Annotated in this window: 52 protein-coding genes (2 of these 52 running past the window's edge); 26 read left to right on the top strand and 26 right to left on the bottom strand. The window is 59.4% G+C overall.

The features are described from left to right. The 5 genes from J5W70_RS05745 to J5W70_RS05725 all read left to right on the top strand — a co-directional run. Positions 1-209: the 3' portion of an ABC-F family ATP-binding cassette domain-containing protein gene (locus J5W70_RS05745; RefSeq protein WP_257228336.1), read on the top strand. 1,474 nt of this gene lie to the left of the window's left edge; only the last 209 of its 1,683 coding nucleotides appear in the window; the start codon falls outside the window, past its left edge; the stop codon is at positions 207-209. Further along, a complete protein-coding gene (locus J5W70_RS05740) occupies positions 206-763 on the top strand; it encodes a spectrin repeat-containing protein (protein ID WP_022397872.1) in 558 nt (185 codons plus the stop codon). The genes J5W70_RS05745 and J5W70_RS05740 overlap by 4 nt, the downstream gene beginning before the upstream one ends. A 106-nt stretch (positions 764-869) precedes the next feature. After that, positions 870-1,616, top strand: coding sequence for a 3-oxoacyl-[acyl-carrier-protein] reductase (gene fabG / locus J5W70_RS05735; protein ID WP_102731176.1), 747 nt, complete (start codon positions 870-872; stop codon positions 1,614-1,616). A 24-nt stretch (positions 1,617-1,640) separates the two neighbouring features. Then, positions 1,641-2,843, top strand: a complete 1,203-nt coding sequence (locus tag J5W70_RS05730; protein WP_022397870.1) for a formylglycine-generating enzyme family protein — start codon at positions 1,641-1,643, stop codon at positions 2,841-2,843. A gap of 13 nt (positions 2,844-2,856) precedes the next feature. Continuing rightward, entirely contained in the window at positions 2,857-3,513 is a 657-nt protein-coding gene (locus J5W70_RS05725; protein WP_022397869.1) for a GNAT family N-acetyltransferase, read from the top strand. Positions 3,514-3,655: 142 nt separating this feature from the next. Here the strand turns inward: J5W70_RS05725 and J5W70_RS05720 are convergent, their stop codons facing one another. Further along, a complete protein-coding gene (locus J5W70_RS05720; RefSeq protein ID WP_022397868.1) occupies positions 3,656-4,402 on the bottom strand; it encodes a PEP-CTERM sorting domain-containing protein in 747 nt (248 codons plus the stop codon). A gap of 300 nt (positions 4,403-4,702) precedes the next feature. Here J5W70_RS05720 and J5W70_RS05715 point away from each other — a divergent pair, with 300 nt between their 5' ends. Together J5W70_RS05715 and J5W70_RS05710 are read left to right on the top strand one after the other, a co-directional pair. After that, entirely contained in the window at positions 4,703-5,416 is a 714-nt protein-coding gene (locus J5W70_RS05715; protein WP_215832971.1) for a PEP-CTERM sorting domain-containing protein, read from the top strand. 425 nt (positions 5,417-5,841) lie between these two features. Further along, positions 5,842-6,075 (top strand): YkvA family protein, encoded by a 234-nt coding sequence (locus J5W70_RS05710; protein WP_022395926.1) that lies wholly within the window; start codon positions 5,842-5,844, stop codon positions 6,073-6,075. Positions 6,076-6,097: 22 nt separating this feature from the next. Here the strand turns inward: J5W70_RS05710 and J5W70_RS05705 are convergent, their stop codons facing one another. Beyond that, positions 6,098-6,910 carry a TatD family hydrolase gene (locus J5W70_RS05705; protein ID WP_180971107.1) on the bottom strand — a complete coding sequence of 271 codons (813 nt, stop codon included), beginning with the start codon at positions 6,908-6,910 and terminating at the stop codon, positions 6,098-6,100. Between the two features lie 5 nt (positions 6,911-6,915). Continuing rightward, on the bottom strand, positions 6,916-7,188 hold the full coding sequence (locus J5W70_RS05700; protein ID WP_022395924.1) for a hypothetical protein: 273 nt from the start codon (positions 7,186-7,188) through the stop codon (positions 6,916-6,918). 200 nt (positions 7,189-7,388) lie between these two features. On the opposite strand from J5W70_RS05700, the gene J5W70_RS05695 reads away from it, so the two are divergent. The 3 genes from J5W70_RS05695 to J5W70_RS05685 are packed head-to-tail and all read left to right on the top strand — an operon-like array spanning position 7,389 to position 10,878. Then, entirely contained in the window at positions 7,389-8,090 is a 702-nt protein-coding gene (locus tag J5W70_RS05695; RefSeq protein ID WP_022395923.1) for a succinate dehydrogenase cytochrome b subunit, read from the top strand. A gap of 21 nt (positions 8,091-8,111) precedes the next feature. After that, complete coding sequence (locus tag J5W70_RS05690) at positions 8,112-10,070, top strand: fumarate reductase/succinate dehydrogenase flavoprotein subunit (protein ID WP_022395922.1); 1,959 nt, start codon at positions 8,112-8,114, stop codon at positions 10,068-10,070. Between the two features lie 40 nt (positions 10,071-10,110). Continuing rightward, positions 10,111-10,878: a succinate dehydrogenase/fumarate reductase iron-sulfur subunit gene (locus J5W70_RS05685; protein ID WP_022395921.1), complete on the top strand. Its 768-nt coding sequence runs from the start codon at positions 10,111-10,113 to the stop codon at positions 10,876-10,878. Positions 10,879-11,400: 522 nt separating this feature from the next. Here the strand turns inward: J5W70_RS05685 and dtd are convergent. From dtd to J5W70_RS05655, 6 genes are all read right to left on the bottom strand, one after another. After that, the gene (dtd, locus tag J5W70_RS05680) at positions 11,401-11,853 is read right to left on the bottom strand and encodes a D-aminoacyl-tRNA deacylase (RefSeq protein ID WP_022396890.1); all 453 of its coding nucleotides are present in this window, start codon (positions 11,851-11,853) and stop codon (positions 11,401-11,403) included. Then, on the bottom strand, positions 11,850-12,611 hold the full coding sequence (locus tag J5W70_RS05675; protein WP_102721137.1) for a LysM peptidoglycan-binding domain-containing protein: 762 nt from the start codon (positions 12,609-12,611) through the stop codon (positions 11,850-11,852). The genes dtd and J5W70_RS05675 overlap by 4 nt, the downstream gene beginning before the upstream one ends. Next, positions 12,583-13,125: a hypothetical protein gene (locus tag J5W70_RS05670; RefSeq protein ID WP_022396892.1), complete on the bottom strand. Its 543-nt coding sequence runs from the start codon at positions 13,123-13,125 to the stop codon at positions 12,583-12,585. The genes J5W70_RS05675 and J5W70_RS05670 overlap by 29 nt, the downstream gene beginning before the upstream one ends. Before the next feature lie 94 nt (positions 13,126-13,219). After that, complete coding sequence (locus tag J5W70_RS05665) at positions 13,220-13,462, bottom strand: acyl carrier protein (protein ID WP_022396893.1); 243 nt, start codon at positions 13,460-13,462, stop codon at positions 13,220-13,222. A 133-nt stretch (positions 13,463-13,595) separates the two neighbouring features. Further along, positions 13,596-14,324 carry a type III pantothenate kinase gene (locus J5W70_RS05660; RefSeq protein ID WP_022396894.1) on the bottom strand — a complete coding sequence of 243 codons (729 nt, stop codon included), beginning with the start codon at positions 14,322-14,324 and terminating at the stop codon, positions 13,596-13,598. Between the two features lie 5 nt (positions 14,325-14,329). Continuing rightward, a complete protein-coding gene (locus J5W70_RS05655; RefSeq protein WP_022396895.1) occupies positions 14,330-15,457 on the bottom strand; it encodes an MGDG synthase family glycosyltransferase in 1,128 nt (375 codons plus the stop codon). A 397-nt stretch (positions 15,458-15,854) separates the two neighbouring features. On the opposite strand from J5W70_RS05655, the gene fmt reads away from it, so the two are divergent. Both fmt and J5W70_RS05645 read left to right on the top strand, forming a co-directional pair. Beyond that, entirely contained in the window at positions 15,855-16,799 is a 945-nt protein-coding gene (gene fmt, locus J5W70_RS05650) for a methionyl-tRNA formyltransferase (protein WP_022396896.1), read from the top strand. Further along, positions 16,800-18,806, top strand: a complete 2,007-nt coding sequence (locus tag J5W70_RS05645) for an ATP-dependent helicase (RefSeq protein ID WP_022396897.1) — start codon at positions 16,800-16,802, stop codon at positions 18,804-18,806. It abuts the gene before it with no gap. Positions 18,807-18,868: 62 nt separating this feature from the next. On the opposite strand, the gene J5W70_RS05640 is transcribed toward J5W70_RS05645, so the two are convergent. The 4 genes from J5W70_RS05640 to J5W70_RS05625 all read right to left on the bottom strand — a co-directional run bounded on the left by J5W70_RS05640 (position 18,869) and on the right by J5W70_RS05625 (position 25,126). After that, positions 18,869-19,555, bottom strand: a complete 687-nt coding sequence (locus J5W70_RS05640; protein ID WP_180973005.1) for a PEP-CTERM sorting domain-containing protein — start codon at positions 19,553-19,555, stop codon at positions 18,869-18,871. Between the two features lie 478 nt (positions 19,556-20,033). Further along, positions 20,034-22,328, bottom strand: coding sequence for a sodium:solute symporter family transporter (locus J5W70_RS05635; protein ID WP_022396899.1), 2,295 nt, complete (start codon positions 22,326-22,328; stop codon positions 20,034-20,036). Positions 22,329-22,340: 12 nt separating this feature from the next. Beyond that, entirely contained in the window at positions 22,341-23,519 is a 1,179-nt protein-coding gene (galK, locus tag J5W70_RS05630; RefSeq protein ID WP_215840622.1) for a galactokinase, read from the bottom strand. Positions 23,520-23,749: 230 nt separating this feature from the next. Next, positions 23,750-25,126 carry a sugar transferase gene (locus tag J5W70_RS05625; RefSeq protein ID WP_102721131.1) on the bottom strand — a complete coding sequence of 459 codons (1,377 nt, stop codon included), beginning with the start codon at positions 25,124-25,126 and terminating at the stop codon, positions 23,750-23,752. 402 nt (positions 25,127-25,528) lie between these two features. Here J5W70_RS05625 and J5W70_RS05620 point away from each other — a divergent pair, with 402 nt between their 5' ends. Further along, positions 25,529-26,194, top strand: a complete 666-nt coding sequence (locus J5W70_RS05620) for an RNA-binding protein (protein WP_022396903.1) — start codon at positions 25,529-25,531, stop codon at positions 26,192-26,194. A 258-nt stretch (positions 26,195-26,452) separates the two neighbouring features. Here J5W70_RS05620 and J5W70_RS05615 read toward each other — a convergent pair whose 3' ends face one another. The 4 genes from J5W70_RS05615 to J5W70_RS05600 form a co-directional block, all read right to left on the bottom strand. Next, entirely contained in the window at positions 26,453-27,187 is a 735-nt protein-coding gene (locus J5W70_RS05615; RefSeq protein ID WP_022396904.1) for a L,D-transpeptidase family protein, read from the bottom strand. Between the two features lie 81 nt (positions 27,188-27,268). Beyond that, positions 27,269-29,164, bottom strand: coding sequence for a hypothetical protein (locus J5W70_RS05610; protein WP_146019374.1), 1,896 nt, complete (start codon positions 29,162-29,164; stop codon positions 27,269-27,271). A 17-nt stretch (positions 29,165-29,181) separates the two neighbouring features. Beyond that, positions 29,182-29,613 (bottom strand): hypothetical protein, encoded by a 432-nt coding sequence (locus J5W70_RS05605; RefSeq protein ID WP_146019988.1) that lies wholly within the window; start codon positions 29,611-29,613, stop codon positions 29,182-29,184. 53 nt (positions 29,614-29,666) lie between these two features. After that, positions 29,667-31,496, bottom strand: a complete 1,830-nt coding sequence (locus J5W70_RS05600) for an ABC transporter ATP-binding protein/permease (RefSeq protein ID WP_022396907.1) — start codon at positions 31,494-31,496, stop codon at positions 29,667-29,669. Between the two features lie 132 nt (positions 31,497-31,628). Between J5W70_RS05600 and J5W70_RS05595 the strand changes: the two genes are divergently transcribed. Then, positions 31,629-33,290 carry a hypothetical protein gene (locus J5W70_RS05595; protein ID WP_022396908.1) on the top strand — a complete coding sequence of 554 codons (1,662 nt, stop codon included), beginning with the start codon at positions 31,629-31,631 and terminating at the stop codon, positions 33,288-33,290. A gap of 52 nt (positions 33,291-33,342) precedes the next feature. Beyond that, entirely contained in the window at positions 33,343-33,795 is a 453-nt protein-coding gene (locus tag J5W70_RS05590; protein ID WP_180971116.1) for a GNAT family N-acetyltransferase, read from the top strand. Between the two features lie 15 nt (positions 33,796-33,810). Here J5W70_RS05590 and J5W70_RS05585 read toward each other — a convergent pair whose 3' ends face one another. From J5W70_RS05585 to J5W70_RS05575, 3 genes are all read right to left on the bottom strand, one after another. Further along, positions 33,811-34,047: a hypothetical protein gene (locus tag J5W70_RS05585; RefSeq protein ID WP_215832970.1), complete on the bottom strand. Its 237-nt coding sequence runs from the start codon at positions 34,045-34,047 to the stop codon at positions 33,811-33,813. Positions 34,048-34,264: 217 nt separating this feature from the next. Further along, complete coding sequence (locus J5W70_RS05580) at positions 34,265-36,022, bottom strand: 4Fe-4S binding protein (protein ID WP_022396911.1); 1,758 nt, start codon at positions 36,020-36,022, stop codon at positions 34,265-34,267. A gap of 69 nt (positions 36,023-36,091) precedes the next feature. Next, complete coding sequence (locus J5W70_RS05575; RefSeq protein ID WP_022396912.1) at positions 36,092-37,006, bottom strand: DUF362 domain-containing protein; 915 nt, start codon at positions 37,004-37,006, stop codon at positions 36,092-36,094. 164 nt (positions 37,007-37,170) lie between these two features. Between J5W70_RS05575 and mnmM the strand changes: the two genes are divergently transcribed. After that, a complete protein-coding gene (gene mnmM, locus J5W70_RS05570; protein ID WP_022396913.1) occupies positions 37,171-37,746 on the top strand; it encodes a tRNA 5-(aminomethyl)-2-thiouridylate-methyltransferase MnmM in 576 nt (191 codons plus the stop codon). A 59-nt stretch (positions 37,747-37,805) separates the two neighbouring features. Here the strand turns inward: mnmM and J5W70_RS05565 are convergent, their stop codons facing one another. Together J5W70_RS05565 and J5W70_RS05560 are read right to left on the bottom strand one after the other, a co-directional pair. After that, positions 37,806-38,426, bottom strand: coding sequence for a non-canonical purine NTP pyrophosphatase (locus J5W70_RS05565; protein ID WP_022396914.1), 621 nt, complete (start codon positions 38,424-38,426; stop codon positions 37,806-37,808). Between the two features lie 38 nt (positions 38,427-38,464). After that, a complete protein-coding gene (locus tag J5W70_RS05560; RefSeq protein WP_022396915.1) occupies positions 38,465-39,226 on the bottom strand; it encodes an exodeoxyribonuclease III in 762 nt (253 codons plus the stop codon). A 254-nt stretch (positions 39,227-39,480) separates the two neighbouring features. On the opposite strand from J5W70_RS05560, the gene nusA reads away from it, so the two are divergent. The 3 genes from nusA (at position 39,481) to rbfA (ending at position 43,398) form a co-directional block, all read left to right on the top strand. Further along, a complete protein-coding gene (gene nusA, locus J5W70_RS05555; RefSeq protein ID WP_022396916.1) occupies positions 39,481-40,776 on the top strand; it encodes a transcription termination factor NusA in 1,296 nt (431 codons plus the stop codon). 42 nt (positions 40,777-40,818) lie between these two features. Beyond that, entirely contained in the window at positions 40,819-42,876 is a 2,058-nt protein-coding gene (infB, locus tag J5W70_RS05550; protein WP_022396917.1) for a translation initiation factor IF-2, read from the top strand. A 144-nt stretch (positions 42,877-43,020) separates the two neighbouring features. Then, a complete protein-coding gene (rbfA, locus tag J5W70_RS05545) occupies positions 43,021-43,398 on the top strand; it encodes a 30S ribosome-binding factor RbfA (RefSeq protein WP_102721122.1) in 378 nt (125 codons plus the stop codon). A gap of 233 nt (positions 43,399-43,631) precedes the next feature. Here rbfA and J5W70_RS05540 read toward each other — a convergent pair whose 3' ends face one another. After that, positions 43,632-47,669 carry a sulfatase-like hydrolase/transferase gene (locus J5W70_RS05540; protein ID WP_022396918.1) on the bottom strand — a complete coding sequence of 1,346 codons (4,038 nt, stop codon included), beginning with the start codon at positions 47,667-47,669 and terminating at the stop codon, positions 43,632-43,634. A 396-nt stretch (positions 47,670-48,065) separates the two neighbouring features. Continuing rightward, positions 48,066-48,827 carry a PEP-CTERM sorting domain-containing protein gene (locus J5W70_RS05535; protein WP_022396919.1) on the bottom strand — a complete coding sequence of 254 codons (762 nt, stop codon included), beginning with the start codon at positions 48,825-48,827 and terminating at the stop codon, positions 48,066-48,068. A 336-nt stretch (positions 48,828-49,163) separates the two neighbouring features. Here J5W70_RS05535 and J5W70_RS05530 point away from each other — a divergent pair, with 336 nt between their 5' ends. From J5W70_RS05530 to J5W70_RS05500, 7 genes are all read left to right on the top strand, one after another. Next, positions 49,164-50,636, top strand: coding sequence for a carbon starvation CstA family protein (locus J5W70_RS05530; protein WP_022396920.1), 1,473 nt, complete (start codon positions 49,164-49,166; stop codon positions 50,634-50,636). A gap of 4 nt (positions 50,637-50,640) precedes the next feature. After that, positions 50,641-51,984, top strand: coding sequence for an MFS transporter (locus J5W70_RS05525; RefSeq protein ID WP_022396921.1), 1,344 nt, complete (start codon positions 50,641-50,643; stop codon positions 51,982-51,984). Between the two features lie 158 nt (positions 51,985-52,142). Continuing rightward, positions 52,143-52,736, top strand: a complete 594-nt coding sequence (locus tag J5W70_RS05520; protein WP_022396922.1) for a peptidylprolyl isomerase — start codon at positions 52,143-52,145, stop codon at positions 52,734-52,736. 19 nt (positions 52,737-52,755) lie between these two features. After that, on the top strand, positions 52,756-53,004 hold the full coding sequence (locus tag J5W70_RS05515; RefSeq protein ID WP_022396923.1) for a hypothetical protein: 249 nt from the start codon (positions 52,756-52,758) through the stop codon (positions 53,002-53,004). Positions 53,005-53,064: 60 nt separating this feature from the next. After that, positions 53,065-54,213 (top strand): N-acetylglucosamine-6-phosphate deacetylase, encoded by a 1,149-nt coding sequence (gene nagA, locus J5W70_RS05510; protein ID WP_102727869.1) that lies wholly within the window; start codon positions 53,065-53,067, stop codon positions 54,211-54,213. An 87-nt stretch (positions 54,214-54,300) separates the two neighbouring features. Further along, positions 54,301-55,341: a biotin/lipoyl-containing protein gene (locus J5W70_RS05505; RefSeq protein ID WP_102721116.1), complete on the top strand. Its 1,041-nt coding sequence runs from the start codon at positions 54,301-54,303 to the stop codon at positions 55,339-55,341. A 63-nt stretch (positions 55,342-55,404) separates the two neighbouring features. Continuing rightward, positions 55,405-55,968 (top strand): DJ-1 family glyoxalase III, encoded by a 564-nt coding sequence (locus tag J5W70_RS05500; protein ID WP_022397453.1) that lies wholly within the window; start codon positions 55,405-55,407, stop codon positions 55,966-55,968. A 75-nt stretch (positions 55,969-56,043) separates the two neighbouring features. On the opposite strand, the gene J5W70_RS05495 is transcribed toward J5W70_RS05500, so the two are convergent. Then, positions 56,044-57,120 carry a glycosyltransferase gene (locus J5W70_RS05495; RefSeq protein ID WP_022397452.1) on the bottom strand — a complete coding sequence of 359 codons (1,077 nt, stop codon included), beginning with the start codon at positions 57,118-57,120 and terminating at the stop codon, positions 56,044-56,046. After that, positions 57,117-57,340, bottom strand: partial view of a glycosyltransferase gene (locus J5W70_RS05490; protein WP_022397451.1) — the 3' portion only. The gene runs 862 nt beyond the window's last position; the window shows 224 of its 1,086 coding nt (coding positions 863-1,086); its start codon lies beyond the right edge, outside the window; its stop codon occupies positions 57,117-57,119. The genes J5W70_RS05495 and J5W70_RS05490 overlap by 4 nt, the downstream gene beginning before the upstream one ends.

The raw sequence follows: 57,340 nt of genomic DNA, 5'->3' as shown, positions 1-57,340 counted from the left end.
ACTTCATCCGCTCCTTGGCGGAAAAAAACCCTGCACGTGAACCGGGGAACCATCACCACCTATGCGGGCGGGTACGATTATTACCTGGAAAAGTCAGGCATTCTGGACGACGAAAAAGGCGGCATCACGGCGGAATAACCGTCCTCCCCTTTTCAGCTTCCCTTTTCTCCTTGCCTTGGGTCTCATCCTGCCTTAGAAAGACAGGATGAAGACTTTCCTTGTCCCCGTCCTGGCCTCCGCCCTGGTGGCCGGAGTTCCGCTCGCCTTTGGTGAAACGGCCACCCCGGCGGCTTCACCCGCGCCGGCAGCCCCTGCGGAAAAAACTCCGTCAGCGGATTCCCTCCTTAACCAGGCCTTTTCCGTAGCCATTGATGTCCAGCAAACGCTGGCGGCAGTACAGGACAAGGAAAGCGGGGACAAGGCCGTCAAGAAGCTGCAGGGCATTCAGAAGGACATTCAGCGCCTCATGGACTTACGGGAAAAATTGAGCGAGGCGGAAAAGGAAAAAATGGACGCCCTGTCAGAAAAAATGGAGGAACGGATGGACATGCTGAGCGAACGCTGTGAAAAGGAGGGCCAGCGGCTGCTGGAAGCCCGCTATTACGGCTCCGCCGCCCTGAAGGACATCCTGGAAAACTCGGATGAATTCAGCGATCTCGTCGAGCCGGATGAAGATGTGGCGGAACCGGAGGAGGACAATACGCCAGCCCCAGCCGGAAACGTTCTTTCTCCCAACCCTGAAGACCTCCTCCCGCCGAATTGACCGGAAAAAGATGCCCATACAGGAAAAGCCGTGGAGAACAACCGCCCTTTCCCGCTTCCATTTCAAGCTTGCCGGAACCGTGAAAAACGGGTTTACTGTGGGCAGCATGCAAAAGTTAGCAGGTAAAACAGCCATCGTTACCGGGGCAGGCCGCGGCATCGGCAATGCCATCGCCCGCCGCTTCGCTTCAGAAGGAGCCAGGGTCATCCTGATCAGCCGCAGTCCTTCCAGCTGCGGGGGAGCCGCAGAAGAAATCAACAAGGAATTTCCGGACTCCTGCAAGGCCTACCCCTGCGACGTGGCGGATTACGCCGCCGTTCAGGAAACCGTTTCCGCCATCCTGAAGGACTTTCCGCAGATCGACATTCTGGTGAACAACGCCGGCATTACCCGTGACTCCCTGATGCTTCGCATGAAGGAGGAAGACTGGGACGCCGTCATGGATACCAACCTGAAAAGCGCGTTCAATACGGTGAAAGCCCTGCAGCGCGTGCTGATGAAGTCCCCTGCCGGACGCATCATTAACATGAGTTCCGTCATCGGCCTCGTGGGCAACATCGGGCAGGCCAACTACGCCGCCTCCAAGGCGGGCCTCATCGGTTTCACCAAATCCCTGGCCCTGGAATTCGCCCCGCGCAAGGTGACGTGCAACGCCATTGCCCCCGGCTTCATTTCCACGGAAATGTCCAATGCCATTCCGGACAACCTCAAGGAAGAAATCGTCAAGAAAATTCCCCTGAAGGAACAGGGCTCCGTGGAAGACATCGCCGCCCTGACGGCCTTCCTCGCCTCTGACGATGCCCGTTACATCACCGGACAGGTCATCGCCTGTGACGGGGGCATGACGATGTAAGGCTTTCCCGGTCTTCACCATCCCATGCGCGGCATTTTCCTTGTTTCCTGCTTTCTGGGAGGAAGCGCCCTGCTGGCCGGGTGCCGGGACGACGGCTCCCCCCGCCCGGCCACGGAGGATGCCGCGCGCATTACCGGCGCGCGCCAGTGGGGAGAGAGCCGCTCCGCACTGCAAAAACGGGAGCTGGACCGCGCCGCCGGACCCGCCCTCCCTATTCCGGACGATCTGCCCGCCCGGGAGCTGGTCGGCACCACACGCCAAATCCACCAGCTCATTGAAGCCTCCGGGATCCCCTCACGTTTTGAATCCTATACGGAAGCGGTGCCCGCAGCGGGGGCTTCCCTGCGCATGGCCGCCATTCCCGGCGGAACCTTTCTCATGGGGAGCCCTGCGGAGGAGCCGGGCCGCAAGCCGGACGAAGGTCCGCGGCATGAAGTGAACGTTTCTCCGTTCTGGATCTCGGAAACGGAAATTCCCTGGGAACTCTATACGGCCTTCATGGAAAACGGACGCCCGCGCGCCAAGGACGGCCAGCTTCTGGAGGAACAGCCGGACGATGAACTGTGGGACTCCGTCACGCAGCCCACAGCCCCCTACACCGCCATGAACCTGGGCATGGGCCACGGCTATGAACACGGCCTGCCGGCCATCTCCATGTCCCATCACGCCGCCAGCAAATTCTGCGAATGGCTGAGCGCCCAGACCGGGCATTACTACCGCCTGCCGACGGAAGCGGAATGGGAATACGCCTGCCGTGCCGGGAACCCCGGAGCCTACTCTTACGGAAACGGGGAGGAAGCCCTGGACCAGTACGCCTGGTACTGGGACAATTCCAACGACCGCTACCAAAAAACAGGCTCCAAAAAGCCGAATAAGTGGGGCCTCCGGGACATGCACGGAAACGTGGCGGAATGGGTTCTGGATTCCTACCTTCCGGATGCCTACGGCAAGCGGGACGGCCAGCCCGCCAAAGACCCCCTGGTCATCGCGCCCAAGGCTCCCCACGTCGTTCGCGGCGGCTCCTGGGAAGACGATCCGGACCGCCTGCGGAGCGCCGCGCGCCGCGCCAGCTCCCCCGCCTGGAATCGGCAGGATCCCCAGAACCCCAAAAGCATCTGGTACCTGACGGACGGCGGCATGATCGGCTTCCGCGTGGTACGCCCCATGAACATTCCGGACGTCATCACCATGCACCGCCTCTGGAACTTCTCCAAGGGGGAGCCGTGAAGAGAGACCTTCTATGACCATCAAATTAAGAACGGAACAGCCCGCAGACTATGCCGAAACGGAACATGTCACGCGGGAAGCGTTCTGGAACCATTATTCCCCCGGCTGCAATGAGCATTACCTGCTCCATATCATGCGCGGCAGCCCCTCCTTCATCCCGGAACTGGATGTGGTCGCCGTCCACGGCGGCCGCATTGTCGGGAACATCGTTTATGCAAAATCCGTCATCAGGACAGATGGCGGGAAGGAATGCGAGGTGCTGGGCATGGGGCCCATTTCCGTTCTTCCGGAATACCAGCGCCGGGGAATTGGACGGCAAATGATCGAACATACCAAAATGAAGGCCCGTGAAATGGGGTTCCGGGCCATTCTGTTGTACGGCGACCCGGACTACTATTCACGCCACGGGTTCGTGGCCGCGGAAACGCTGGGCATCAGAACGGCGGATGACATGTACGCGGCAGCCCTCCAGGTCTGCGAACTGCAGGAAGAGGCCTTATCCGGCATGAAAGGCCGTTACGTGGAAGCTGCCGTGTATGATCTTGATGAAAAGTGCGCCGCCGAATTTGACCTGCATTTTCCGGCAAAGGAGATGGTCTCCGGAACTCCGTCGCAAAAGCGCTTTGAGAAAATTGCCGCCATGCGGAGAAAAGCGGATACGGGAACCTGAAACCGGAAATCCTTGCACCCTCCGGATGTCATGAATCCCGCATCCGGATACGTTACATTCGCAGCCCTTTTTTCCAGGGGTAAAAAATAAGGGCCGTTCCATGAGAACAGCCCTTATCCGTCAAAAGCCTGTCATCAAGGGCTCAGGCCCTGCGGCGGCGCATCATCAGGGCAGCCAGCCCCAGCAGGCTCAGCGTGGCCGTAGCGGGTTCCGGAACCACTTCCCCGCGGATCTCCGTAAAAATGGGGGATAATTGAGCGAAGGTATTGGTTCCATTGGCTCCTGTAATGACAATGGAATCATCGGGCGCTCCCGCGCTGTCATGATGGCCGCGAATGCCGGGAGCAGTCAATCCGTTGCTGATGGTTACCGTATCTCCATCCGTGGAAGAAGTAGGCGCGCCTGTCCCTCCCGCAGCATACAAGTACGTTTTTGACGTATCTCCGTTGATCATATCCATCACGGCCTGGCTTACGGTCAGGTAGCGGTACGTCGTGCCGGCGTCAAGAATCAGGGAAGAACCGTCCACAGCTGAGAAATTGAACGTCAGATTGACCCCGTTGCCGGAGGTTCCCATATTGGTGCTCAGGCCGATGACCGAATTGTCGGAAGCGTTCAGCACCAGAAAACCGTAAGTGACGTTAGCGCCCGTATTGCCGCTGGGCCCGCGCAGAGTAAAACTGTCCAGCCGGATATCTCCGGACAGGGAGGCGGGAGAGCCGGAACCAGAGACGGGGGCCAGGGCGGAAGAATCCAGCCCCAGATAGAACCCATGAATGGTGCTGTTGTAATTGTCTGCTCCAGGAGTGTAATAATTAAAAACAGTCGCGGCTTCTGAGGAAACGGCGAAGGTTCCAAGTGCGGCTAAAATTGTTAGTGTTTTCTTCATGTCTATTGTCCTGTTCCTTTTAGGCTTTGTAGCGGATTTGGAATCCGCAAACAATTAAAAATATTAAAGGTTAATATATTGCATTCATAATTCGTTGGAAATAATGATTTTTTGATGCCTCTGGTTCTTTTATTAACGTGGTGGAGCGGTCTTTGTTATTCATTGATTTCCCTATTGCTTTGGCCTCTTTTTCATACTTGCCGGATTCCAAATCCGGATTCCAAATCCGTTATTTAGTTATTTACGCAGAAGCCCTGCTTGTGCATGCGCATGCGTACCGTTCACCCCAGAACATTGATTATGAAGAAAATACTATACGCCTTAATGCTTGCAGCCGGCATGAGCCTGAGCGCCACCGCGGCGACCACGCTTCTGGACAGCTCCATCGTAGGGTATTCCGACTTCGCCTCCCGTCTGGCGGATTTCGGCACCCAGAAGGATTCCGTTGCCATCACGACCGATGGCGGCAATCTGGTGTTGTCCGGCACGACCTTTAGCCAGCCCGTTTCCGGGGGAAACACGCGCAACAACATGACCGTGACCATGGTTCTGGATCTGTCCAAAATCAACACTCCGGAAGCCTATACCGCCCTGTTTAACGCCAAGGGAGGAAGTACCAGCTGGGGTGCGGGCCTGAATACGGACCGTACTCTCCAGGGATTATGGAACAATGCCGCATACAGCGGCGGCCCTACCACCTCCGCTCTGGGCACGGAAGGCACCCTGACCATTTCCGTGGTCACCGGGGAATTCGGCACCCGCATCTACCTGGGCGACAGTGCCACGTACCATACTGCCAGCGGCCTGAAATTCGGCGGCGTGGATATCACCCAGATTCTGATTGACGCGGGACTGGCTGACGCCGTTGAACAGCTCTACGTTCATGACTCCGCTCTTTCCCAGGAGCAGATCGGCCAGTTGATGAGTGAAATCGCCAGCGTTCCGGAACCCGCAACGGCAACCCTGGGCCTGCTGGGACTGGCCGCGCTGATGATGCGCCGCCGCAGGGCATAAAACCGCACCGGTTCTCCGTTTTTCTTTCAGGGCTGCCTCGCGACTCCGTGAGGCGGCCCTTTCTGCATCCGCACAACGCGCCTACCCTACCGGAGGCAGATACTTCTTCCTTCCCTCCCCTGAAAAACGATGTTCAAGGCAGCCTCCGGCTGAAACGCTTCACGGGGCGTCCGTGTCACCCCACCTTCCGCACAAATCCTTTTCCCCCACGCCGGAACAGCCGGAACCGGATACGGAAAAAACCGTCTTCCCTCTGCGGGCGGCGCGCCTCATCCTTGCAGCCGTCCTACCCCTGCGCAGACCGGCCATTCAGGCTCTGCCGGGAGCAGCACACCCCCACGTTCCGGGAAGGGCGCCTGTTTCAAGCTGCTCCTTCCGCCTGAAAGGGGGAAACGTTTTTAACCTGCATACCCCACATCCTGATCATGAATCTCCAGAAACAGCAATTGCTCCTGCGCCTTTTCCGGTATTTCAAAAGCAAAAAAGGAGAACCGCGGTTTTTCAACAAGCGGAATATATGGCTGCTCGCCATTGCCGCCGCCTACATCCTGACTCCTGACGAATTCCTGTTTGACGGAATCGGCAAGCTGGGTCTCCTGGATGACGCCGCAGTCATCCTGGGAGCCGTCTTCACCGTCTTCTTTCCGGACGGGGACTAGCGGCCCGCGGCCAGGGATGCGGCTAGACGGACGATACCTTCCGGAACTTCGGGGACTGTCCCATGAACGCCTCCGGATTGCCTAAAAGAAGCTTCTCCGCCTCCTGCCGGGAAAAACCGCGCTTGTAAAGCTCGCAGGCCAGGGCCGTAAGCGCCAGGGGGTCGGAATCTCCCCAGTCCGCCGCGGAATTGGCCCAGACGCGATCCATTCCGTACAGCTCCAGAATATCCGCCGCCCGCTTGGGGTTCAGCTTGCTGGTGGGGTAAAGGGTCAGCCCGGCCCAGTAGCCGGCCTCCTTCACCAGCGGGAAGGTGTGCTCCTCGCAATGGTCCACCAGCACCCGGCCGGGGTCCAGCTCCGGACGGTTTTTCAGGGCGGAAAGAATCATTCTGGTCCCTTTCAGCTTGTCTTCCAGATGGGGGGTGTGAATCAGGACAAGCTGGTTCAGGCGTATTGCCATGTCCAGATGCTCTTCAAAAATAGTCATTTCATGGGAGGTATTCCGGTTCAGCCCGATCTCCCCGATGCCGAGGACATTCGGACGGTCAATGAATTCCGGGATGAGCTTCATCACTTCCCGGGCAAAGGCCACGTCCTGCGCCTCCTTAGGGTTGATGCACAGCCACGTGTAATGGTCCATGCCGAACTTGGCCGCCCTGGCCGGTTCGCATTCCGTAAGCTGCACGAAGTAATCCCGGAAACCGTCCGCGGAGGAACGGTCATAGCCGGCCCAGAACGCCGGTTCTCCTACCGCCAGGCAGCCTGCCTGCGCCATGGCCCGGTATTCGTCCGTGGTGCGGCACACCATGTGTATATGAGGTTCTATGAAAGCCATGATTCTTATTTGCTGAAGTTCGGGGCTCCGCAGGCCGCCTTGGCGGCGGCGGTTTCCGGCACGGCGTCATCCCGGTAGGAAAGGGCTTCCAGAATGGCCCGGACGCGCCCGGCGCCGGAGGCGGACAGGAGGGGGAGCGCTTCCATCAGGGCGCGGTAGCGGAAATCCGCCTCCCCTTCCCCCCGGTCCACCCGGTCCAGAAACGCGGCTATGTCCAGCACCCCGGCGCGCGCCGCCGCAAAATCGGCGTCCAATACCTCTTTTTTACTCCTTTTCATACGCAGACGATACGCCCATGCGGAAAGCCTCGTCAAGCCGGAACAGGTAACAAAATTATAACTATTCCAAACTAGTGAACTGCAACGTCTTTTCACGTCTTTTCAAAAATCCAAAAAGCGCCGGGAATTCAAGAAGAGGCTTGCCATCCGGGTTTGAACCGGGCATCCTGTGGAGACGCATTTATTTCATTAGAGCGCCTATGAATGCACTAGTAAAAACCATATGTACATTCGTGACATCCTCCATCGGCCGCAAAATCATTGTGGCTCTGACGGGGTTATGTTTGGTCTTGTTCCTCGCGGGACACCTGGCAGGCAACCTTCTTATCTTCGGAGGCCCTGAATGGATCAACACCTACGCCCACGGCCTGCACTCCATGCCGGAAGCAGCCCTCTGGGGCATCCGCGCGGGGCTTGCGGTGATCTTCATCATCCACGTCTGGCTGACCATCCAGCTGAAGCTGGAAAACCACGCCGCCCGCGAACCCTACGTGTTCAAGAACACGATCAAGGCAACGCTCTCCTCCCGCTACATGATCTACACCGGCCTGACTATCCTGGTGTTCCTGATCTACCACCTGTACCAGTACACCCTGCGCGTGGGTTACGATCCCGCCCAGTACACCGCCTTCATTTCCGACGGCAAGGTGGAAACCTTTGACGTGTACAAGATGATCGTGGCCGGATTCTCCAACGTATGGTGCTCCGCCTTCTACATCCTGGCCATCCTGATGCTGTTCAGCCACCTGCGCCACGGCGTGCAGTCCATCTTCCAGACGGTGGGCGCTGATTCCCGCAAAATCCGGCCCTTCTACAACTTTGTCGCCATCGCCTACGGCGCAGTGATCTGCCTGGGCTTCATTTCCGTGCCGGTCTCGGTTCTTCTGGGTATCATCAAATAACCATCAACTCCTCTCAAAGTCATGATTAATTTTCCCGTAAGCGACTGGATGCCGGATGCCAAGATTCCTTCCGGCCCGATTCAGGACAAATGGTCCAAGTACAAGCTTGAGTCCAAACTGATCAACCCGAACAACAAGCGCAAGTACACCGTGCTCGTGGTAGGGTCCGGCCTGGCCGGCGCCTCCGCCGCCGCCACGCTTGCCGAGCTTGGCTACAACGTCAAGTGCTTCTGCTACCAGGACAGCCCCCGCCGCGCCCACTCCATTGCGGCCCAGGGCGGCATCAACGCGGCCAAGAACTACCAGAACGACGGCGACTCCGTCTACCGCCTGTTCTATGATACCGTGAAGGGCGGCGACTTCCGCGCCCGTGAAGCCAACGTCTACCGCCTGGCGGAAGTTTCCTCCAACATCATTGACCAGTGCGTGGCCCAGGGCGTTCCCTTCGGCCGTGAATACGGCGGCCTGCTGGACAACCGCTCCTTCGGCGGCGCCCAGCTCAAGCGCACCTTCTACGCACGCGGCCAGACGGGCCAGCAGCTCCTGCTGGGCGCCTACCAGGCCCTGGAAAAGGAAGTGGCCAAGGGACACATTGAAATGTTCTCCCGCCATGAAATGATGGATCTGGTGCTGGTGGACGGCGAAGCCAGGGGCATTGTCACCCGCAACCTGATCACCGGCGAAATCCAGTCCTACGCAGGGGACACCGTCCTGCTCTGCACGGGCGGCTACGGCAACGTCTTCTTCCTGTCCACCAACGCGATGGGTTGCAACGTCACCGCCGCCTACAAGGCCTACAAGCGCGGCGCCTTCTTCGCCAACCCCTGCTTCACGCAGATTCACCCCACCTGCATTCCGGTCAAGGGCGACTACCAGTCCAAGCTGACGCTGATGTCGGAATCCCTCCGCAACAGCGGCCGCATCTGGGTGCCCAAGTCCCGTGAAACCGCGGAAAAAATCCGCAAGAAGGAAATCAAGCCTTCCGACGTTCCCGAAGAAGAACGCGACTACTACCTGGAACGCAAGTACCCCTCCTTCGGCAACCTGGCTCCGCGCGACATCTCCTCCCGCGCCGCCAAGGAAGCCTGCGACGACGGCCGCGGCGTAGCCATCACCGGCAAGGGCGTCTTCCTGGACTTTGCGGATGAAATCAAGCGCATGGGCCGCGAATGGATTGACGGCCAGTACGGCAACCTGTTCGACATGTACGAGGAAATCACGGACGACGATCCCCATGAAACGCCCATGATGATCTATCCCGCCTCCCACTACACGATGGGCGGCCTGTGGGTGGACTACAACCTCATGTCCAGCGTGAAGGGCCTGCACGTCCTCGGTGAAGCCAACTTCTCCGACCACGGCGCCAACCGCCTGGGCGCTTCCGCCCTGATGCAGGGCCTGTCCGACGGCTACTTCGTCATTCCCGCCACGCTGCCCGCCTACCTCACGACCATCAAGCCCGGCTCCGTCACCACCGCCTCCCCGGAATTCAAGGCCGCGGAAGACGAAGTGAAGGAACGCATCAACAAGCTCCTGAACGTGAAGGGCACCAAGACGGTGGACTCCTTCCACCGGGAACTGGGCCTCATCATGTGGGAAGACTGCGGCATGGCCCGTACGGAAGAAAGCCTCATGAACGCCATCGAACGCATTCCCCAGCTCCGCAAGGAATTCTGGGAAAACGTGCGTGTGACCGGAACGGCGGACGGCATCAATGCGGAACTGGAAAAAGCCTGCCGCGTGGCGGACTTCCTGGAATTCGCCCAGCTGCTCTGCTATGACGCCCTGAACCGCCAGGAATCCTGCGGCGCCCACTTCCGCGTGGAATACCAGCTGCCGGACGGCGAAGCCAAGCGCAACGACGAAGAATACGCCTACGTGGCCGCCTGGGAATACACCGGCGTGGACAGCCTGCCCATTCTTCACAAGGAACCGCTGACCTTCGAGAACGTGCACCTTGCCATCCGCAGCTACAAGTAAAGATAGCCAATACATTAACACTTAAAAGAAAGATTATAACATGGCTAAAACACTCAATCTCACTCTCAAGGTCTGGCGCCAGGAAAACCGGGAAGCCAAGGGCCGCATTGAGACCTATGCCGCCAAGGACATTCCGGTGGACGCCTCCTTCCTGGAAATGCTGGACATCGTCAATGAAGGCCTGGTCAAGGAAGGCAAGGATCCGATCCACTTTGACCACGACTGCCGGGAAGGCATCTGCGGCATGTGCTCCCTGACCATCAACGGCATCCCACACGGCCCGGAACGCCAGGTGACCACCTGCCAGCTCCACATGCGCAAGTTCAAGGACGGCGATACCATCTGGATCGAACCCTTCCGCGCGAAAGCCTTCCCGATCCTGCGGGACCTGATGGTGGACCGCTCCGCCCTGGACCGCATCATCGCCTCCGGCGGCTACATCGACGTGCGCACCGGCTCCGCGCCGAACGCCAACAACATCGCCGTGGAAAAAGTGAAGGCGGAAGCCGCCTTTGACGCTGCCGCCTGCATCGGCTGCGGCGCCTGCGTGGCCTCCTGCAAAAATGCCTCTGCCATGCTGTTCACGTCCGCCAAGATCGCCCACCTCAATCTGCTGCCGCAGGGCCAGCCGGAACGCACCAAGCGCGTCCTGGCCATGATGAAGCAGATGGAAGCGGAAGGCTTCGGCAACTGCACGAACCAGTATGAATGTGAGGCCGCCTGCCCGAAGGGCATCAGCGTGGACAACATTGCCCGCCTCAACCGCGACTTCATCGTGGCCAACACCAAGGAAGGCCTCGCCTACTAAGGCGGGCCCCCTTTTCAAAACGTTAATCAGAACTCCCGGCGGCGCTCGTGCCCGCCGGGAGTTTTTTATTGCTCCGGGAAACGCCGCAAACCTGCGCAACAGACAGAAACCGGGGCAAGTGAAGCATTCCCGCTTTCCGCAAGACGGCGCTGCAACCAACCATAAATGGACGGAAGAATAGGCCCTTAAATGGCTGAAAAGATCAGGAAGGGGAAAGAAAAGGGTGAAGTGTCCCCAATGGGACAAATGCCCCTTTCAATTATTCAAGACGGCCCCTTTCAGGCATTTATTTCTTCAATTGCCCCGTGGCCCTTCCATTCTGGAGCGGAAGCCTGTATTTTCAAGCTTCCTCAACCAATTTCAACCCTTTTCAAGTATTCATGGCTGGTCACAGCGCGCCTTATACGCGCCAAACGCAAAAGCGGTACGGCTTCCCTTTATTGGCCCTGTCACTTCCGGATGGAGGCAGTCCCCATTCCGCAAGGCCTCTCCACTCTCCACTCTCCACTCTCACCCCTCCCGTCACTCCCTGTTACGGGAATCCATGAAAATGGTCACCGGACCGTCGTTGACCAGGGAAACCTGCATATCCGCGCCAAATTCGCCGCTTTCCACCCTGCCTTCCAGCAAGGACGCCAGTTCCCTCTTGAACAGTTCATACAGGGGAACGGCCTGCTCCGGCCTTGCAGCGCGGATGAAGGAGGGCCTGTTGCCCTTCCTGGTGGAGGCGTGCAGCGTAAACTGGCTCACCACCAGAACACTCCCCCCCATTTCCTTCACGGAAAGATTCATCTTCCCCTCCGCATCGGAAAAAATACGCATGTCCGCCGCCTTTTTGGCAAGCCAGCGCACATCCTCTTCCGTATCCGCCTCTTCAATGCCCGCCAGAATCATCAGGCCCGGACCCGTGCTTCCCGCACAGACGCCGCCGATGTGCACGGCAGCCTCCGTGACGCGTTGAATGACCAGCCTCACTGCGCCGCTCCCTTCTCCCTCAGAATGGTCACCTTCGTGCCCGCACGGGTCAGCATGGCCAGCTCATTGCAGTCCTGCCGGCTCAAATAAAAGCCCGGTGAACGGGGAGCTCCGCGGGAAACGTCAATGACATAGCCCCCCGCCGCCAGCACCAGCGTTTTGTCCGCAGAGGGAAACTGCTTGCTGTAAATGGAAACAGGGGCCTGCTCGTCCTTGACGGACGTCTCCAAATTCTTTTTTCCTCCGTCCTTCATGGAGAGAATGGGATAGCCCTTCACAAAATTCGTCCCGTCGTACAGGCAGACTTCCTTCTCCGGCACGTTCACCACTACATGAAAATCCAGGGGACGGTACTTGAGCACATCCCCCGCATGCAGAACGGGAATGTCCATCAGGCCGTTGAGGTGCATCACCATGGCCTGGGAGCAGTCCAGCTTCCTGACCATGCGTATCCAGGAATCCCCTCTCCGTACGGTGTACTTCTTCACGTCCGGCCCGTTGGGGTCCAGCAATTGCCGGATGCGCAGGCTGCCGATGAGATCCTTCGCTTCCCTCCCCACCACGCCGCCCTGCTCCACCAGGGGCTGCAACAGCTCCAGAGCCTGCGGCAGGCTCCCCCGGTCCATCAGGCGCCGGGCTTCCGCCAGGGCTTCCGGACGGCGCGGCCAGAGGGAATAGTTTTCCCCGTCCGCAAAAACTCCCTGGGCGCAGCAGGCCGCCGCCAGAAGGCTAAAGAAGACCCTTGCGCTTGAAGTCAAAGATATTGATCTCATGGGATTTTTGTATCATTTCCACGGTGAATTTCAAGAGGGAGACCTCCCATGCGTCATCCACCCCTTCAATGAGGGCCATGAACGTATCCTCTCCGTTGCGCACCTGGTCCAGCAGACGGCCGCGCACGGCATCAAGGGGTTCATGCAGAATTTCCTCATTCACTTCCGACCTCTTGAACCTGAAGCCGTATTCCAGCAGCGTCAAAAAGCCCGGTCCGTTCTTGGAAAGCCAGTCAAAGAAGCGCTTGGCCTCTCCGGAAAAGCCCTCCGTACTGACTTCATTGTAAACGGAAGGGCGTATGATCTTCGGCTTTTCCGCCTCCACCCAGCCGCTGCGCACGCGCACCACGCCCGCTTCATCCATCAGCTCGCTGAGGAGAAGGAAATTGAACCTGGTATCGCCAAAGGTATCAATGCGACGGTCCGGTTCATAAACCACCCGGGTCATTTCCGCCGCATAGCGGATATCGTCACGGGAGAAGGAGGGCAGATCACTCATGGAAGAAGAAGCCGGGAGCTTTCCATGAAAAAGCGGCTTCCTTGCCTTGGACAGGGAAGCCGCTTTTGTAATAAAGGATTTTTAGCAGTTCAACTTAACCCTGAACCTTTTCGATGTAAGCAACGACATCGGCAACGGACTGAAGCTTTTCAGCTTCTTCGTCGGGTACTTCGATGTCAAAGTTTTCTTCGAAAGCCATCACGAGTTCAACGGTATCCAGCGAATCAGCACCGAGATCCTCGATGAATTTCGCATCAGCAGTCACTTTATCGGATTCAACGCCAAGTTGCTCAACGATGATACTTCTTACTTTTTCTTCGATGCTGTTGTCAGACATGATATTTATTGTTAAGGTTCATGGATACTACATGGGGTATACGCAATTTGCAACACCTATTTATGAGTTTTTACGTGTCATCCGGCCCCCTCGCCGGAAGTAACAAGCTCCCGGCCAGGCCGTTGCCCGTTCTTCAAAGATTAAGCACGGCAGCTATCCGCAAACCGTTCAGCGTAATATCCGGGTCCACATGGTCGATGCGCTCCACGCCCCTGGCGATCAGCGCGGCGTCCCCGCCCGTAGCCACCACGGCCGGGCGCGTGCCCAGCTCCTCCTCCAGCCGGGCCAGGATTTCCTTCACCAGCCCCCGGTAGCCGTACACGGCGCCGGACTGCATGGCCTCCACCGTACTGGTTCCGATGGCATGGGCGGGCTCCTGCGGGTCGATGGCGGGAAGAAGGGCGGTATTGCGCTCCAGGTAATCCCCCATGCTGGCAAGCCCTGGAGCAATGACGCCGCCCAGATAGGTGCATTGGGGGCCGATCACGTCAAAGGTCACCGCAGTGCCGAAGTCCACCACGACGCACGGGCAGCCGTAATAGGCCGCGGCGCCCACGGCGTTCGCCAGCCTGTCGGCTCCTATCTGGCGCGGGTGGGGGTAGTCGATGCCCACGCCCAGCCGGGAATCGCAGGAAAGGAAATGGCACGGCTTGCCTATCCAGTTTTTCAGCACCTCCCCCACGCGCGGCACTACGGAGCACACCACGGCGGCATCGTAATGGACGCCGGCCAGCACTTCATCCAGCCGTTCCTCGCTCACCTCCCGGGTGGGAATCATGTACCGTTCCGGCAGCAGGGCGTCCGGCGTGGAAAGCACGAACTTGGTGCGCGTATTGGAATTGTCGATCAGCAGATAAGTCACGGAAATCAGTTAGTACGTTCCTCCGCCAGTTTCAAGACCAAATCCGCTATCTTGCCGCTTCCCCCGGTCATCTCCGCCTTCACCAAATTTTCATGCATGCGCCTCCACGGCGCACCGCCTTCCTCTACCATCTCCCGCAAGGCGGCAGCCAGGGCACGGGCGTCCGGCACATGGCGGCCGCCGCCCAGTTTTTCCAGCAGGCGGGCGTTGCCCTCCTCCTGGCCCGGAAGAAGAAAGTTTACCAGCATGGGCCGTGCAGACGCCAGCACCTCATGCACGGTGGCCCCTCCCGCTTTCCCAACCACCACATGGCTGGCGGCGAGATAGAAGGGCACGCGGCGCGTCCAGCCGCGCACGGCCAGCCTATGCCCGTATCTGGCGCGCAAATCCCGGATATGGGGGTAAATGCGCCTGAACCGGCGGCCCAGGATGCAGGTGACGCGTATGGAGGGGTCCGCCTCCAGCATGGCCTCCAGCTCCGCGCGCGCATGCCGTGCGGAACGCTGGGCAAAATAAAGCACCCGGAACGGCTCGCCCGCCTTCCAGGAAACGGGGCACTCCCGCGCCAGCGCCCCCAGGCCGGGATTGACGGGGAATCCCGTGACGCGCACCCTGTCCGGAGGAAGCCCCTTCTCCACCATGATTTCCCGCGTCCAGGGGTCCGTCACGGCCCACAGGGGGGACTCCGAACACAGCCAGGACTTATTGATGACGAAGGAATCCGTCACAACGGTCAAGTACGGCACCGCGTTCCCCGTGCGGGCCGCCAGGGAATCCAGCATGTAGGGATACACCATGTACGTGCAGACCACGGCGTCCGGCTTCCAATCCCGCAGCAGCCGTTCCAGAAAACGCTCCACGGGAGCGAGCCCCTTGACGGGTTTTTCCGCCAGGTTGCGCTTGTCGCTCACCTCGTACATCAGCTTCCAGAGGCGGGGCAGGCGGGAAATAATCCACAGGTAGGCGGCGCGCGTCAGGCGGAACATCCGGGGCATCGCCTCCGCGCACAGGTCCGTCACGCGGACTTCCGCGCGCCCTGCGAGGGCATCCCGCACACCCCTGGCGGCGGAATTGTGCCCTTCCCCGTATCCCGCAGTCACGATCAGAATTCGCGGCAGCCTTCTCTTCTCCATGGGACAGGATATACCAGTATTCCAGTCAATCGGAAAGAACTTCTTGCAGGAAGACGGGCACGCCCGCAGAGCTTCTTCCGGCAGATCCGGCGCAGCGCCTGCCTTGACGGCAGGGGCCGGAAGAGCCTTGTTCCCGGCGGGGCAGCCAGCGGGAAACACGGAAAAACACCTTCCCGCGGACTGCGTGAAAACGCCCTGCCGGGAATGAAGGCCTCCCGGCCTTCATCATTGGATCCAATCCGGAATGAATCGAAGAGGTTTTGTCTGCAAGGGCCGAAAGGCCCCTGCGGCCCGCGGACGGAAAAGGACCGCAAAACAGCATTTGCACACCATTATTCCCCTCCCGAATCCGGATTTAACATTGACCTGCGCAGGCCGTCAGGGCAAGCTTTCAGCCATGCGCATCGTCTTCATGGGCACAGGCGACATTGCCATTCCCGCCTTCCGCAGCCTGGTCCGTAACTCGGACCTGGTAGGCCTGGTCACGCAGCCTGACCGCCCCGTCGGCAGGCACCAGGTGCTTACGGCTCCCGCTATCAAGAACATTGCCAGAGAAGCGGGCATTCCCGTGCTCCAGCCGCACTCCCTGCGGACTCCGGACGCGCTGATCAACCTTAAAAGGCTGAATCCGGACCTGATCGCGGTCATGGCGTACGGGCAGATCCTGAGCCAGGAGGTGATTGACATGGCGCCCATGGGCTGCATCAACGCCCATGCCTCCCTGCTGCCGCGCCACCGCGGAGCGGCCTGCATCCAGTCCGCCATCAAGTCCGGCGATTCCGAGACGGGAATCACCATCATGCACATCGTCAAAAAGCTGGACGCCGGGGACATCATCGCCCAGATCAGCACCCCGCTGGAAGGCACGGAAACCGGCGGCTCCCTGCACGACAAGCTGGCCCAGATGACGCCGGACGTATTGCTCCCAGCCATCCACGCCATTGAAAAGGGAACCGCCACACGCGTCCCCCAGAAGGAATTCCTGGCGACGTACGCTCCCAAGCTCCTGCGTGCGGACGGAAAGATTGACTGGACGCGCCCCGCAGAGGAAATCGGACGCATGATCCGGGCGTATGACCCGTGGCCCGGCACCTTCACCAATTACTGGAACCGCAAGAAGCGTATCCGCAACATGAAAATCTTTCCCGGCTTCTCCATCGTTCCGGAGGCGGAAGGGAAACCGGGCCAGGTGCTTTCCGCCGGAGAACAGGGGCTGCTGATCGCCTGCGGAAGCGGCGGCCTGCTGGTGACGAACGTCCAGCTTGAAGGAAGTACGCGCATGAACATCTCCCAGCTCATCGCCGGCCACCCGAATTTGAAAGACATCCATTTTGACGTGTAAATGGCCAAGTCCTTTTCCATGGAGAGCCTGAACGCGGCCCAGAGGAAGGCCGTACAGACCCTGCAGGGGCCCGTGCTGATCCTAGCCGGGGCCGGAACGGGCAAGACGCGCACCGTCACCTGCCGCATCGCCCACATGGTGGACCGCGGCATCAGCCCCAAAAGCATCCTGGCCGTGACGTTCACGAACAAGGCCGCCCTGGAAATGAGGGAGCGCGTAGGCCAGATGGTGGAACGGAAGGCGGCGCGCCAGATCATGGTGAGCACCTTCCATTCCCTCTGCGTGCGCATCCTGCGGGAGGACATAGGCCGGCTGGGGTACAAGACCAATTTCACCATTTACAGCGGTTCCGAGCAGAGCGGACTGATCCGGCGCCTGATCGTACGCCACGGCGGCATCACGGAAAAAATCACCCCCAAGGACGTGCTGTCCGCCATGAGCCGGATGAAGAATAGCGGCCTGGGCCTGGATTCCATTGAAGACAACCTGACGGCCAACATCGCCGCCTCCTACCAGCGGGAGCTTCAGGCGCAGAATTCCGTGGATTTTGACGACCTGCTGATTCTGGCGGACAAGCTGCTGAAGGAGCACCGGGACGTCAGGGAGGCGTGGCAGCAGCGCTTCCGCTATATCACCGTGGATGAGTTCCAGGATACCAACAGCCTCCAGATGAGCCTGCTGGGACATTTGGTGGGGCCCGCGCACAACGTCTGCGTGGTAGGCGACGACGACCAGTCCATCTACGGCTGGCGCGGCGCCCAGATCAGCAACATCCTGGAGTTCGAACGCTTTTTCCCGAACCCCGCCGTCATCAAGCTGGAGGAGAATTACCGCTGCACCGCCCCCATCCTGGACGCGGCCAACGCCCTGATCCGCCACAACCTGGGCCGGAGGGACAAGACGCTGCGCGCCCACAAGGGCGGCGGAGAAGCAGTGAGGCTGATTTCCATGCCCGGAGACGCGGAGGAAGCGGAGTTCATCATCACGGACATTGAAAACGTCCGCAGGCAGGAGGAGCGCCCCTGGGAGGATTTCGCCATCCTGTTCCGGGCCAACACCCAGAGCCGCATTATTGAACAGACGCTCCGGGAGCACAAGATTCCCTACCGCATGGTGGGGGCGCAGAGCTTCTTTGACCGCAAGGAGGTGAAGGACCTCATTTCCTACCTGGCGACCATCGAAAACCCGCAGGCTGACGAATACCTGCTGCGCATCCTCAATACGCCCCCGCGCGGCATCAGCGAGCTGACCAGCCACCTGGCCATCGACTGGAGCCGGGAACACGGCAACAGCGTATGGGCCGCCCTGCAGGACGACGAATTCCTGGCCACACTCTCCACCCGCGCCCGCAACAGCGTGCTGGAGTTCAACGACCTGATTGCCAGATACATCGACCTTTTCCAGGATAAGGAGACCGATTTTGGAGACGCCCTGGAACAGCTCATTGAAGAAACCGGATTCAGCGAGTACGTCACGCGCCTGTGCAAGACGGAGGCAGAAATCCAGAAGCGGCTGGTATCCATCGGGGACGTGAAAGCCTCCCTCCGCAACTTCTGGCAGCCCGGAAAAACCCTCCGGGACTATCTGGCCCAGGTCACTCTGGACAAGGAGGACAATGACGACGACGTGGAGAACAAGCCCGGCGTGTGCCTGATTACCATGCACGCCGCCAAGGGGCTGGAATTCCCGGTGGTGTACCTCGTGGGGCTGGAAGAAGGCATCCTGCCTCACAAGCGTTCCCTGGAAGACGGCAACTGTGACGAAGAACGCCGCCTGCTTTACGTGGGCATCACGCGCGCCCAGGAAAAACTCATGCTGACCTATTGCGCCACGCGCCTGCGCTACGGGGACCGCATGCCCTGCCAGCGTTCCTCCTTCCTGAGTGAAATTCCTCCCCACCTGATGGATTATTCCAAATGGGAGGATCTCATGAATGCGGAAGCGACGGAAGAGGAGTCCGGAAACTTTTTCGACTCCCTCCGCAGCATGCTTCTGGAAGATGAATAAAAGACAGCCGGGTGTTTCACCGGCTGCCTTTAAACCATGAGTTATTTTTTACCGGGACAGGTTTAACGGGAACGGCGGCGGCGCATCAGCAGGGCCGCCAGTCCAAAAAGGCTGAGGGAAGCCGTGGCCGGTTCCGGAACAGCCAGGCTCGGCATTCCGTCCCTGACTGCCAGGGCGGACATTCCGTAGTCGCCGGCCAGGGAAAGCAGGCTGTCGGAGAAGTCCATCGTGACCGAAGAGCTGGGATTGAAAGAAGAATTGGTTTCAAACTGCCAGGTCAGCATGAACGTACCGCTGGAAAGCAGGGTAGCCAGGCTACCGCCGCTGATATGAAGCAGATCCACTACCTGCCCGTTGGAGCCGGCCAGATAGATATTCTTGACGTTGATACCGGTACCGGTCAGGTTCACGGGGCTGTTCGTTCCCCACGTGGCCACATTTGCCAAGCCGCTTATGGTGAACACGGAAGACATCGTATAGGAACTATTGGCCTGAAATCCGGTGACGCTAACGTCACCGGGGGCGACGAGGCCTCCCACCCCAAGAACCAGGGTCTCATTCCACCCGCGGGTGGTCTTGGCGGCATCCAGGTCATAGCCGTAAGCCTGCTTCCACATGTTCAGGCCGCCGGTCCCGATCGTGTGCGTACCGTACATGTTGCTGTTGGTAGCCTGCACTCCTCCGAGCAGACCGCCGGAGATGTTATACGTAACCTGAATCGCGGACGCCGTACCGTCCGTAGCTTTCATGGAATTGCCGGTCGTGCGGTTGCCACTTGTCATTGTACCGCTTGCCAAATTCCACGGAGCGGAATAGGTGTTCGAACTTTCGCCGAACGAAACCATTGTCGTTTTCCCCCATCCCGGTGCGGAGCACAGGAGAGCAAGGAGCGACATTATACATAAACGCATTTTCATATCATCAACAGAGATGGAGTTTTTCCGTTTGCTTATATCCTGTTGACGTCTTTCCTTTGATTGACGATCAACAAGGGATTTGACTCGAACCCGCCTCCCAGGTTCACACGATAGATGAAAAAAAAGTCCCATTTTTTCAATTTCACACGCAATTCGTTTAGATACAACAAGAAAGCATTTGTCATCCGTTTTGACATCCTTTTCCGCTCCAAGGGCTTCAGGGCAGGTTCATCCTCCTTTCCGGGCACAAAAAATCCCCCCCGGTCCGGACCGGAGGGATTGAAAAACACAGGCTTAACGCCCCTGCCCGTTACCAGAAGATGATGTACAGGGCAACCGTCGCGGCAATCACGAACCAGCCGAATATCTTGGCGCGTGAAGAGGACTGGAGGGCCACCACGCCTCTATCGGGCAGCACGATGGACTGTCCGCCGCGGGCGGCGTTCACTGCCGTGAAGATGAAGCCGATGATCACCACCGTAATAAAGCACACGGCCATGCGGTTCAGGAAGGCCATTTCCGGCTGCCATATCTTCAAGGCTCCGTACAGGAGGGCATTGATGACAATACCCAGCCAGCCGAAGATGCGCGGGCACTTGGGCACGAAGAAGCCGAAGAGGAACACACACAGGGCGCCAGGACTCAGGAAGCCCTGGAATTCCTGGATGAAGTTGAAGATTCCTCCGAAAGCCGGGCTGTCCAGGAACGGCGCAATGCACAGCGCAATCACGGCGCACACCAGCAGGCCGATCTTGCCAACAGTAACAAGCTCCGTGGGCTTCGCGTTCCTGCGCAGCTTGTTGTAAATGTCCATCGTAAAGATGGTGGAGGCGGAGTTCAGCATGGACGCCAGGGAAGACACCACCGCGCCGAAGAGTGCGGCAAGCACAAACCACGTCCAGCCCGTGCCGGGCAGCAGCTTCCTGATCAGCGTGCCGAAGGCGGAGTCATAGTCAAAGCCCACCAGGGTATCCGTCAAATAATAGTTGTCCGAGTTGTCTACGGCCGGCTTGATGATCTTGCTGTTAAGCGAGGCGATCTTTTCCACGAACGGAGCGCGTTCCGCCAGAGTAGTCTGGTCATTGGCGGCATCCGCCTTCAGATCGGCGCAGGCCTGTTTCAATTCGGCCATGACCTCGCCGCCAACCTTCATCACCTCCGCGTTATGCAGGGCGTGGGCGCAGCCTTCTTCCACGTTTTCCACCAGGAAGCTGTCCGTAAGCTTGTAGATGACGGGACGGCCCTTGACGGCCTCGGGATTTTCCGCCTTGCGGATTTCCGCCGCATACTTCACTTCTGCCTGTTCCTTCAGGTCATTGCGGTACAGGTTGTAGGCCAGAATGCCGGGAACCACCACCACAAACGGAATGATGAGCTTGAGGAACGCGGCGAACACGATGCCCATCTGGCCTTCCGCCAGAGACTTGGAAGCCAGCGTACGCTGCATGATGTACTGGTTCAGGCCCCAGTAGAAGAAGTTGGGAATCCAGAGACCCAGGCAAAGGGCCGTCCACGGGATTTCCGCATCGTCAGCAGGGCGGATCATGTGGAGCTTGCCGCCCACGGTATTCACGCCGCTGGCCGCATCGCCGGAGTTGAGTTCAAAGAAGCGCGTCACCCCGTGCCAGAGGCTGTCCGAGGGATTTCCCAGGGAAGCGACCGTTGCGCCGGAATTGGCGGCGGCAGACTGCACCAGATGGTTCGGGTCCGCACCGCTCAGCGCCATCAGGGCAAAATATGCCACCACGCCGCCGCCTACAATCAGGGCGGCGCCCCAGAACAGGTCCGTCCAGGCGCAGGCTTTCAAACCGCCCACGAACACGTATACCGTAGCACAGAAGGCAATGATGATGCAGCCCACGGTGATGTTGCCGAAGTCAATGCCCATGGCAGTGTACCCCGTAAAGAACACGGAGATAACCTTGGCGCCGGCGTAAATCACGCCCGCAGTCGGCACGCCCACCAGAATCAGCAGCGTAGCAATGGCCATGAGGGAACGCGCCAGCGTATTATAGCGGTATTCCAGGAATTCGGGAATGGTGTATACACCGCCCTTCAGCAGCTTGGGAAGGAAGCAGAAGGCCACGACTACCAGCGTGATGGCGGCCAGCCATTCATACCCGGCGATCGCCATGCCAACCCAGTTGGCGGCCTTGCCGGACATCCCCACAAACTGTTCCGTGGAAATGTTGGCGGCGATCAGGGAGAAGCCTACCAGCCACCAGGTCAGGCCGCGGCCGGCCAGGAAGTAGTCTGAAGCGCCTTTGGTCTTCTTTTCTTCCTCCGTTTCCTCAGGATCACGGCTTTTCCAGATGCCCAGGGCGATTACGCCCACCACAACCACACAGAACAGGATGACTTCCGTTATGGAAAGGGGGGCTGTCTTGGGTTCAGCGGAGGCTTCCGGAGCTGTCTGGGAGGCGACGGCGGCGGGGGCCGCCGGCTGAAGTTCCGCAGCCGGCTGTGCTTCCGCAGCGGGGGTCACGGCCGGAGCGGCCAGGGCGGGCTGCGCATCAGCCGCCGGTGCGGGCACGGAGCCCTCCTGGGCGGAAACGCCCCACGTCATCAGGGCCAGAGCCCCGAATATGGTTGCTAGTGTTCTCATAATCAGTATGGATTAAGCTTGGTACAGGACACGGGCGCCTTCTCCGGCACAGGTCACAAGGTAAGTGGTTTCAATGCCCGTTTCCTGACAGTAGCCGTCCAGAAGCTCGCGGGCCACCTTGTCCACGTCTTCCGTCTTCACCAGGGCCACGATGCACCCGCCGAAGCCGCCGCCCGTCATGCGCGCGCCGTAAATGGAGGATGCGGAAGGAATGCGGTCGCAGAGGGAAACCAGGGTATCCACTTCCGCGCAGGAAACTTCATAATCGTCACGCAGGGAGGCGTGGCTGCCGCGCATGGCTACGCCGGCTTCATCCCAGTCGCCGCGGGCAAGGGCGTTCGCAAAGGCGTTTACGCGGGCGTTTTCACCAATGACGTGGCGGGCGCGGCGGTAGCGCACGTCGCCAAGCTGTTCCTTGAAGGATTCCAGCAGCTCCAGCGTGGCTTCCCGCAGGGAGGGCACGCCCATGATGGCGGAGGCTTCCTCGCACTGCTTGCGGCGCTGGCCGTAGGCTCCGTCCGCCAGGGAGTGCTTCACGGCGCTGTCCAGCACCAGCACGGAGACGGACTCGTTGTTCATCGGCACCAGTTCATATTCCAGCGTGGCGCAGTCCAGCTTGAGGGCCATGCCCTTCTTTCCGTTGGCGGAAATAAACTGGTCCATGATACCGCAGGGAACGTTCACGAATTCATGTTCCACGGCCTGGCCGATCAAGGCCACTTCCTTGGGATCAATTTCAACCCCGGCGAAGGCGGCAAGCGCCGTGCAGACGGAAACTTCAAGAGCGGCGCTGGAGGAAAGGCCGCCGCCGCGGGGCACGTTGCTGTCAATCAGCATGTCCACCGGCCCGATTTCTATGCCGCGCCTGTGCAGGTTGGCCAGGACGCCGCGGACGTAGTTGGACCAGAACGGATCGCCGGGAACCAGGGCGTCCTCCACCGCAATTTCATGGATCTGGTCGCCCAGGGAGCCGCAGAAGCGGTGCTTGCCCACGGGGGAGGGAGCCACAGCCACAACACAGTGGTTATCAAGCGCCATGGGCATCACAAAGCCATTATTATAATCCGTGTGCTCACCGATGAGGTTCACACGCCCCGGCGCCGCAGCCACGTGAGTCGGCTCCTGACCGAAATACTCGATGAAATACGGAGTCACCGTTTCTTTAGAGATTTCTCGCTGAACTAAATCCATAGTGGGCTGATTCTGCCCCATCCCTTTCCGCACCTCAAGGTTAAAGTCTCCGCCCCGCAACAATTTTCTTCATTTTCAACCAAATATTCCAAGCACCCGTTGCCAGCCGTCCGCATTCCTTTCAAAAACGGGCCTGCACCGGCCTGCCACGAGGCGCCAGCCCCCTCCAAATCCCGTTGCAAACGACGGCCTCCGGCTTGCATTTCAGGGATGCGGGGAAAGGCGGAGCGTCACTTCGCCCCGCGGGCGAACAGCACCGCCGGGACAGTTTTCAGGAGCAGTTTGACATCCAGCCACAGGGACCAGTTGTCAATGTACTCCATGTCCAGCTCCACCAGTTTTTCAAATTCCCGGATGTTGCTGCGCCCGGCTATCTGCCAGTACCCCGTCACCCCGGGCAAAACGCTCAGCCTGCGGCGGTGGGCGTCACTGGTAAAGGCCTCCGTCTCATAAACGGGGAGCGGCCGCGGCCCCACCAGGCTCATTTCCCCTTTCAGCACGTTGATGAGCTGGGGAAGTTCGTCTATGCTGAATTTGCGCAGGAAGCGGCCGAAGGGGAAGATGCGAGGGTCATGCTCCAGCTTGAAGATGGGGCCGTTCATGTCGTTGCCGTAACTGGCCTTCACCTCATCCAGCCTCTTGTCCGCATCCCGGTACATGGTGCGGAATTTCCACATGCCGAATTCCCGGCCATACAGGCCGGAACGCTTCTGGCGGTAGAAGACGGGACCGCGGTCAGACAGCTTGATGCCTACGGCCGCCAGCACCCACAGGGGGAACGTGCCCACCAGAAGCAGGAGCGCGCCCACCCAGTCCAGTATCTTTTTCAACTGCCAGGAGGTGGTGTAGGGAATGGGGGTGGACTTGTACACCAGCATTCTGGTTCCTCCCAGCACGCCAAAATAGGTTTTATGCACGTCGGGCATGCTCACTACCATGCTCGCGTAAAAATCCACTCCCATCTTGCCGCACAGCTCCACCAGGCACCGCGCCACGGCGGAGTCCACCTCCTCCGGAAGAAACACCACCTTGCTGATGCAGCCCTTGATCAGCAAATTCCTGACCTCCGCGCGGTCCACCTCTTCCGGAGCCATCACCAGCAGTTCATCCTTGAAGTCCACATGGTCGCTTTCCAGCATCTTGCGGAACTCCTTCACATGGTCCGGAATGCCCACCACCAGCGTGGGGGCCTCCTCCACCAGCCTCTTTTCCGCCCGGAACCGGCTGATGCGCAGCCAGAGGGCGCCCAGGAACGTGAGCAGATAGGCCAGGGTCTGGACAATAATGTTCGCGGAAAAGGGAACAAAGTACTTCCACGTCACTACGCTCAACACCACAAAACAGGCGTACGCCATGACAAACCGCCGGATGCTTCCGCCCAGCGTCATGCACCGGTAGTAAACGCCCAGCTGGTCACAGCAGACATACAGCAGCAGGGACATCGTCAGCGGCGTCAGCACCAGCGTGCGCAGCCGCCACGGTTCCGGAGCCACCCCCATCCATTGCCACGAAACGAACCCGACAACGAAGAAGATGACGAATGCGAGGATGGAAACGACAATTTTATTGATCCCGTAGGTAGTACGGTCTGCATTTTGAATCAGCATCGAGAGAGAGTGTAAGTTAGTCGGCACTTAAAGTGCGCTGTCCCGGTCTTTTTGTCAAGTTGCATGCTCACCCTGCCGCTTTCCGCCCGGAATAATGCGCCCTTCCGGACGGTCTTCCTGTCTCCGGACGGGCGGAAAGCCCAAAATGACGGTATACCGGCTTGCAAGAATCCGGCTCCCTGTGCATTGGTATACGCGTCAATCGACCGGACTGGTACCGCACCTAGCCTGATCGCCCCCCTATCAGACCACGCATGGACCGTTGATCGGGGCACGGGGCATCCTTACTCCTGGCTTTTCTCATGGTAGCGGAACGTCCCGGCGATTTTCCGGATGGAACTTACTGCGTACAGCGATAAATCCGGCATGACACCAACATAATCATCAACTTAGAATATAAGTATGTCACAGCACAACACACAGGGAAGACAGGGCCAGGGAGCCCGTCGCCGCTATAACAAGGGCGGACGCTCCTATGGCAATGACCGCCGGGATTCCAGCGGCTACCGTCCCAAGTATAAAAAAGAAGCACCTGCCAAACTCTCCTTGTGGCAGCGTTTCCTGGGCCTCTTCGGCATCCGCCCGGCCAAGAACAACAAACCCGCCGCCAGGGATAAAGCCGCCGCCAAAACCAATACCCGCGTGGCCCGTAACAGGCAGGAGCGCGTTTCCGCTCCCAAGCAGCCCGTCTCCAACCGCAGGCTTTACGTGGGCAACCTTTCCTATGAAGCGACGGAAAGCGACCTTGAAGACGTGTTCAAGGGCATCGGGGAAGTCAGCTCCGTGGAAATCATTTACAACCCCCGCACCCACAAGTCCAAGGGCTATGCCTTTGTGGAAATGAAGAAGATGGAAGATGCCGTCCGTTCCGTGGACATCCTCCACAACCAGCCCTTCATGGGCAGGAACCTGCTGGTCAGCGGCGCCAATGAACGCCAGGAACAGTCCCGGCAGCCCCGCGAAACCCGCGAGCCCCAGGAAGAACAGGTTTCCATGGAGGAAGTGAAGGAAACCTCCACTCCCCTGCTCCAGCCGGAAGCTTCCGCTCCCCAGGCCCAGGAACAATAACCGTTTTATCATGCAGAAGCCGGCCTTTGGAAAAAGGCCGGCTTCTTGCGTTTACAGGACGACGCGTTTTATCCCTCTTTCACAAAATCCTCTTTCGCCCTCCGCCTTCTCTTTCCGGAAAACCTTCGGCCTCGCCCCGGTCAAAAACGTGCAAAACCATGCAGCCCACACGCTTGCGCCTATGCCGCCACGGACTGGAAAAACTTGAAGCCCCGTGTCCCCCTTCCCGGCGACGGAATGAGAAAAGGACCATGACCGTCACGGCAATCCCCAGGCTCCGCGCAGGCGCAGGTATTCCTTGGCGGGCAACAGGATGTAAAGGGGATGCCGGGAGGGGTCCAGCCATGCGATCATGGCTCTCAAATTTTCCTCGCTCATGGCGGTGCACCCCGCCGTGGGAGCTCCTCCATCCCTGCGCCAGATATGGAAGAAGATGGAGGAACCGGCCCCCGGCACGGGTTTTTCCCGTCCGGATGCGGCATTATGCCGGATGAACAGTTTCAGGCTGTGGGCGTAATCGTTCAGCTTCATCTGCTGCTTGAACTCCCACGGCGTGACGGGGTCATGCTTCAGCACGAAGTGCTGGTTGTACAGTGGAGAAGCGGGATCATCCACCCACATGTCCCGCGGCGTGATGCGGCGGTACGGCATGGAACGCTTCTTCTGCGGAACGGGAACGGTGCCATACACGCCCCCCAGCTCAAAGATGCCGGCGGGAGAGCGCAAGTCCCCCTCCTTCTTCACCGGACCGCCGGAGGGAGGCATGCTGACGCCCCTGCCCCACACCAGACCGGACTTTCCCAGACGCGCCGGAAACGGACCTTTCACCATCACCCAGCCGCGCGGCCCCTTCTCCAGAAGGCTCAATTGCACATGGGAGCTGTTCCAGCCGTCCGCGGAACCCACAATCACCTGGCTGCAATCCGCGGGAAGAGCCGCGGCCGAAAAACAGAACGCCGCCAGCATGCACAAACACAGGTATACTGCCTTCATGGGCCGTAGCATAACGGCGCCGCTCCGGAAAAAAAGCAAATACTCCGTCTCCGCAGCCGCACCGCTGAACGGAAAACTTCCCTAGTTCAGCGGAAGAACCTCGTTCAACAGGGATTCGATGCCTTCCTTGGCAAAGCGGGAATACAGGTACAGCTTTTTGGCCTCCATGTACTTGCCCAGGGCGGAACCTACTTCTCCCGCGTTCCTGCACTTTTCCGCATCATTCAGCAGGTTCACCAGGGTACTCGCCTTCGTCGTCAGGTCCAGATACTGGGCGTTCAATTCCTGGTCATTGATGAACAGCTCCTGGTCCTTGGAACGGAGCTGCTGGAGTTCCTCCCAGGCGCCGTACACGTCCTGCATGGCTTCGCGCTGGCGCGCCGCGCCCAGAGCCCGTTCAATAACGGCCATCTTGCCAAGGTCTTCCACAAACTGCTTCTGGAGTTCCGGATCATCCTTCACCAGAACGGCGAATTCATGCTGGTTGTCAAAGATGCGGCGGTAATTCTTATTCTTGTGGAAGCGCTTGAAGTCCTCCAGCGCGTGGGACTGCTGACCGGCGGCCATCATGGCGTTCCGCAGCGGAAGAAGGCGGGGGTTCTTGGGCCAGATTTCAATGGCGCTCTTCAGGCATTCCTCCAGCTTGGCCCGGTCACCTCTGGCGAGGGCTTCCTGGCCCTGGGCGATATAGGCGTCACTGGCGAACACGGCGGCGCTGATGGCGGATTCCGCACGGCCCGTGCTGAAATCCCGGGAGGTCTTCTTGAGGTTTTCCACCAGGGTGAGGGCTTCCTCGTAATCCTTGCCGTTCATCAGCTCAAACAGCTTCTCCACGTCCCGCTTGAAGGCGTACAGCTTCTGCTTCTTTTCATACGGGAACGTGTTCACGGCGGGCATGAACTCCCCGATCAGCAGCGCCTCATTCAACCGTTCCAGGGCATCCACGTAATGATGGGAATCAACCAGGTTGTTCACGGCCTTCATGTGGCGGTCGGAATCACGGGCCAGCTCCCGGGAAAGGTTGTCCAGAATGGCGACGGTGGGCGGGGTGCCCAGCGTTCCGCTGAACATCTTGGCGGCGTCCGAATTCTTGTCCAGCCGCAGCTTGGTATCCCCGTCATTGAACAGGCGGCTGTAAATGCCGCAGCCTATGGAAACATGGTCAAAGCGCCGCTGAGCGAATAACTGAACCAGCGTGGACTGGAAAACGATCTTCGCTTCCGTCACCGTCAGCACCTGTTCACTCTCCAGCTTCAGCTTGCGGGCCTCCATTTCCACCATGCGCTTTTCCAGGTACTTGTAGCGTGGGTTGTTCTTGGCCGGATTATTGGCAGAAGTGCCCTTTTTCCCGCCCTTCTGGTTGGAGGGAGAGCCGGAGCTGGTGGTCACGCCGCTCTCCATGAGGCTCATTTTCTGGGCATTGCTGCGTATTTCCCTCTCCATCGCTTCAAGCATCTTCCCCTTGTTCTTTCCATTGCTCTTGGCCTGCCATGCGGTGTAGATAGCCTGGCAGAGGGCATCGGAAACGCCACCGTCCAGCGGATTGCTGGAGGCGGCGGTCAGCAGGTCCACCACCTGCCGCACCACGTTGTCCGCCATCAGCTTTTCCTTGCGCATGGAAAGCGTCTCATGAAGCTTTTCAAAAATCTTCTGGTATTCCTTCGCATCCTCCGTGCTTTCCTCCGGCTGGCTCAGGTACTTATTGAAGCGCGCCTCAATTTCCCGGAAACTGCCCATGTTCAGCGTTGTTCCGTTGATGGTCACGGTGCCGTCCTGGGGATTCAGGAAAGGAATTTCATTGCCGTACAGGGACTTGGCATCTCCCTGCCGGGAAGGCTGGTAGGCATTCGGCTGCGCGGCAGGCGGGGAGGAAGGGGGCGCGGCAGGCGCACCGCCGCCGGAAGCGGGGGGATTGTACATCATCTGCCCCAATGCGGGAACCGCGCAGGCCAGGGTCAGGAGAAAGCAGCTTTTCATGGGGCGGGGAAGGTTGTTCATTTAGGCTGAATGGATGTGGCTACGCATACGCCGCGCACCTTCGGATTGACGTCTTCCACCCGGAACTCTATTCTGTATTGCTGGTCCCGGTTGATGTTCAGTCCGTTCCTGGCTTCCGCAGAAACACAGACGGGAATAATGTACTCACGACCGGAAGCGTCCCTGTACAAAAAGGAAATCAGCTCGGACTCGCCGCGCGGAAAACGGTCGATCACCGTTCCGTCCAGCGCATAGTTGTTATTGGAAAGCTGGGAGGCGTTCGCCGCCAGGATATCCAGCGGAATATCCGACCCCGCCTGCGGCTTCTCCCTAGCACGGAACACGACAAACGCCACGATGACGGCCAGCACAAGAACAGCCGCGCCGGCCATCAGCATCGGCGTGGATGATGAGGAACTCTTCTTTTTTGCTGCACGTCGTCTCGCCATAACTTTTGATGGAAAAAGTATATAACGAACTCCGTGCAAGTGCACGCATTAAATTACAGCTCCCAGCGCGAGCGTCGGATTCCCGCGTAGGAAGCCGCAATGCCGCATGCAACATGCACGCCCAGAACAATGTAACAGGTCAGCGCGGGCGTCAGGTCCGTATCCAGCACATTCTTGACGGCGTTGTACACGTCAGATTTCAGGGCGGAGATGCTGCCGGACCACGCCCAGTATGCGGAAATGAAGGGCCGTATGAAGCCCTCCACCTGTTCCGGAAGGGCCAGCACCGCTCCGGAAAGGGGAAGCTGGAAGCCCACCAGGTAAATGCTCAGGAGGGAGGCCTGGTCCGCACTCCGGGCCAGGGAGGAAATGCCCAGGCATACAAAGGTCATGGCGGCATCCGCCAGAATCAGGAACAGCAGGTGCGTCAGGCCCCCGCCGCGGTCCCAGAAGAAGTCCACAAAGGCGAACATCCAGACGGACTGCACCAGCACCAGAACGCTCAAGTAGGCCAGCTTGCTCCCCAGGTACGCGGAGGGCCTCATTCCCGCGTATTTCTCCTTTTCCATGATGGCCCGTTCTCCGGCCACCTCCCGGGCGGCATTGTTGGAACCCATCAGGCCCAGCAGAATCACCTCGAACATGATGATGCCGGAGACAGCGGAACCCGTCTTCATGTTCAACTGCTGGGCTTCCATGTCCTTCTGGATGGTCTGGACGTCCTGCGTGGCGGAAAGGCCCACGATCTGCCCGGTCCCCTTGTCCGTGAACATGGCTACCAGCACCGGGAACAGCAGCACCATCACCAGTTGAAGAACCAACTGGGAACGGTCGCGGAAAAAGATGCGCCAGCGCCGTCCCAGCAGGCAGAAGAACTGCGTGAAGAATCCCGGAACCTCCGGAATGGCTTCCGCCGCGGCCTCCGGGGAATTCCCGTTCCCTTCCGCAGGCGCAGTTTCCCCGGAATCGCTCCGCACGGCGTCCCCCTTTTCCGTTCCGGGTTCCTCGGGAGCCTTCTCCGCCTCCACATTGCTGCGGACGGCATCAGGGTCCGGCAATTCTCCGGAAAGAATCTTCTTCTCCCTTTCCTGTTCCAGGCGGGAATAATAGGAATCCCGGTGCTTGCCCCACGAACGGCACCAGGAGGGTCCTTCACGGTCCTGAAGCTTCGGATAAATCTCTTCCAGCGAGGAAACGCCGAAGTAATGCAGCATCGTCTTCGGAGAACCGTGATAGGCCACGCAGCCCTGGTGCATGACCAGGATGGAATCATACATGTCCAGGTGGGAAAGGCTGTGCGTGACGGAAATGACGATGCGGCCTTCCGAACGGGAGATTTCATGCAGGAGGTCCACAATATCGTGCTCGGACCTCGGGTCCAGGCCGGACGTCACCTCATCGCAAATCAGCAGACGCGGATTGGACACCAGCTCCATGGCCAGCGCCAGGCGGCGCTTCTGGCCGCCGGAAAGAATCTTCACATCCCGGTCCGCAATCCCCTCCATCCCCGTTACCTCCAGGGCATTGTCAATGCTGTCGTCCAAATCGTCCACGGAATCGAACCGGCAGCGGAGCCTGGCGGCGCTCTCCACGTTCTCATCCACGCTCAACTGGTCATAGGCAATGCTGAACTGGGGAACGAACCCGATTTCCGACGGCTCGAAGTCCTCTTCCGCCAAATCATGGCCGTTCCAGAAAAAACGTCCGTCCGTTTCCGCAATCATGCCCGCAATCGCCTTTAACAAGGTGGTCTTTCCACAACCGGAAGGGCCAACAACAGCCATAAAATGCCCGCGAGGCACATTAAAACTAACATTGTCCAATAATTTCAAAGGACCATCCGGTGTTTCTATTTCATATGTAATGCCGTCCGCCTGCAACATGGTTCTTTTACTCTAGCGTATCAACTTCCGCATCATCAAGGAAAATCGGGCATCAGTGTTTTATCTTGCCGTAAACGAAGAATATGTTATTCAAAAACTTTCCCTTTAAGGCATTTCCCCAATTAAAATCAAATGGTTTTCCCCCGCATTCTTGCTTTAGCCGCCTTGCTGGCCCCCCTGGCGGCCGCCGCCCGGCCTCCATCCGCGGACCAACCCCGTTTTACCGCCGTCCTGGATGATTGGCGCATTTCCTATATGGACGAACCCGGCCATGTCCATCTCGGAATCTCCATCATGCTGCAAGGCAAAGGAACCTTTGTCATTCCTTCTTCCGGGGAAGGGCAGCTCACGCGCCTGGTCATGCAGGATTCAACCGGAAAAGAAATACCCTGCAATCCCTATCAGCCATGGGGAACGCCCGGCAAGCTCAATCCTTCCCATGTCATCGGGTCCAACTCATCATCCTCTCCCGGTTCACCCTACAAAACCCTGCAATTCTCCTGCGGATTCAGGGAGCTTCCGGCCCCTCAATCGGAATGGCTGCGCATCCGCGGGACCTGGACCGTCCAGTTCTGCCCGGAACCGCAGCGGCTGATGCTGAAGCAAACGGTCAAACCGGCGGAAGAACCCCAGACTTTTTATCTGGACCTTCCGGAACCGAACGTCCGGGAGGACAGCGACATCGCCCGGGCCGATTCCGCCAGCAACACTGCTTCCATTCAGCTGAAAACCAACGAAGAGCGGACCGCCCTCTCCTGCGAGGCGGAATTCCCCTCTTCCGCTTCCATTCAAGGCTTTGCCATTCTGGATTCCTCCGGACTCCCCATACCGGGCCTGCGGCGCGCCCATACGCCGGAAATCACAGAACATAAAGATGGTAAAACCAGCATTTCCTGCCTGCATGAAATGGAAGAAGGAGCGGGAAAACCATCCCCTTCCCTTCCCCGTGAATTGAATCTCGGCGTCGTTTACCTTCCCCGCAAACATTCACTGGATGTTCCCATTGACCTGGCCGTGAACCCTTCCCCCTCTCCGCCTTCCACTCCCCGGGAAGCGGTGAACAACCATGAATCCGGCCTCTCCGCACAACCGTCACCGGCTCTTCAGGTAAAATTATACAATTGGGTTTTCCATAAAGAAGGCCATGAACCCGTCTTCCTCGGCATTTACATTCATACGGATAAAAACCACACCCTGCTTAATGATATGGAACAGCAGGGCGCCAGTTACATCAACCTTTCCACCCCCGGCGGAAAAACAGCCGTTCACTGCCGGGTTCATCCCCCCACATGGGGCACTTCCACCTACAATATGCTCTTTTTCCCTCTTCCCCGTTCACTGCCTCCCGGCGACAAGGGATGGCTGCTGACCGGGGAGCTCCGCGTGCCGGCCGGAGAGGTCCGGACAACTCCGGCCCGGACGATTCCCGCAGAACCGGGCAAACAATGGGCGATCGACGTTCCGGGGGCATCCGGAGATTATCCTCCCTTCCAGGTTCAGGCCACCCTCCTCAGCATCAAGCCCTCAGCAAAGGAATTCCGGGCCACCTTCAAGTTGAAGGGTCACCATGGAAATCCGCATTTCAGCGGCTTCCATGTGGAAGGGGGCATGCAGATCATGTCCAACAAGGATCCGGAGGATGAAACCGCGCAGCTCATCACCTATTCCTTTCCGCACTCTCCCGCTACTTTAAGCTGCTGTGTAAAATACATTGGCCGTCCAACCGTCATACGCCACCCCCTGAACATGCGCATCGGGCTGGGAGGCATCGTCCCGGACCCTCCGGAAAAATGACATTCCGCTTTTTTTCATGGCTTCCGTCCTGTTACGGAACCATGATGGAGGCATGATCCGGCAAGCGTCCCGGGAAGATTTTCCGGCAATCCTGAAGCTTCAATTACTCGCCTTCGGAGAAGTGGCGGAGCGGCTTGGACTCGCCAGCATCCCGCCTCTGGAACAAACCCTGGAACATTTGCGGGAAGAGGCGCGGAACAGCGTCTTCTTCAAGTATACGGAAAACAGCCGCATCGTCGGCTCCGTCAGGGGCTGTCTGGACGGCAAAAACGTCTGCCATGTCGGCAAGCTGGTTGTGGACCCGGCCCGCCGGAACAGGGGAATCGGCCAGCAACTCATGCTTGCCCTGGAAGAACACTTCCGCGGACAGGCAGCCGCCTACCTTCTGTTCACTTCGGCAGATACTCCTGAAACCCTGTATCTGTACCTCAAACTGGGCTATACGGAACTGTACCGGAAAGAGGCCGGAGGGATGACCACGGTGTTTCTGGAAAAGAAAGCGTGAGGCCGCCGGAAGCCCTCATTTCATCAGCTTCCACACCGCCAGCCGGGTGATGGAGCCTATCAGCAGAAGAGCCGCCGCAATCAGGAAGGGAGACCATCCCAGCGCCCCCGCAGCCAGCAGAAACGCCACGGCGCACACCAATAGAAAAGCATTGATGAACCGTATCAGGATCCATTCCTCCGGATAGAGGGGCGATAGGCTGAAGGCATCCGCCAGCCTGTCCATCACGAATTCAAGAATTTCACTTTCCATCCATTCCCACATAGACTTAACTTTTTTACCGCAATTTGACCATCAATGATTTACCTGCACATGCAAGTAAAAGAATGGTCGGAGTTTTTCATGATGAAAGGGTTTTTCAAGGGCCCGGAGGCCCTTGTTCCCGGCAGCGCGGGCATCAGGCAACACAGGGGAATGGGGCCGCCCATGGCGTGGACAAAACAGGCATCCCGGCCTTCACGGACCCTATTCAGAACGGGAAGTCCGCATCGCCCACCGGGTCCACGGCCTTTTCCTCAAACTTCTTCACGGCTTTCTGCTGGGGATTCACGGCGCGGACGACGAGCGCGCGGGGCGGCATTTCCCGGCGCTTTTTGAACTCGCACTTTTCCTCGCACAGGTTGCAGGTATTCAGGCGCGCGCGTTCCTCAGGCCGTTCCGTGGTGACGGGGCAGGCATGTTCGCACGCGCCGCAGCCGATGCACAGGGAGGGGTCCAGCCTGGGCAGGCGGTGTTCCTGGCCGTCCCGCCCGATGTAGGGCACCGTATAAAGGGCCTTGGTGGGGCAATGCTCCGTACAGGCGCCGCAGTCCATGTCCTCCCGGGCAACCAGGCAGCGGCAGACGTAAAACCGGGCTACGGCGATGCGCGTGGTATCCTTCGTAATTTCCGCGGTATCCCTCTCCGCAGTAATGGGCAGCCTGCGAATGGCTCCTGTGGGGCAGACTTCCGCGCAGCGGTGGCAGTCGTACAGACAATACTTGGTGGAAAAATCCATCCGGGGCTTCATGAACCCTTTCAGCCCAAGCTGCAAATAGGCGGGCTGGAGCACATGGGTAGGGCAGTTGGCAATGCACATCTGGCAGCCGGTGCAAACATCCAGAAAACGTTCCAGGGAACCGGCTCCGGGAGGAAGAACGCACTGGGTGGGGTCCAGCCTCTGGGCGGCGTCGCCCCGGCATCCGGAAAGAGCCGCCGTAGCCAGGCCGGCCGCCGTAGCCCCCAGGAACTGGCGGCGGGAGCTCCCGGCAATGAAGGGAACCGCGGCAGAAGAAGCGGGAGCGGGCGCCGGAGCGGTTTTTTTCTTCCTGGCGGGAATCAGGCGGCGGGTTTTGGCAAACCAGCGGTAGCGTATCCCCCCCTCGCTGCACGAACGCACGCAGTCATAGCATGCTACGCAGCGGGAGGCGTCTATTTTGTATTCCTTGAGGTTCAGGCACTGGGCCTTGCATGATTTGACGCATTTGCCGCATTTCTTGCAGGAGACGGGATCAAAGCCCAGCCGGAAGAGGGAAACGCGGGAAAGCAGCCCCAGCAGAGTACCGACGGGGCATACCGTATTGCAGTACAACCGCCCTTTCCAGGCGCTCATGGCGACCACCAGGCCGAGCATGCCGGCAGAAGCCAGCAGAGCCGGGAGAGCCACGGGAAAATAATTCATCCGGACCAGGTCCGCGGAAGAACTGTCAGCCGCCAGCAGGTTATTGCTCCAGATGGCGGCAGGCCACGCCAGCACATACATGATGCGCCCGAAAATGCTGTACGGGTCCAGCCAGTTCAGGGAAAGTCCGGCCAGTCCCGTCACGCAGCAGGCGGCCAGCAAAACCAGAACCACATACCGCACCCACGGCACGGGGCGCGCAAACTTCAAGAAGCGCTTCGGCGCAATCCAGCGGCGGATTCTGAAAACGATGTCCTGGAGAATCCCCAGCGGACAGAGGAAGGAGCAGTACACCCTCCCGAACAGCAGCGTAAGCAGCAGCAGAACCGCCAGAATCACGGCGGAAACGGCCACCCCGTCCAGAGTCCCGAGCACGGATGGAATGAATTGCCACTGAGCCAGGAAAAAGGAGTCTTCCATGCCCTCTCCGCCGCCCGTCATGTTCGGCACGTTCCACGCGGGGATATGGTGCAGGAAAGCGTACGCAATCCCGAGGAAGAAGATGACGGCCACCGTCACGCGGAGCCACTTCAGCGGACTGACGAAAAAGGCTTTGATGACTGACATATTTATTTTAAACCCGCCGGAGGCGGAAAGTTGGCCCCCTTCGCGTCATCCGCAGGAGGGGGCGCCGCGTCAGGCCATGCTGATGCGGCGGATATTGAGCTTGGAAAGGTCGGCGGTGCCCAGCCCCATTTCTTCCCCAAGCTGCACGTGGCGGATCTTTCCGGCCTTGTTCAGCAGGGCCGCGCCTGCGGCGTCAATGGCTACGATGTCACGGGAAGCCAGAAGGGTTTTGCGCTCCACCAGGTCATTCGTGTCCTTCCCCACGGGGCCGTTGCGCACCATGGGCATGTAGGCGTCCAGCACGCACAGGTCCGGCTTGCGGAAATACACGGCGTCCGCGATGCACTGGTGCAGGTCGTTCTTATGCATGGCTCCACGGTCCCAGACGGTGCCCATCACGTTTTTCATGCAGGCGGTCATCTCGGAACCGCTGTGGTGCTTGAGCGGGGGGCAGGTGATATAAACGTCCGCTTCCAGCACGGCCTTGTGCACCTTGGCGGAGGTGAATTTTTTGGCCTTCGGGTTTTCCGTCTGCACGTACTGCCCTTCATTGCCGCCGTCCACCATCACGCCCCCGGCTTTTTCCACGGCCTCTTTCACGCCGCTGCCTTCATAGGCGCCGTTGTGGCAGCAGTGGTCGAATACCCTGACTTCCTTCGCCCCCGCCTGCTTGCACAGCTCCACCAGCGTGGCGACGGTTTCAGGATGGGTGTTGGAGCCGAATTCCGGAGCCTTGTTCCAGCCGATGTTGGGCTTGATCACGACGGTCTGGCCCGGCTTGACGAATGCCTTCATGCCTCCCAGCGTATCCACGGCCTTCCTGACCATTTCCGCACGGGTTCCGTTGCGGACGGCCACCAGGTCCGGAATGCCGGAAGCTGCCGAAGCTCCGGCCTCCTGGGCGAACAGGGAATCCATGTCCGATATGGCTGCCAGCGCCCCTACGGCGGCAGTCCCTTTTAGAAAAGTGCGTCTGTCAGTCATCTTCGTTGCAAAGTCAGTGGTTTATCCCCGCATGCAAAGGCATGTACAAGGTTTTATGCCTCTTCCTAACATACGCGTTGCTGAAAAACAACCTGTCATCATTCCTGCACGGGAATTTTTACAAACGAATTGTCATACAGGGGCGGCTCCTATAAAACCCGGTCATGAAATGTTCCCTGCTCAGCCGTCCCATGACCTGCACGCATGACTGGATCAGCCGCGTCGTCCTGCCCGGGGATACGGTCGTGGACGCCACGGCAGGCAACGGACACGACACGGTTTTCCTGGCCCGTCTGGCCGGCCCTTCCGGCCAGGTGCACGCCTTTGACGTGCAGGAGGAAGCCATTCGCGCCACCAGGGAGCGTCTGGAGAAAGAAGGGCTGCTCACCTCCGCCGTCCACCTCCATCTGGCCAGCCATGACCGCCTGGCGGAACTGGTCACCGGTCCCGTGAAGGCCGTCGTCTTCAACCTGGGCTACCTGCCGGGCGGGGATAAAAAAACGGTCACCAGAACGGGCTGCACCCTGGCGGCGCTGGAACAGGCCGCCGCCCTCATCGCCCCGAACGGCCTTCTCAGCGTCATGTGCTATCCCGGCCACGAAGGCGGGGATGCGGAAGCGGAAGCCGTGGAGGATTTCCTTTCCCGCCTGCCGCACCATTCCTGGCGCACCGGCAAATACCAGCTCCTGAATACCGGAACTCCGGCCCCCTTCCAGATCTGCGCGTTCAGGCTGGACTGACCTTCCCCGTAAAAATACGGGAACAAGGCCAGTTCACCATCAAATGCCCGGAAAAACCATCAGTCCCGGCATTCCTTCATCCATTCCACCACCTGCGCCAGAGCCCGGGCGCGGTGCGACATGGAATTCTTCACCTCCATGGGAAGCTGGGCAAAACTCAGTTCATGGCCTTCCGGGACAAACAGCGGATCATAGCCGAACCCCCCTTCCCCGGCCGGTTTCGTCAGCATGTGGCCTTCCACGGAACCGGAAAACTCCGCCAGCACGCTGCCATTCCTGGCAAGCACCATCACGCAGCGGAACCGTGCGGAGGGCTTGTCCCCCGGCTTGACTCCGGCGCGCCGCAGTTCCTCCATCATACGGAGGTTGTTCCGCGCGTGGTTCCCTTCCTCCCCGCCGAAGGAGGAGGACCAGACGCCGGGACGGCCGCCCAGCACATCCACCTCCAGCCCGGAATCATCCGCCAGCAGGACGCCGGGAATGCACCTGGAGGCGGAAAGCGCCTTGAGCGTGGCGTTCTCCGTAAACGTGACTCCCGTTTCATCCACGGGCGGAGCCTGGGGGTAGTCGGAAAGGTCCTTCACTTCCCATTCTCCGGCCAGCATGGCGCGGATTTCCCCGGTCTTGTGGGCGTTGCGCGTGGCAACCACCAGCAGAGGCAATTCTTGTTCCATCATCATGAATTTTTTGCAGTTGAAAACCGTATGGAAGACCGCGTTCAGCAGTCAATTTCCAGGCTGACGGGGCAGTGGTCGGACCCCGTCACGTCCGGATGGATGGCGGCGCCCTTCACCCTGGGAGCCAGCGGATTGGAAACGCAGAAGTAGTCAATGCGCCATCCGACGTTCCGGGCGCGGGCGCCTGCGCGGTAGGACCACCAGCTGTACCAGCCCGGTTCCTCCGGATGCAGGGCGCGGAAGGTATCCGTGAACCCGGCCTCAAGCAGCAGCGTGAACCCGGCGCGCTCCTGGTCGCTGAACCCGGCGGAAAAACGGTTCTCCCTGGGGCGGGCGATGTCGATCTCCTCATGGGCTACATTCAAATCCCCGCAGAAGACGACCGGCTTGGTTTCCGCCAAGGCCGCCACATACTTGCGGAACGCAGCATCCCACTGTTCTCGGTACGGGAGGCGCACCAGCTCGTTCTGGGAATTGGGGGTATAGCAGTTGACCAGGTAAAACTGTTCAAACTCCATCGTGCACACGCGCCCCTCCCGGTCATGCTCCGGCCAGCCGATTCCGGTGGACGTGGAAAGGGGCTGCACACGGCTGAGGATCAGCACGCCGGAATAACCGGCCTTCTCCGCCGGATTCCAGAGCTGGTGCGGCCAGGAGGAAATCCACAGGTCATTCACCTGTTCTGGACGCGCCTTGATCTCCTGAAGGCAGAGGACGTCCGGCTCCAGCGCCTCCACGGCATCCCCCATTCCCTTGCCGAGGATCGCCCGCAATCCGTTCACATTCCATGAGACGAGTTTCATGCACGCATACTTCCCGTTTTTGCCGGCTCCGTCAAGCCCTCAAACACCCCCGCCCCGCACCCTTCCGGGGGACCGCTGAAAACCCTTCTTCCGGAATCATCCCCAGTCTTTTGCATGCCGCATAGAACAAGCGTTTTTTCTTGCCAGGACCGCCCCCTCATGCTTACTTAGATAGGCAAACACCCCGAGAGACACTCGAGAGTGGGTCTGTCGACCCGCTCTTTTTTGTCTATCCATCACACTCCTCCACACTCATGACAAACGATATCAAAGCTTTAATTGACTACTACGAGAGGGAAAAAGGGCTCTCCCGTGAAAAAATTCTTCTCGCTCTGGAATCCGCTTTTCTCTCCGCCTACCGCAAGATGGTTCCCGGCTCCGGCAGCATCAACTACCTGAGGGCTGAAATCAACGTGGACAAGGGGAAGGTGCGCATCTTTGCGGATCTGGAAGTGGTGCCGGATGAAGAATACTCCGACAAGTTCAACCAAATCCCCCTCTCCCTGGCCGTCAAGCTGGACCGGAACGCCGTCCTGCACGACCTGCTGCCCACCAACATCACGCCGAAGGGCTTTGGCCGCATCGCGGTACAGACTGCCCGCCAGACCATGCTCCAGAAGCTGCTGGATGCGGAAAAGGAAATGCTTTACGACGAGTTCAAGGACCGCGCCGGCGATCTGGTGACGGGCACCATCCGCCGCTTTGAAAAGGGGGACATCTTTGTGGACCTCGGCAAATTCGAGGGCGTCATGACCTCCCGCGAACGCGTGCCGAATGAAGACTACAGCGTCGGCGACCGCATGCGCTTCTACGTGGTGGAAGTGCGCACGGAAGCCCGCGGACCGGAAGTCATCCTCTCCCGCAGCCATCCGAATCTGGTGCGCCGCCTCTTTGAATCGGAAGTGGTGGAAATAGGCGACCAGACCGTAGAAATCCACGGCATCGCCCGTGAAGCGGGCTACCGCACCAAGGTGGCCGTCATCAGCCATGACGACAAGGTGGACCCGGTGGGCGCATGCGTAGGCATGCGCGGAGCCCGCGTCAAGAACATCGTCCGGGAGCTCAACAACGAAAAAGTGGACATCCTGGAATGGACGGAGGACCCCGTCATCTTCGTCCGGGAGGCCCTCAGCCCCGTGGAACCGCGGGAAATCACCGTGGACGAGGAAGCCAAAAAAATCTTCGTCATCGTCCAGGACGACAAGGACCTCTCCAAGGCCATCGGCCGCAGGGGCCAGAACGCCCGCCTCACCTCCCGCCTGATGGGCTGGGACGTCCAGGTGCGCGTCTTTGACGTCCAGGAAGCGGAAAAACGCCAGAACCAGGCCGCGGCCGAGGAAGTGATGCGCCAATGCCAGGCCGCCGCAAAGACCCTCAGCGAACAACTGGAAATCCCGGAAGAAACCGCCATGGGCCTGGTGACCATGGGTGGGACGGACCTGGTGGCCCTCACCGGATTTGAAGCTTCCGACATCGCGGAAAGCATGGGCATTCCCGCAGAGGAAGCCGCCCAGATTCTGGACAAGGCCCGGGACCTCATCTCCCAATAACCGTTGAGCGCGGCGCTCAATATCTAACAAACTTAAATTAAGATGCCTAATAAACAAGAAGAGAACGAACCCAAAAAGGAAGTGTTGGATCTGATCGGCGGATCTCCCAAAAAGAAACGCGCACCCCAGCCGGAACCCGCACCGGCGCCATCCCGTCCTGCCCCGGTCAAGAAAGAAGCTCTCGACTTGCTTTCCGGCCCCAAGAAAAAAGCGTCCGTCTCCGCTCCCTCCGAGCCGGCTACCGCCCCTGCCCAGGCCGCACCCGCCGCAGAATCTGCCGCGCCTGCCCCCCAGGAAACGGACTCCGCAGACGATAAAATCATCAACCTCAAGCCGCCCGTCTCCGTCTCCGAGCTGGCAGGCATGCTGCAAGCCAAGCCCTTCCAGATCATCAAGGACCTGATGGGCATGGGCATCTTCGCCAACCCGAATACGCCGCTGGACGCGGACGCCGTCAGCGCCATCTGCGACCTGCACGGCTACACCTTCGCCCGTGAAAAACGGGAAAAGGGCGGCGGCGTCAAGGCCCAGCAGGAACCGGTCAAGGAACCGGAACCCGTGCCGGTGGTGGAAGAACCCAAGGCCACCCTCATCCTGCGCACACCCATCATCACCGTCATGGGCCATGTGGACCACGGCAAAACCTCCCTGCTGGACTACATCCGCAAGGCGCGCGTAGCCAAGGGGGAAGCCGGGGGCATCACCCAGCACATCGGCGCCTATACGGTGGAATACAACGGCAGCACCCTCACCTTCCTGGATACCCCGGGACACGCCATCTTCACGGAAATGCGCGCCCGCGGCGCGGACGTGACGGACATCGTGGTACTGGTAGTGGCCGCCAATGACGGCATCATGCCCCAGACGAGGGAAGCCATCGCCCACTCCAAGGCGGCCGGCAAAACCATCATCGTGGCCATCAACAAATGCGACCTTCCGGCCGCAGACCCCGTCAAGACCAAGAGCGGCCTGATGGAGGAAGGGCTGGTTCCCACGGACTTCGGCGGCAACGTGGAATGCGTGGAAGTCTCCGCCCTGACCGGCGACGGCATCGACGACCTTCTCGGCCTTCTCGTCCTCCAGTCGGAAGTGCTCGAACTCCAGGCCAATCCCAAGGCCAACTGCCGCGCCTCCATCATTGAGGCCCGCGTGGAACCCGGCACGGGCAGCTCCGCCACGGCCATCGTGGAAAGCGGCACCATCCGCGTAGGCATGCCCTTCATCTGCGGCCCGTACGCCGGCAAGGTGCGCGCCCTGGTCAACGACCACGGCGAACGCGTCAAAAAAGTGGGGCCCGGCATGCCCGTGGAAATTACCGGCTTTTCCGAAACCCCGAACGTGGGCGACGAACTGGTGGAAATGGAAAACGAACGCGCCGCCAAGAAGCTGGGCGAAGAACGCCAGGAGGAACTGCGCAAGCAGCGCCTGGCCCAGCCCCGCAAGGCCCGCATGGAAGAACTGCTCGCCATGATGGGCGACGGCACCCAGAAAGCCCAGCTCAAGATCCTTCTCAAGGGGGACGTGCAGGGCTCCGTGGAAGCCATCAAGAAGGCCATTATGGACATCCAGTCGGACAAGGTGGAATGCGTCTTCCTGAACGCCTCCGCCGGCCCCATCTCGGAATCGGACGTGCTGCTGGCCTCCTCCTCGGACGCCGTCATCCTGGGCTTCAACGTCAAGGTGGAAGCCAACGCCGTGAAACTGCTCAAGCGGGAAGGCGTGCAGGTAAAGCTTTACTCCATCGTTTACGAACTCATCGACCAGGTGAGGGATGCCATGCTGGGTCTTCTGGAACCGGAAACGCGTGAAACCATCATCGGCCACGCCAAAGTGCTCCAGGTCTTCAAACTCAACAAGGGCCGCGCGGCGGGCTGCATGGTGGAGGACGGAAAAATCCTCCGCAGCTGTGAAGCGCGCGTCATCCGCGACAAGACTCCCGTCTTTGACGGTAAAATGTCCACCCTGCGCCGCTTCCAGGATGAAGTGGAAGAAGTCAAGGCCGGCCTGGAATGCGGCATCCGCCTGGGCGACTTCAACGAATACGAGGCAGGCGACATCATCGAATGCTACACGCTGGAAAAAATCCAGCAAACGCTGTAACCCCAAGCAGGAATCATATAACAGGGATGGACGCCCCTTTCACGCCCCTCCGGGCGTTCAAAGAAGCTCCATCCCTGTCCTTTCTCCCCCATTCTTCCTTCTCCGATTGAACCAATCGGTCCATCCATCACTCTATCCCTTCATATGAGCAGACGCACTGACAAGGTAAATGAACTCCTCCGCCGTGAAATAGGCACCACCATCCAGCGGGACTTTGAATTCCCCGGAACGATTGTCACCGTTATTGAAGTGGAAGTGACGGACGACTTGAAAGAAGGAAAAGTATGGGTAGGCGTCGTAGGAAAAATGTCCCCCGCCCAGGTGCTGGAAAAACTGAACTCCAGGCATGGCCTCATCCAGTCCGCCGTAGCCAAGCGCGTGGTGCTGCGCAACACGCCGCGCCTGTCGTTCCGGCTGGACGACTCCGCCCAGCGCGGCGTTGACCTGGTCAACCTCCTGGAAGACATTGATAAAAACCTTCCCAAAGCCCCTCCGGCCGATCCGGAAAACGGCGAGGAATAAAACCCTGCTGAACAGTAAAAAATCCTCCTTGTCTTTTTGCAAGACAAGGATTTCTTTTTCCGGCCAAAAGCACGGAGGCAATCGCCGTGCCGTGTTTACGGACCGGCAAAACGGCGAAGTGGAATTGGCAGGATGATTTTTTCAGGGGAAATTCTGTAACAGATACAAGGGCCGGGAGGCCCTTGTTCCCAGAGGAACCGTTACCGGGAAACGGGGTGGAATTTATTTCTTCCTTACCTCGTCACCTTCAACCTCAGGAACCGGCGTGCCGGGGCGCTTTCCTCCAGAGCCGCCGTATCACGGAATTCCCCGCGGACACCGGCCGGAGTGACGATTCCTTCATCGGACCATTCCTTCAAGTCGGACGAACTTTCCACACTGAACGCCACATCCGCCGCTTCCGGATTTACCGGCCAGGAAAGCACGAGGTATTTTTTGCCCCCTTCCTCCCGGATCGCCAGCCCCGTCACGCTTCCGCACGGTTTGTTGGGGTCCAGGCCCGTTGCATACTTCATCAGGTTGGTGACCCCGTCTCCGGCAGGACAGGCATCCGGAGCCATCTGGTCCTCCGGCGTTCCGTCCCCGAAGTTGTCCTTTTTCCACTTATCGTACCCTGCCGGGGCCGGAGCCGCGGACTGGGTCAGCGTGAACGTTCTTTCCTCGCCGCCGCACTGGACGGTGACCACGGCCACCCGTTCCGTTTGCTGGGCGTTGGCTTCCATTTGAATGTCCAGCGTGGCAGTTCCGGAGCCTGAAGCCGGCCGGACCGTGACGCAGGCCTGGTCACAGGATGCCGTCCATGGAAGCTGCGTCTGCACGGTCAGCGTGGTGGAGGCAGCGGCAAACCCTACGGTTTCCTCCGTTTTGTCGATATTGACGGGGTTTACGTATTCATAGCTGAAGGCGCTGGCGGGAATCTCCTGCTTGCTTATTCCCGGCCCCTCCCATTGCATGGTGAGGGCAGAGCCGGAGGCGTGGCCCACATAACCGATGCGGATGGGATGCACCCCCGCCGCAAGCCGGACGGCCTGTACCGCATTGGGCGTGACTTCCGAACCCTGCCGGGCATTGGAGTTGGCTTCCGTGCCCGGCGTATAGGCGTAGTCCGCATCAATGAGCTGCATGCCGTGCAGGTGTACGAAGGCTTTGGATCCCGCGTTGGAATCCGTCTGAAGGTAGAATTTGTACTCCCCTGTAACGGGAACGGTAAGGTAGCCCGTGAGTTCCACCCCCTTTTGAGCGGCGGAACCGGCATTCACGCTGAGAGAAGCCACAGCGCCTGTGACAGAGGGCGCCTCTTCCATCTGGCGGAAGTCGGGCACCCAGTCAAAACCACGGTTCCAGCAGCGCATTTTCAGACCTTGCCGGAGATTGGCCGGAGCCGTTGCAGCGGGCACGTCACCGGCATTCAGAGTTCCATTCGTGGAAGGCAGGGAGCGCCGCACAGACAAGGCCCGGGCCTTCATCTTCGCCTGCAAGTCCGGACGGGAGGAGGCGAGATTGGAAGCTTCCTGCGGGTCTTTTTCAGTATCATAAATCTGGAAGTCCTGATCCGTCCCGGAAATGTTGAAACGCACGCCTTTAAGGCCATCCACAAACACGACCTGCTGCAAACCGCGGGGAGAGCTTTTGTGGTGCGACAGGAAGTCCTGATAGGAGGCGCCATTGCCGCCATAGTTATATTCGGAATAAATCAGGCTCTCCTTCTGGCGTTCCGGCACGCCGGCCAGCGTCGGCAGCAGGGAAACGCCGTCGCAGCGCGCAGGAACCGCCACGCCCGCCGCATCCGCAAAGGTAGCCATCCAGTCATGGAACTGGCAGGCATTCAGGCTGATGCCGTTGGCAGGAATCACGCCGGGCCAGCGCACCAGGGTGGGCACGCGCATGCCGCCCTCCCAGCAGTCGCGCTTGATGCCGTCCATCATGCCGTAGCTTTGGAAGAAGGCGGGATTCTGCGCGCCCCGCTGGTGCTGCCCGTCCGAACCGCTTTCATTATGAGGTCCGTTGTCGGAGGTAAAGACGATCATCGTGTTGTCATCAATTCCCAAATCCTTGAGCGTTTGAATCAAATCCCCCATCACATCATCCACGCGCCTGATCATGGTGGCGTGGCGTTTCTCCGTCTGGTTGGGGGAAGCGTCATTGATTCCCTCATTGTCCGGATGGATGTAGGTATCCTTGGAGAAGGTTCCTTCCACCCCGGCCGCTGCCGCCCGCTGCGCCGTAGCCGTGTTGGAGGCTTCATACCCGTCCTCATTCCCGGCCACCCACTGCAAGCCTCCCTTGAGGCCCGGTTTGGGGGGATAGGCGCACGCGGGCACCGCCAGGGAACCGTGCGGAGCGGGGAAGGCCAGGTACAGGAAGAAGGGCTGGGTGGCCGATTTGGCATGGTGGTCCACGATCCACTGCTTGGCGCGCGCGCCGAACAGGTCCGTGTCATAAGCCGTATCCGGAACCTTGTTCGTCACATTGGCGAAGGCGGGGGAAGAGGCGCCGTCATTGTATTCGTAAATGTTCTTGGATTCCGTGATGTAGTGGTAGTGCCCCGTCAGGTGCTCCATAATCCCGTAAAAGTAATCGAATCCGCGTTCGTTGGGGCGGGCATACAAGCCGGACGGCCCCTGTCCGTAGCCGCCGATGCCCCATTTGCCGACAGCCGCCGTATGGTACCCGGCGCCTTTCAGCACCGTGGCCAGCGTGTGGGAGTTTTCTATGGGATAATCAAAGCTGTTGTTGCGGATAACGCGGGAATGGCCCTGGTGCACCCCCAGCAGCAGGGAGGCGCGGGCCGGAGCGCAAACGGGCGCCGCGCTGTAATGGCGCCGCAATTGCATCCCTTCCGTCGCCATGGAATTCAGCTGCGGCGTCTTGAAGCTGTTGCGCCGCGTCACCGTTCTTCCGTTCTTGTCCTGATGGTTCCAGTTTTCTTCCAGGTCGCCCCAGCCCATGTCATCCACCAGCACGAAGATGATATTGGGCCTGGCCCCGGAAACATGCCCCGGCATGGCCGGCTTTTCCGCCACATCCGTCTGAAGCGTCAGCAATTTGGCCGCCTCATCATAATTCCATGAAACCGCCCCTTTCGGCAGTTCCTTCACGGTGATGGAGGCGGTCGTTTCCGGCTTGAACTGCACGCCCAGCGTATGCCTGCCCGGCCACGCGGCAATGAGATCTTCAAAAGAGGAATCAAACAGGACAACGTATTCCCGCGCTTGCAGGGAGGGGCTCTCCGGCTGTACGGCTGACTTTTGCGGCACGCCGTCCAGCACGGATACATGGACGCGCCCCAGCGTCAGGGAAGAGCTGGGCAGGGAAATGTCCCCCTCCACGGAAAGAGCGCCTCCGGGCGCATAAGTGATCGTCCCCGGAAACGTGCCGCTGCCGCCCAGCGCGCAGCTCCCCTGCACCACCAGGTCCACCGCCGGAATCTCCCCGTCAAAATGGATGGAGGAGTTGTTCAGCGTAATCGTTACATTCTTGCCCACGTTCCGGATTTCCCCCGCCTTGACGTGCCGGTCCGTATAAGTCACCCGGGCGTCATCCAGAATCGTCTGTTTCAGCGTCCCCTTGTCACCGGTAATGCCGGATGAGCCGGAAAGCGTCACATTCCCGTCCACTCCAGTTTCCGCCAGGTCCAGCGTGGAATTTTCCAGCGCAAATTCCGTGTTCGCGCCGATGTTCCATTGGCCGGACGCCTTGACAGAGGTTCCGGAAAAAGTCACGGCGGCCTTCTCCTGCGTCACCAGGGAGCCCTGGTACAGGGACATGCCCTCCAGCCGCCCGGCGTCTTCCACCGTAATCGTATTGCTCATGCCCCGGTCCGCCAGATCCAGCGTGGGCATTCCCTTCCCGGCACTCATTACAAAACCGATGAGGCCGGAAATATTATTCAGCAGCATTCCTTCTCCAATGCGCACGGCTCCCCCTCCCGTCACCGTCACGCGCCGCGGAGCATCGTTTTCAGAAGTCAGGGAATACAATCCTCCGGAGGGAGCTCCATCGTCCTGCCCCACATAAAAACAGCGGCCTTCCGCCACATTCCACTCCTGGTCGGCGGCTACGCGCAGCTGTGCAATCCCGAAATCCGCATTATAACCGCCCGTGCTCGTGTTTTCCACGGTAATGCCGCCCGTCTCCACGCGCAGATATACGCCGGAAGAAGTATTCAACACGAAGAGCTGGATCTTTCCTCCCGGCTGATTGTTAACTCCCGCCACCCGGATTCCTTTCAAATACCGTCCTCCGGACCCCAACCCGCCTATATTGGTCATGCCAGCCGAATCCGTCCCGTTCGTGACCATCCAATGCGTGTAGGCGGAGGCCGACGCGCCGGGAGCAGCCGACGGCGCGCTTCCGTTCAGAGCCCAGTTTGACAAGTTCGACCAGGGAGACGCCGCCCCTTTCCAGACATATTCATCGGCGGCAGACCTGGCTGGCGCGAGAAATAATAAAGAAGGAACAAGAACAGATAAGAAACGGTACAGGAACATGGCAAGCTGGCGGAAAAGTGATTCAAAAGGCATCAGGCTAAAGAACAAACTGCCTGAGGAATCATGTTGATTACTGATATTAAATATTAAAAAGTGTTAGATTCTGCTAACTGAAAATAAAAAAGCCGCCAATTTCAAAAAACGGACGGCTTGATCAAATGTTTCAGGAGCATGGACTTAAAGTCTGCGGCGGCGCATCATCAGCGCAGCCAGCCCCAGAAGACCCAGGGAGGCCGTGGCAGGTTCGGGAACCACCAAATCACCGTTAATCTGAATTCCCGAAAGCCCGGCAAAGCAGCCCTTGTTATAAGCGCTGTTATTGGAAGCCGTGATGGTGATGGTCAGGGATTCCCCGGCTTTCAGCAGAAAATCATCGTACGTGTGGCTTCCCGTATGAATGCCGGTCCATGCGCCGGTGGAACCATTGGCGGCGGTGGAACCGTTATAGGTCAGCGTCTGGTCCGGCTGCCCGTCAATGGAGAGAGTCATATCGACAGGTTTGTTGAAATTGCCTTCATATCCGCCCACATAACCATTATTGGCTATACCGCCACCGCCATTCTGGGCAGCCCCCGCACCCGTGAACCCGACCATGGACAAGTCAATGGAAGATATCAGCATGTCGTGGGAACCGGTATTGGTGAATGTGAAGGAAACGCTCCATGTATTGTTTCCGGCGCCTCCCACATTGGCATTGGGAGAAAACACGGAGGCCGGAATGGAACCTGAGGCCAGGAGGTCATTGCCCGAGGTGCTCTTGCTGAAATCGTCAGAACTGATCGAGGTGGAGGAAGTGAGCCCTACATCGGATGTCGTGTTCACCGTGACGGTATCCAGGGAAGTGCCGGTCCGGTTAAAAGTAGTGGAACACAACACCGCAGCCTGGGAAACTGCTGTTCCAAAAGTCAGGGAGGCAATGATTATCAATGATTTCTTCATAACTAGGAGAGGTTGGATGAAAGCAACCTTTATCCCTTAGCGGATTGCCAATCCGAAGTCAACAATAAATGATAAAAACAAGATGTTTAGGAAGATAAACGCCCAGGGGCGTTTTTACTGATGAGAGTTTCTTTTTTCGGGAATTTTAAAACTCGTTGTAAAATTCCTCATGCCGATTTTTATCTGCATAAAAATGGCACATCGGATTTCTTTTTCGGATTGGCAATCCGTTCCGTATTTTTTTCTCTTTCACTAACGGCTTGCCAGAAGAGAGGAGAACAGTTAAGTTCCCCGAACGGACAGCCTGTCCATGAGATGGCTGGACCTTTTTCCAACATGAACGGTTACTGCTACTTCATTCTGGGGATATTGATCCTGGCGGCCGGTTATTTCACCTACGGGCGGGTGCTGGAAAAGATTTTCCGGCCGGACGCCTCGCGGCAGACTCCCGCCGTGGCCTGCACGGACGGCGTGGATTACGTGGTGATGCCGCGCTGGCGCGTGTTCCTGATTCAGTTGCTGAACATTGCGGGGCTGGGCCCTATCTTCGGCGCCGTCATGGGCGTGCTGTACGGGCCGGCCGCGCTCCTGTGGATCGTCATCGGCTGCATCTTCGGCGGAATGGTGCACGATTACTTTTCCGGCATGATTTCCCTGCGCCACAAGGGGGAAAACCTGCCGGAAATCCTGGGCCGCTACCTGGGCAGCCAGGCCCAGTGGATCAGCCGCGCCGTCTGCATCGTGTTCAGCGTGCTGGTGGGCGTCGTCTTCGCCGTGGGCCCCGCCGCCATCCTGGCCCCCATGACGGGCTGGAGCGTTTCTGCATGGGTGTGGATCATCTTCGGCTACTACTTTCTGGCGACCATCCTTCCCATCCAAGCCATCATGGGAAAGGTGTATCCCCTTTTCTCCGTCGCCCTGATCATCATGGTCGTGGGCATTCTGGGCGTGATGCTCCTGGCTCCCTTTGCGGAATTCATGCCGTACTGGATGCACATTCCTTCTATGGAAGTGCTCCCGGACCTGGACTTCTTCCATAACCGCCACCCGGCGGATTTCCCGCTCTTCCCCGTGATGTTCATCACCATCGCCTGCGGAGCGGTGAGCGGCTTCCACGCCACGCAGTCCCCGCTGATGGCGCGCTGCCTGAAAACGGAGCAGGAAGGACTGCCCGTCTTCGGCGGAGCCATGATTACGGAAGGAATCATCGCCTTCATATGGGCGGCCGCCGCGCTGACCTTCTACGGCACCCCGGAAGCCCTGGGAGCGGCTACCGCCAACGGAAAGGCCCCGGCGCTGGCCATCCAGATGATTTCCGAATCCTGGATGGGCCACGTCGGCTCCATCCTGGTCATGGTCGGCGTGGTCATCCTCCCCATCAGCACGGGGGACGGCGCCCTGCGGGTCACGCGCCTGATGATTGCGGATTGCTTCAAGCTGAACCAGGAGCAACTGAGCCGCCGCCTGATGATCGCCATCCCCCTCTTTGCCGCAGCCATTGCCGTAAGCAGCATGGACTACGCCATCATCTGGCAGTACTTCGGCTGGGCCAACCAGCTCCTGGCCGCCGCCACCCTCTGGGCCGTCTCCATTTACCTGCGCAGCAAAAACCGCTGCTGCTGGACGGCCGCCGTTCCCGCCGCCTTCCTGAGCCTGGTGGTGCTCCAGTACCTGTTCTCCAGCCCGGAAATGTGCGGGTTCAGTTATGAAGCTTCCCTGGTCTGCAGCGTCCTGCTCGTGGCCGTCATCGGCGTGCTGTGCCTGTTCCGCGGCTCCGGACTGGAAAAAGCGGAGGAGCCCAACCTGTAATTTCATGAACCCCAGCCCCCATACGCCCGGACACGCCCGCAAGGTTCCATGGGGAGCCTTCTGGCGGCTCGTGCTGATCCAGGCGCAGAATTCCTTTAATGAAAAGGGGGCGCAATTCCTGCTCATTCCCCTGGGCGTCTGGCTGTACGGCACGCAGGGAGACCTGGAATACCCGCTTGGGGCCATCATCGTGCTGCCCTTCATCCTGTTTTCCCCGTTCGTCGGCTGGCTCTCGGACCGTTTCTGCAAGGCGCGCATCATCCAGTCCATGGCGCTGCTCCAGATCTGCGTGCTGGCGGGCATGTACTGGAGCCTGCGTACCCATAACCTGGACGGGGCCATCCTGTGGTTCTGCGTCTTTGCCGTGCAGGCCACCATCTTCAGCCCGTCCAAGAAGGGCATCGTCAAGGACATCGTGGGCACCTCCCGCATGGGGTTCGCCAGCGGCATTGTGGAAATGGCTTCCATCCTCAGCCTGCTCATCGGCCAGATCGGCGTTTTCGTCTGGTTCCGCTACCTGCTGGAGCCTTCCACGGATACCGTCTGGCACCACTGGCTGGGGGAAGGCTTCTTCCAGTGGTTTGACGCCTGGCTGAAACCCTCCGGCCTCAACGACGGCTGGTATGCCGCCTCCTTCCCCTGCCTGGTGTTCCTGCTGATGGCCGTTCCCGTGGCGATTTCCAGCTTCTACCTGCCCCGGTACGCTCCGGAGGGTTTCCGGCCCTTCTCCTGGTCCCTGTTTTACGAACACTTCCACCAACTGGGCAAGCTGTGGAAAAACCGCAACCTGCGCGTCAGCGAGATGGGCATCGGCTACTTCTGGTTCTTCGGCGGCACGATCATGCTGATGACCATCCAGATGGCCAAGGAAATCTCCGGCGGCAGCGACGATTTCAGCTCCGTGGGAGCCGTGCTGATGGCCTGGATGAGCGGAGGAACCGTGCTGGGGGGCATCCTGGCCTCCCTGATCTGCCGCCGCCACATCCGGATGAACGTCTCCGTGGCGGGAGGCGCGCTGATGGCGCTGAGCTGCGTGGCCCTCTCTACGGTCTCCATGACTTCCACGGTCTTTTATGCCCTGCTGATGGCGGCGGGCATCTCCGCCGCACTGTTCCTGGTGCCGCTGAACGCCTTCTTCCAGGACCGGGCGGACAACGACAAGCGCGGGGACATGATTGCCGCCGGCAACCTAGTGGACTGCGTGCTGGGACTGATGGCCGTCGGATTCCAATACGCCATGATGCTGGTGATTCCCCCCTCCTGGCAATTCGTCGTCATGGGAATCCTGAGCCTCGGCATGGCGTGGGTGATCTTCCGTTTTTCCCGCGTGGCGCCGGGCGCAAGATAAAATGTACTGGCAATCAGGCAGTAATCTTTAAAAATCCTCCTTTTAAAGAAAAACCTTTCCCTCCTTCCGCGCACCCTGCGCCATTCTCCCGTCAGGGCGCGCGATTTACTTGCAAACCCGCTTTTATTCGGGCAACATAGGGGGGAAAACAAGAAGCCATGAAAAAGTATCTTACCCTTCTGTTGTGCTCCCTGTGCGCCCTGGCGGGCTTCACCGCCTCTGCAGCATCCACCGCCAGCCTCAAGGACGTCAATATCGTCATCTCCACCACCAAGGGGGACATTGAACTGGCCCTTTACCCCTCCAAGGCGCCCGTCACCGTAGCCAATTTCCTGAACCTCATCAACAGGGGCTACTACAAGGGAATCTCCTTCCACCGCGTGATTCCGGACTTCATGATCCAGGGCGGCGACCCCACCGGCACGGGCATGGGAGGCCCCGGCTACAGCTTTGAAGACGAGTTTTCCCCGGACCTCAAGCATGATGGCCCCGGCGTGCTTTCCATGGCGAACGCGGGACCCGGCACCAACGGCTCCCAATTCTTCATCACCCACGTTGCCACGCCTCATCTGGACGGCCGCCATACGGTCTTCGGGAAGGTGCTGAAAGGCCAGGCCATCGTCAACTCCATCGTCCGGGGAGACAAGATCAAGGACATCCGCATTCTGGACAAGAACGCCGCGGCCGCCGTGCTGAAGGCGGAAGCCGCCCGCGTGGCCCAGTGGAACAAGGCGCTGGACGCCGCCAAATAAACCGGGAGCAATCAACGGCATGAATATTCTCAGGCGGTTCATCAACCAGGTCTTCACTCCGCAGGAAGTGGAGGCCACGCCGGAGAACGTCGCCAAATGGGAAAAAAGAGCGCCCGGATGGACCATCCGCTGCAACCGCTGCGGCCTGGAGGAACCCTTCGGGAAATACGGCATCCTTTACAAATCGGCAGGCAGGAAAAGGAACTTTGGCCGCTGTCCCCGCTGCCGCAAATGGTCGTGGCTCGTCATTTCCGGAAAAACGGCGTGAAACAACCCCGTATTCATCATCAAGCGACTCTAAAAATCCATCCACCAACCATTCATTTTTATGAAAACACTCATTAAAAACGCACGCATCATCTCCCCCGGCATTGACCTGCCCGGGGCTGCCGTGGAAATTGAAGGCAAGACCATCACCGCCGTCTATCCCGCCGGGAGCGAACTCCCCGCCGCAGACAAGGTGGTGGATGCGGAAGGCCGCATGCTCCTTCCCGGTTTCATTGACATCCACAGCCACGGCGCCGGCGGCTGCGACACCTGCGACGCCAAGCTGGAAAGCCTCCGCACCATTGCGGAATGCAAGATGAAGGAAGGCGTCACCTCCTGGCTGCCGACCACCCTCACCCTGTCTCCCAAGGTGCTGGAAGACGTGTGCGCCTCCGTGGCGGAATACATGAAGAACCAGGAATTCGCCAAGACGCCCGGCATCCATCTGGAAGGGCCGTTCATCAATCCCAAGTGCTGCGGCGCGCAGAACCCCGCCTTTGTCCGCCAGCCGGACTATGATGAAGTAGCCAACCTGAACTCCATCGCCAAGGTTCTGCTGGTCTCCCTGGCGCCGGAAATGCCCGGAGCCGTGGAATTCATTGAAAAAGCCACGGCCAGCGGCATCCGTTGCTCCGCCGGGCACAGCGCGGCCACCCATGCGGACTTCAACAAGGCGAAATCCGCGGGCTTGGTGCACCTGACCCACTACTGCAACCAGATGTCCCCCCTGCACCACCGTGAAATCGGCCTGGTGGGCTCCGGCCTGCTGGACAGGGAAATCAAGATTGAAATCATCTGCGACACCATCCACCTCTGCGCGGACATGCTCAAGACCGTGTTCAAGAACAAGGAAACGGACCAGATGATGATGATTACGGATTCCCTGGCCTGCTCCTGGATGCCGGACGGCCCCGGAGACCTGGGCGGCCTGCCCATCATCGTGAAGGACGGCGTGGCGCGCCTGCAGGAATCCGGCGCGCTGGCCGGCAGCACCCTCAAATACGCCCACGGCCTGAAAAACGTGCACCGCCTGACCGGCAAGCCCCTCAGCGACCTGGTGAAAGCCACCTCCTGGAACCAGGCGCAGTCCCTGGGCCTGGAAGGCCTGGGCAAGATCGCCCCCGGCTTCACGGCGGACATGGTTCTGCTGGACGATGACTTCAACACCTGCAAGGTGTTCATCGACGGCGTGGAAAAATACAGCGCGTAACCGCGCACCCGCGCGCCGGACGGGACGGAAACCCTTCCGGCGCGCCATCCCCCTCTTATCGTATTCCAACGTTCAACATTCACCTCCATGGCTATTACCATTGAAATGCCCCGCCTGTCCGACTCCATGCACGAAGGAATCGTCCTGAGATGGGTCAAAAAGATAGGAGACTTCGTAGAAGTCGGCGACCATCTGGCCGACATCGAGACGGACAAGGCCCACGTGGAACTCCAGGCATGCGAGGACGGAACCCTGATGGAAATCCTGGTGCCGGAAGGCGGTTCCGCCGCGGTGGGCGCTCCCATTGCGCTGCTTCAGTCGGAATTCGGCGCCGCCTCCTGCGACTGCCCTCCGTGCCCGCCCGTCAAATGCAGCCCGCTGGCCGCCAGGCTGGCCGCGGAAGCCGGGCTGAACGCCGGAACCCTGCGCGGCACCGGACCACGCGGCAAGATCATGGCCGCGGACGTGCGCGCCTCCATACGCCCCGCAGACGGCCCCGCCCGCCGGGTGCAGACCCCGCTGGCGCCCCGCGACACGCGCCACGCCACGCGCGTGGATAATTTCTACCTGTACTCCCTGGAGGCGAACATGGCCTACCTGGCCGCCATCAGCACGCCCATCGCCGTCCAGTGCGAAAAACTCATCGGCGGCCGCTACAGCCTCTTTGACTACGTGGTGCGCGCCGCGGTGAAAGCGTGCATCAGCGAGCCGGAATGGCTGGCGGGAGACTCCGCCGCAGAACTGCTCATGGTGCTGGACAAGGGGGAAAAATACGTCTTCATTGAAAACGCCTCCGGCAAGACGATTTACAACATCGCCATGGAACGGCTGGCCGCCCCCGCGGCAGGGCCGCCCCCCGCGGGCAGCATCACGCCCAACATCCTGCTCTGCGACAGCGGCGTGAACGTGGAAGCCCAGCGCACCGTGCTCCCGGAAATGCCCCACAGCATCATCAGCATCGGCGGCACCACGCCGAAAACGGGCATAGAAGCGGGACGCCCTGTGTCCAAGCTCATCCTGCCCGTCACCCTGTACGTGAACGCCAACATCCTGCCGGAATGCAAGGCGTCCAGAATCGCCGCCGAATTCAAGACGCTGCTGGAAAATCCGGTCCTGCTTCTCCTGTAGGGCTACCGGCATGGTCCGCTCTTTTCCTTGAACGTTCCCTTCCTTCCCCCTGTCTCATTAACCATGAAAAAAGCCGCCATCCTCGCCGCCCCCGGATTTGAAGAAATCGAACTCATGGCTCCGCTGGACATCCTGCGCCGCCTGAACTTTGACGTGCTCCTCGCCGGCGTGCAGTCCGACAAGGTGGTCAGCACCCATGACGTGACCGTCACCACGGACACCATGCTGGACAAGCTCCATGCCGACAAGCTGGACGCCCTGATCCTGCCCGGCGGCGCAGGCGCCTGGGTGCTCCGCGACACGCCGGAAGTCATCCACCTGGTCAAAAAGATGCATGCCGCGGGCAAGCTGGTGGCCGCCATCTGCGCCGCCCCCATCGCTCTGGCGAAAGCCGGCCTGGTGAAGGACAGGAACGTCACGGCCTACCCGGCCCAGGACGTCTACCGGGAACTCAATGAAGCCGGAGCCCACATCGTGAAGGATGAAAACGTGGTGCTGGACGGCAATATGCTCACCGCCAACGGTCCCGGAGCCGCCATGCTCTTCGGCTACTGCATCGGGGAATACCTTGGAGAAGACCTCCAGGTAGCCCAGCTCAAGGAGCAGATGTGCTACACGGGCCTGTAGGATTCCGGAAAGCATTCCGGCTCCTTCACGGTCTCATACCACACCAAAAAACCGAGGGAAGAAGGGTTTTCCCTCTCACCTCGCCAGGTGCCTTTTCAGGGTATAATAAGCCCCCCGGCGTCCTTTGCGGGATGACATCAGGCGGGCACGCAGGGAAGAAAAGAAATTGCCCTGAAAAGGGTAGTCCAGCAGAAGGCGGCAAAACGCCTGGTCCCACCGGTCCAGCCAGGAGAGGGCTTTCTCCCCGCCCACCAGTTCCAACCATTCTTTCCACCCGGACAGGAGGATTTCCCGGTCTTCCGGCGGCGCCTTGAAGAAGGCCCCTTCTTTCATGATGAAGTGCCTGCGGATGAATTCCATGTAGTAGTCCACCAGCCCGAAGACAGCGGGGGAATCCAGCAGGCCGTGCCGCTGCCAGAAACGGGCCACCCGGTCCATGCCCAGCAGGTCCATACGGAAGTCGCCCAGCAGCAAATCCCGTCCATACGTGGCGGAGCCGGGACGTTCCCTGCGGTAATGGTAAAAACGGTCCGACAGGGTCCGGAGCCGGGGAGCGAAGGGCAGCAGCATCAGCAGGAAGGCCAGATCCTCCCCTTCCTTCAAGCCTACCACAAAACGGAGGGAATGTTCTTCCACCAGGCTTCTGCGGACCAGTTTGTTGTACACGGGACCCACGCACCGGCACCAGGCGGAACCGCGGCGGAATTGCTCCACCCGTTCCTCCGGATAAAATTCATCATCCGGGGACCAGCCGCCCTCATGGACGGCCACACCGTCTTTTTCCACGAATTCCCGGCAACCGCACACCACGACATCCGCATCATTCTTTTCAGCGGCGCCAAGCAGGCGCGAGAACATCCTCCGGTCCACCCGGTCATCCGGGTCCACAAAGCCCACGTATTTTCCCTCCGCGGCATCCAGCCCGGCATTCCGGGCCGCGGACACTCCGGCGTTGGACTGGCTGATAACCCGGAGGCGATTGTCTTTTTCCCGCCACCTGTACAGAAGCTCCAGCGTCCCGTCCGTGGAGCCGTCATCCACGCAGATGATTTCCATGGGACCCAGCGTCTGCTCCGCCAGGCCGGACATGCATTCGTCCACGTAGGGCGCTACGTTGTAACAGGGGACAATGACGGAAACGGCAGTTTTCATGATAATCCGGATAACAGGAGCTTAAGACGGTGGTACCGTCCTTTTCTTCCGCTGCATGCCGACATCAGGGTACTGTGAAGACGCGCGCCGGGACCGAGCTTTACCGGTTCCGCACCCAGCAGGCGGCAGAACGCGCGGTCCCACTTGTTCAGGCCTGCAAAGCCGGGCCCGATTTCCACGCCTTTCAACCATTTGCGGTAACGCGCCGCCAGTCCCCTGC

The sequence above is a fragment of the Akkermansia massiliensis genome (assembly GCF_018847375.1).
Taxonomy (GTDB): domain Bacteria; phylum Verrucomicrobiota; class Verrucomicrobiia; order Verrucomicrobiales; family Akkermansiaceae; genus Akkermansia; species Akkermansia massiliensis.
The sequence above is the reverse complement of the archived record's forward strand: the minus strand, read 5'-3'. Positions and strand labels throughout refer to the sequence as shown.

Bases quoted from the DNA above. Each gene is read 5' to 3' on its own strand.
- J5W70_RS05740 (WP_022397872.1), top strand. From the start codon at position 206: ATGAAGACTTTCCTTGTCCCCGTCCTGGCCTCCGCCCTGGTGGCCGGA.
- fabG (WP_102731176.1), top strand. From the start codon at position 870: ATGCAAAAGTTAGCAGGTAAAACAGCCATCGTTACCGGGGCAGGCCGC.
- J5W70_RS05730 (WP_022397870.1), top strand. From the start codon at position 1,641: ATGCGCGGCATTTTCCTTGTTTCCTGCTTTCTGGGAGGAAGCGCCCTG.
- J5W70_RS05725 (WP_022397869.1), top strand. From the start codon at position 2,857: ATGACCATCAAATTAAGAACGGAACAGCCCGCAGACTATGCCGAAACG.
- J5W70_RS05720 (WP_022397868.1), bottom strand. From the start codon at position 4,402: ATGAAGAAAACACTAACAATTTTAGCCGCACTTGGAACCTTCGCCGTT.
- J5W70_RS05715 (WP_215832971.1), top strand. From the start codon at position 4,703: ATGAAGAAAATACTATACGCCTTAATGCTTGCAGCCGGCATGAGCCTG.
- J5W70_RS05710 (WP_022395926.1), top strand. From the start codon at position 5,842: ATGAATCTCCAGAAACAGCAATTGCTCCTGCGCCTTTTCCGGTATTTC.
- J5W70_RS05705 (WP_180971107.1), bottom strand. From the start codon at position 6,910: ATGGCTTTCATAGAACCTCATATACACATGGTGTGCCGCACCACGGAC.
- J5W70_RS05700 (WP_022395924.1), bottom strand. From the start codon at position 7,188: ATGAAAAGGAGTAAAAAAGAGGTATTGGACGCCGATTTTGCGGCGGCG.
- J5W70_RS05695 (WP_022395923.1), top strand. From the start codon at position 7,389: ATGAATGCACTAGTAAAAACCATATGTACATTCGTGACATCCTCCATC.
- J5W70_RS05690 (WP_022395922.1), top strand. From the start codon at position 8,112: ATGATTAATTTTCCCGTAAGCGACTGGATGCCGGATGCCAAGATTCCT.
- J5W70_RS05685 (WP_022395921.1), top strand. From the start codon at position 10,111: ATGGCTAAAACACTCAATCTCACTCTCAAGGTCTGGCGCCAGGAAAAC.
- J5W70_RS05670 (WP_022396892.1), bottom strand. From the start codon at position 13,125: ATGAGTGATCTGCCCTCCTTCTCCCGTGACGATATCCGCTATGCGGCG.
- J5W70_RS05665 (WP_022396893.1), bottom strand. From the start codon at position 13,462: ATGTCTGACAACAGCATCGAAGAAAAAGTAAGAAGTATCATCGTTGAG.
- J5W70_RS05655 (WP_022396895.1), bottom strand. From the start codon at position 15,457: ATGGAGAAGAGAAGGCTGCCGCGAATTCTGATCGTGACTGCGGGATAC.
- fmt (WP_022396896.1), top strand. From the start codon at position 15,855: ATGCGCATCGTCTTCATGGGCACAGGCGACATTGCCATTCCCGCCTTC.
- J5W70_RS05645 (WP_022396897.1), top strand. From the start codon at position 16,800: ATGGCCAAGTCCTTTTCCATGGAGAGCCTGAACGCGGCCCAGAGGAAG.
- J5W70_RS05640 (WP_180973005.1), bottom strand. From the start codon at position 19,555: ATGAAAGCTACGGACGGTACGGCGTCCGCGATTCAGGTTACGTATAAC.
- J5W70_RS05635 (WP_022396899.1), bottom strand. From the start codon at position 22,328: ATGAGAACACTAGCAACCATATTCGGGGCTCTGGCCCTGATGACGTGG.
- galK (WP_215840622.1), bottom strand. From the start codon at position 23,519: ATGGATTTAGTTCAGCGAGAAATCTCTAAAGAAACGGTGACTCCGTAT.
- J5W70_RS05625 (WP_102721131.1), bottom strand. From the start codon at position 25,126: ATGCTGATTCAAAATGCAGACCGTACTACCTACGGGATCAATAAAATT.
- J5W70_RS05620 (WP_022396903.1), top strand. From the start codon at position 25,529: ATGTCACAGCACAACACACAGGGAAGACAGGGCCAGGGAGCCCGTCGC.
- J5W70_RS05615 (WP_022396904.1), bottom strand. From the start codon at position 27,187: ATGAAGGCAGTATACCTGTGTTTGTGCATGCTGGCGGCGTTCTGTTTT.
- J5W70_RS05610 (WP_146019374.1), bottom strand. From the start codon at position 29,164: ATGAAAAGCTGCTTTCTCCTGACCCTGGCCTGCGCGGTTCCCGCATTG.
- J5W70_RS05605 (WP_146019988.1), bottom strand. From the start codon at position 29,613: ATGGCGAGACGACGTGCAGCAAAAAAGAAGAGTTCCTCATCATCCACG.
- J5W70_RS05600 (WP_022396907.1), bottom strand. From the start codon at position 31,496: ATGTTGCAGGCGGACGGCATTACATATGAAATAGAAACACCGGATGGT.
- J5W70_RS05595 (WP_022396908.1), top strand. From the start codon at position 31,629: ATGGTTTTCCCCCGCATTCTTGCTTTAGCCGCCTTGCTGGCCCCCCTG.
- J5W70_RS05590 (WP_180971116.1), top strand. From the start codon at position 33,343: ATGATCCGGCAAGCGTCCCGGGAAGATTTTCCGGCAATCCTGAAGCTT.
- J5W70_RS05585 (WP_215832970.1), bottom strand. From the start codon at position 34,047: ATGGAAAGTGAAATTCTTGAATTCGTGATGGACAGGCTGGCGGATGCC.
- J5W70_RS05580 (WP_022396911.1), bottom strand. From the start codon at position 36,022: ATGTCAGTCATCAAAGCCTTTTTCGTCAGTCCGCTGAAGTGGCTCCGC.
- J5W70_RS05575 (WP_022396912.1), bottom strand. From the start codon at position 37,006: ATGACTGACAGACGCACTTTTCTAAAAGGGACTGCCGCCGTAGGGGCG.
- mnmM (WP_022396913.1), top strand. From the start codon at position 37,171: ATGAAATGTTCCCTGCTCAGCCGTCCCATGACCTGCACGCATGACTGG.
- J5W70_RS05565 (WP_022396914.1), bottom strand. From the start codon at position 38,426: ATGATGATGGAACAAGAATTGCCTCTGCTGGTGGTTGCCACGCGCAAC.
- J5W70_RS05560 (WP_022396915.1), bottom strand. From the start codon at position 39,226: ATGAAACTCGTCTCATGGAATGTGAACGGATTGCGGGCGATCCTCGGC.
- nusA (WP_022396916.1), top strand. From the start codon at position 39,481: ATGACAAACGATATCAAAGCTTTAATTGACTACTACGAGAGGGAAAAA.
- infB (WP_022396917.1), top strand. From the start codon at position 40,819: ATGCCTAATAAACAAGAAGAGAACGAACCCAAAAAGGAAGTGTTGGAT.
- rbfA (WP_102721122.1), top strand. From the start codon at position 43,021: ATGAGCAGACGCACTGACAAGGTAAATGAACTCCTCCGCCGTGAAATA.
- J5W70_RS05540 (WP_022396918.1), bottom strand. From the start codon at position 47,669: ATGACCAATATAGGCGGGTTGGGGTCCGGAGGACGGTATTTGAAAGGA.
- J5W70_RS05535 (WP_022396919.1), bottom strand. From the start codon at position 48,827: ATGAAGAAATCATTGATAATCATTGCCTCCCTGACTTTTGGAACAGCA.
- J5W70_RS05530 (WP_022396920.1), top strand. From the start codon at position 49,164: ATGAACGGTTACTGCTACTTCATTCTGGGGATATTGATCCTGGCGGCC.
- J5W70_RS05525 (WP_022396921.1), top strand. From the start codon at position 50,641: ATGAACCCCAGCCCCCATACGCCCGGACACGCCCGCAAGGTTCCATGG.
- J5W70_RS05520 (WP_022396922.1), top strand. From the start codon at position 52,143: ATGAAAAAGTATCTTACCCTTCTGTTGTGCTCCCTGTGCGCCCTGGCG.
- J5W70_RS05515 (WP_022396923.1), top strand. From the start codon at position 52,756: ATGAATATTCTCAGGCGGTTCATCAACCAGGTCTTCACTCCGCAGGAA.
- nagA (WP_102727869.1), top strand. From the start codon at position 53,065: ATGAAAACACTCATTAAAAACGCACGCATCATCTCCCCCGGCATTGAC.
- J5W70_RS05505 (WP_102721116.1), top strand. From the start codon at position 54,301: ATGGCTATTACCATTGAAATGCCCCGCCTGTCCGACTCCATGCACGAA.
- J5W70_RS05500 (WP_022397453.1), top strand. From the start codon at position 55,405: ATGAAAAAAGCCGCCATCCTCGCCGCCCCCGGATTTGAAGAAATCGAA.
- J5W70_RS05495 (WP_022397452.1), bottom strand. From the start codon at position 57,120: ATGAAAACTGCCGTTTCCGTCATTGTCCCCTGTTACAACGTAGCGCCC.